This window comes from Anaerobiospirillum sp. NML120448 (assembly GCF_023050945.1).
Classification (GTDB): Bacteria; Pseudomonadota; Gammaproteobacteria; order Enterobacterales; family Succinivibrionaceae; genus Anaerobiospirillum.
This window is the reverse complement of the sequence record NZ_JALKIM010000021.1, coordinates 1-51,179: the sequence shown is the minus strand read 5'-3', so window position 1 is coordinate 51,179 and position 51,179 is coordinate 1. Positions and strand designations below refer to the sequence as shown.

Annotated in this window: 27 protein-coding genes, 1 tRNA gene and 1 pseudogene; 19 read left to right on the top strand and 10 right to left on the bottom strand. The window is 38.3% G+C overall.

Annotation, left to right across the window (positions count from 1 at the left end; all coding sequences use genetic code 11):
• Window positions 1-509: 509 nt before the first annotated feature.
• From glnL to MXE38_RS05620, 9 genes are all read left to right on the top strand, one after another.
• Complete coding sequence (glnL, locus tag MXE38_RS05660; RefSeq protein ID WP_246913041.1) at window positions 510-1,601, top strand: nitrogen regulation protein NR(II); 1,092 nt, start codon at window positions 510-512, stop codon at window positions 1,599-1,601.
• 139 nt (window positions 1,602-1,740) lie between these two features.
• Window positions 1,741-3,165 carry a sigma 54-interacting transcriptional regulator gene (locus tag MXE38_RS05655; RefSeq protein WP_246913039.1) on the top strand — a complete coding sequence of 475 codons (1,425 nt, stop codon included), beginning with the start codon at window positions 1,741-1,743 and terminating at the stop codon, window positions 3,163-3,165.
• 557 nt (window positions 3,166-3,722) lie between these two features.
• Window positions 3,723-4,340, top strand: coding sequence for a DUF3334 family protein (locus tag MXE38_RS05650; RefSeq protein WP_246913038.1), 618 nt, complete (start codon window positions 3,723-3,725; stop codon window positions 4,338-4,340).
• Window positions 4,341-4,743: 403 nt separating this feature from the next.
• Complete coding sequence (gene yihA / locus MXE38_RS05645) at window positions 4,744-5,412, top strand: ribosome biogenesis GTP-binding protein YihA/YsxC (protein WP_246913035.1); 669 nt, start codon at window positions 4,744-4,746, stop codon at window positions 5,410-5,412.
• 242 nt (window positions 5,413-5,654) lie between these two features.
• Window positions 5,655-6,365 carry a guanylate kinase gene (gmk, locus tag MXE38_RS05640; protein ID WP_348647360.1) on the top strand — a complete coding sequence of 237 codons (711 nt, stop codon included), beginning with the start codon at window positions 5,655-5,657 and terminating at the stop codon, window positions 6,363-6,365.
• Window positions 6,366-6,884: 519 nt separating this feature from the next.
• Window positions 6,885-7,175, top strand: coding sequence for a DNA-directed RNA polymerase subunit omega (rpoZ, locus tag MXE38_RS05635; protein ID WP_246913032.1), 291 nt, complete (start codon window positions 6,885-6,887; stop codon window positions 7,173-7,175).
• Between the two features lie 528 nt (window positions 7,176-7,703).
• Window positions 7,704-10,121 (top strand): bifunctional GTP diphosphokinase/guanosine-3',5'-bis pyrophosphate 3'-pyrophosphohydrolase, encoded by a 2,418-nt coding sequence (spoT, locus tag MXE38_RS05630; RefSeq protein ID WP_246913031.1) that lies wholly within the window; start codon window positions 7,704-7,706, stop codon window positions 10,119-10,121.
• 146 nt (window positions 10,122-10,267) lie between these two features.
• Entirely contained in the window at window positions 10,268-11,335 is a 1,068-nt protein-coding gene (locus MXE38_RS05625) for an alpha/beta fold hydrolase (RefSeq protein ID WP_246913030.1), read from the top strand.
• Between the two features lie 67 nt (window positions 11,336-11,402).
• Window positions 11,403-12,605 (top strand): GTP-binding protein, encoded by a 1,203-nt coding sequence (locus MXE38_RS05620; RefSeq protein ID WP_246913029.1) that lies wholly within the window; start codon window positions 11,403-11,405, stop codon window positions 12,603-12,605.
• Between the two features lie 213 nt (window positions 12,606-12,818).
• Here the strand turns inward: MXE38_RS05620 and MXE38_RS05615 are convergent, their stop codons facing one another.
• From MXE38_RS05615 to MXE38_RS05590, 6 genes are all read right to left on the bottom strand, one after another.
• Complete coding sequence (locus MXE38_RS05615) at window positions 12,819-13,997, bottom strand: PatB family C-S lyase (protein WP_246913028.1); 1,179 nt, start codon at window positions 13,995-13,997, stop codon at window positions 12,819-12,821.
• A 92-nt stretch (window positions 13,998-14,089) separates the two neighbouring features.
• Window positions 14,090-15,562 carry a Na+/H+ antiporter NhaC gene (gene nhaC / locus MXE38_RS05610; protein ID WP_246913025.1) on the bottom strand — a complete coding sequence of 491 codons (1,473 nt, stop codon included), beginning with the start codon at window positions 15,560-15,562 and terminating at the stop codon, window positions 14,090-14,092.
• A gap of 11 nt (window positions 15,563-15,573) precedes the next feature.
• Complete coding sequence (locus MXE38_RS05605) at window positions 15,574-15,954, bottom strand: RidA family protein (protein WP_246913022.1); 381 nt, start codon at window positions 15,952-15,954, stop codon at window positions 15,574-15,576.
• 182 nt (window positions 15,955-16,136) lie between these two features.
• Window positions 16,137-16,787: a PAS domain-containing protein gene (locus MXE38_RS05600; protein ID WP_246913021.1), complete on the bottom strand. Its 651-nt coding sequence runs from the start codon at window positions 16,785-16,787 to the stop codon at window positions 16,137-16,139.
• A 359-nt stretch (window positions 16,788-17,146) separates the two neighbouring features.
• A complete protein-coding gene (locus tag MXE38_RS05595) occupies window positions 17,147-18,160 on the bottom strand; it encodes an OmpA family protein (protein ID WP_246913019.1) in 1,014 nt (337 codons plus the stop codon).
• A 937-nt stretch (window positions 18,161-19,097) separates the two neighbouring features.
• A tRNA-Thr gene (locus tag MXE38_RS05590) sits at window positions 19,098-19,173 on the bottom strand.
• A 186-nt stretch (window positions 19,174-19,359) separates the two neighbouring features.
• Here MXE38_RS05590 and tusA point away from each other — a divergent pair.
• The 3 genes from tusA (at window position 19,360) to glyS (ending at window position 22,842) form a co-directional block, all read left to right on the top strand.
• Entirely contained in the window at window positions 19,360-19,599 is a 240-nt protein-coding gene (gene tusA / locus MXE38_RS05585; RefSeq protein ID WP_246913017.1) for a sulfurtransferase TusA, read from the top strand.
• A 153-nt stretch (window positions 19,600-19,752) separates the two neighbouring features.
• A complete protein-coding gene (gene glyQ / locus MXE38_RS05580; protein ID WP_246913016.1) occupies window positions 19,753-20,664 on the top strand; it encodes a glycine--tRNA ligase subunit alpha in 912 nt (303 codons plus the stop codon).
• 111 nt (window positions 20,665-20,775) lie between these two features.
• The gene (glyS, locus tag MXE38_RS05575; protein ID WP_246913015.1) at window positions 20,776-22,842 is read left to right on the top strand and encodes a glycine--tRNA ligase subunit beta; all 2,067 of its coding nucleotides are present in this window, start codon (window positions 20,776-20,778) and stop codon (window positions 22,840-22,842) included.
• Window positions 22,843-24,365: 1,523 nt separating this feature from the next.
• Here the strand turns inward: glyS and gyrB are convergent.
• The 4 genes from gyrB to MXE38_RS05555 form a co-directional block, all read right to left on the bottom strand.
• Window positions 24,366-26,798 carry a DNA topoisomerase (ATP-hydrolyzing) subunit B gene (gyrB, locus tag MXE38_RS05570; RefSeq protein WP_246913014.1) on the bottom strand — a complete coding sequence of 811 codons (2,433 nt, stop codon included), beginning with the start codon at window positions 26,796-26,798 and terminating at the stop codon, window positions 24,366-24,368.
• Between the two features lie 43 nt (window positions 26,799-26,841).
• Window positions 26,842-27,984 (bottom strand): DNA replication/repair protein RecF, encoded by a 1,143-nt coding sequence (locus MXE38_RS05565; protein WP_246913013.1) that lies wholly within the window; start codon window positions 27,982-27,984, stop codon window positions 26,842-26,844.
• Between the two features lie 113 nt (window positions 27,985-28,097).
• Entirely contained in the window at window positions 28,098-29,258 is a 1,161-nt protein-coding gene (gene dnaN, locus MXE38_RS05560) for a DNA polymerase III subunit beta (RefSeq protein WP_246913011.1), read from the bottom strand.
• Window positions 29,259-29,366: 108 nt separating this feature from the next.
• Entirely contained in the window at window positions 29,367-37,376 is an 8,010-nt protein-coding gene (locus MXE38_RS05555) for a DnaA/Hda family protein (RefSeq protein ID WP_246913009.1), read from the bottom strand.
• 1,340 nt (window positions 37,377-38,716) lie between these two features.
• On the opposite strand from MXE38_RS05555, the gene rpmH reads away from it, so the two are divergent.
• From rpmH to MXE38_RS05520, 7 genes and pseudogenes are all read left to right on the top strand, one after another.
• The gene (gene rpmH / locus MXE38_RS05550; protein WP_246913008.1) at window positions 38,717-38,851 is read left to right on the top strand and encodes a 50S ribosomal protein L34; all 135 of its coding nucleotides are present in this window, start codon (window positions 38,717-38,719) and stop codon (window positions 38,849-38,851) included.
• Between the two features lie 10 nt (window positions 38,852-38,861).
• A complete protein-coding gene (rnpA, locus tag MXE38_RS05545; RefSeq protein WP_246913007.1) occupies window positions 38,862-39,227 on the top strand; it encodes a ribonuclease P protein component in 366 nt (121 codons plus the stop codon).
• Window positions 39,185-39,415 (top strand): annotated as a pseudogene (gene yidD, locus MXE38_RS05540) (membrane protein insertion efficiency factor YidD); the annotation flags it as partial. The gene rnpA and the pseudogene yidD, both read left to right, overlap by 43 nt.
• Before the next feature lie 1,050 nt (window positions 39,416-40,465).
• On the top strand, window positions 40,466-42,112 hold the full coding sequence (gene yidC / locus MXE38_RS05535; protein WP_246913006.1) for a membrane protein insertase YidC: 1,647 nt from the start codon (window positions 40,466-40,468) through the stop codon (window positions 42,110-42,112).
• A gap of 112 nt (window positions 42,113-42,224) precedes the next feature.
• Entirely contained in the window at window positions 42,225-43,637 is a 1,413-nt protein-coding gene (mnmE, locus tag MXE38_RS05530) for a tRNA uridine-5-carboxymethylaminomethyl(34) synthesis GTPase MnmE (RefSeq protein WP_246913005.1), read from the top strand.
• A gap of 119 nt (window positions 43,638-43,756) precedes the next feature.
• On the top strand, window positions 43,757-46,972 hold the full coding sequence (locus tag MXE38_RS05525) for a hypothetical protein (RefSeq protein ID WP_246913004.1): 3,216 nt from the start codon (window positions 43,757-43,759) through the stop codon (window positions 46,970-46,972).
• Between the two features lie 28 nt (window positions 46,973-47,000).
• Window positions 47,001-48,959 (top strand): hypothetical protein, encoded by a 1,959-nt coding sequence (locus MXE38_RS05520; protein ID WP_246913002.1) that lies wholly within the window; start codon window positions 47,001-47,003, stop codon window positions 48,957-48,959.
• Window positions 48,960-51,179 lie beyond the last annotated feature (2,220 nt).

Below are 51,179 nucleotides of genomic sequence, written 5' to 3'. Positions count from 1 at the left end.
CTTTGGCGTAAGCCAAAGGCCTTTTTTTTACTCAAAAGCATTACTTAAGCCCTGCAATGAGGCGCAGCCTTGATTTTTTCCTATCTTTGTGAGTTATATTGCATCAAACAAGTGCATGATTAACTATATTATTTTTTAGCAAAAGCCATATTATTCTTTGTAATTACGGTCTTTAACCTATATTTATAGCTTTTAACAATTTTTTCTTTAGCACTTTTATAGAGCATATTAGGCAATTCGAGCACTATAATTGTGCAGATTTGATATTTATCTGAAAAATAAACAAACACGCTCTAAAATGGGTCATTAATACCTGCATTGATCACATAATTTTTGTTATTGATGCAAATTTTGCAGAAAATTTCACTGTAAAATTGCAAAGGATTTTATATAGCTAGGCGTTTTGCTAAGTTCAGGCTTAATTTCATAATTAAGCATAACTTTTTGTTTATGTGTTTATTATGAGTTTGTTATCATCTTTATCCTTGTAATTGAAAGAGTAATTAATTATGCAGTGCGACGCAAAAACAATCATTGAGAGTATTTCTACTGCAATTTTAGTAACAGATTCGCAGTTAAGAATAGCTTATGCAAATACAGCTGCTGAACAGTTGTTTTCTATGTCACGCTCAAAAATACAAGGCATTAAGATTACTGAACTTATCGATAGCCAAGAAAAGAGCCTTATTGAAAGCTTGCAGCACTCAAATAATCCTTCATTTCAAGGATTTACTGCTACTGATATTACCTTTAGCACTGAGCATAATGTGCACTTTCATGCTGATATGTATATTTCGTCTTATACCGGCCGTGCACGTGGTTTGGTTGTAGAAATTCATCGTCTTGATTATCAGCAAAAGCTTAATGATGATTTACAAAGACGTAATCAGCATATTGCTGCTCGTGATCTCATTAGGAATTTAGCTCATGAAATTAAAAATCCTTTGGGGGGTATTCGTGGTGCAGCCCAATTAGTGGAGATGACCTACAGCTCAGATAATGATCTCAAAGAATATACTCGTGTCATTATTGAGCAATCAGATCGATTAAAAGCTTTAGTTGATCGTCTTTTGGGCCCACAAAGACCAAATCCTCGCACCATGGCTAACATTCACTATGTGATTGAAAAGGTCTTATCGTTAGAAACTATGGCTACTAAAGGCTCTTGTCGTTTTGAGAAAGACTATGACCCTAGTTTGCCAGAGTTGTTATTAGATGTTGATGCAATGCAGCAGGCTTTAATTAATATTATTTCCAATGCTGTACAAGCCTTAACCGAATCAAACACCACTTATCCAACGATTAAGATTAGAACCCGTGCACAAATGGGCGTATTAATAGGTGGCACTAAGTATCCAATGTCAATTGAGATCAGTGTTATTGATAATGGACCAGGCATTCCTCCTAAGATTAAGGATATGCTCTTTTATCCAATGATCACCTCACGTCCTGATGGCCATGGCTTAGGTCTGTCTATTGCTCAAAATATTGTTGAGCATCATAAAGGCACTATTGAATGTGAAAGCGAAGTAGGTTGTACTGTTTTTAAAATCATTCTGCCTTTGATTAACTCTAACAATAATACAGCCAATAGCGATTAACTTAAGAAGCAAAGAGCAGGAACTTAAGCATAATAGAATTACATTTACTATATTAGTTTGTATTGCAAGCAGCAATTAGGAGTTTTAATAAAGCATTAATACTCCTATCAAAGAACTTCAACGCAGCTCGAGGTTATTTATGGATCCGCTAATTTGGGTTATCGATGATGATGATAGTATCCGCTTTGTGTTTGATCGTGCACTTGGAATGAGTAACATCAATCACCGTCTATTTACCAATGGCAACAAGGCTTTAGAAGCTTTATCGGAGCAAATTCCTGACGTTATTGTTTCCGATATCAACATGCCTGGTATTGATGGCCTTTCTCTCATTCAGAAGGTTCATGAAGTAGACCCAAATATTCCATTTATTATCATTACAGCTCACTCTGACTTATCTGCTGCCATTGATTCATATGAGCACGGTACTTTTGAATATTTACCAAAGCCATTTGATATTGATAATGCTGTACGAGTAATTCGTCGTGCTGCTGTTCACCGCGTCAACCAAACTAAGAAAAAGGAAGAAACAGCTGCTCCTAGCATCGAGGCTGAGGATGATGTTGAGATCATTGGTAAAAGCCCTGCTATGCAAGAGGTCTTTAAAGTTATTGGCCGTGTTTCTAAGAGTGAGTATCCAGTACTTATTTTTGGCGAAAGTGGTACAGGTAGAGAACTAGTAGCTTTAGCTCTACATAATCACTCTGAGCGTCGTGATACAGGCTGCTTCGTATCTGTAAATATCTCTTCTTTACCTCAAGATAGTATTAATCACGAGTTTTTCTCTAATAGTGATGGTGCTAGCTGCGCTATTGAAAGAGCCCAAGGCGGTACACTGTTCATTAATGAAATTTGTGACATGCCTTTAGATGCACAAACTCGCTTGTTAACAGTGTTACAAAGCAATGAATACATTCCTTTAGGCCAAAGTGTTCCTAAAAAGGCTAATGTAAGAGTTATTGCTTCCAGCTCTAAGAATTTAGAGGCCTTATCTAAAGAAGGTAAATTCATTAGCGACTTGTACTATCGCTTGCATGTAATTCACATTGATATGCCACCATTAAGAGATCGTAACAACGATATTCCAATGTTGGCTAAGCACTTCTTAACTCAAAGTGCCCTTGCAACCGATCAAGAGCCAAAGAAGCTCACCTCCGAGGTTTTAGTGTTCTTATGCCGTCAACCATGGCCAGGCAATGTAAGACAGCTTAAGAACTTATGTAAGTTCTTAACTATCATGGTTACAGGTCGTGACATTCAAATGTCTGATCTTCCAGCTGAGTTTGTTGAGGCTCGTAACCAACAGTCTAAGGTTACTACCTCTATTGCAGGTACCTCTAAAGAGCCAACCTCTTGGCAAGAGCAACTACGCAATTGGGTTGATGGCCGTTTAAGAGCTGGCGAGCATGACATTCTTTCTGAGGCTACTCCAGAGTTTGAGCGTGTTATGCTTGAGGCTGCCTTGGCCTTTACCAGCAATCACAAGCAAGAGTCAGCCAAACTATTAGGCTGGGGTCGTAACACCCTCACTAGAAAGTTAAAAGAGCTCAATATCAATAGCTAATAGCTTTCTTCTCTTTGATTGTTTAAAACGTCTGTGCATGGAAATGCCCAGACGTTTTCTATTTTCTAAGCCACATTGAGCGTATCTTTTAAGATAAGAATAAGCGTCTAAGCGCAAAAAAATATCAATATATTCCCATTCCTTATCAGAATATCACCGCATTTATATTAAATTTATGCATTGAAACTTGAAAAAGAATCTTTGTAGATGTTGTTTTAATCGCATTTGTCGCTAAAATAGCCTAAGTGGTTTGTTATCTAGTTTTCAATTTTGCCCCCAATAAGCAAGATCAAATTTACAAAGGCGTTTTTAAAAAACTACAATTTTTTTCGAATACTATAGCTCTGCATAATTAAGGAAATTAATGCTTAGTTAAGAACCCAAAAACTAACAACTAAGATAATCAGGGCTGAAGATTTTTTATAAGCTACAGATAGTTAAGCTTGAGCTTTAAAGCGTTTGATCTCAATTGGTAGACTTATATTGCAAAATCATAATAGTCAGGCAATTAATTAAATAGCAAGCAGTTCCCTTAAAGAGTTTTGAGGCTTTTTTTAATGTTAATTTCTAAGCATCAAGTTATTACTTGTGATGATATTTTGCTTTCTTTATGCGATAGCGTATGTGATGTTTTAACCACTGCTACTAGCGATAAAGTCTCTTTTACACCAATGATCCAGAAGATCAATAACACTACCTTACGTCCAGACATCGGTACCTTTGTATTATTCACTGGCACCTTCTCTGGCATGGTGGTCTTAAACTTCCCTAAAGAGACTGCAATGGAACTCTATGCCAGCTACATGAAGATGATGGGCTTGAGCGAAAGTGATTTAGCTACTAACTACACCTCTGAGGAAGTAGCCAATACTTTAGGCGAGCTCATGAATCAAATGGTGGGCAACTTTACCGCTAAGATCAGCGCTACCTTAAATGGTCGTATTCACCAGTCTCAACCAAAGATGGTATCACTACCTCACCAAGTCGAAATTAGCATTAATATGACTTTAGACCACCCTGAGGTATCTCGTATTACCTTCTTTACCTCTACTGGTAATGCCTTCTACTTAGAGCTTGCTATGGATCATACTGAATTTAAGTTAGCTCGTGACTTAGAGCCACAAGAGCAACCTCTCTCACCTGAGGAAATTATGGCTCAAGCTGGTATTGTTTAATAACAATACCAATAACACCTGCTATTGTCTTAGCAAAAAATTTTGCCCAGATAAGTTGATAAGCTTTCTGGGCTTATTTTTTTAAGCCAGCCACGAATGCCCTAGCAAGCCATAGCCAGACCTTGCGTGCCATAGCAAGGCCTGGCGCGCCATGGTATACCAAGGCATGCCCTAGCAGGCTTTAGACTGCTAGAGCAGGCCTTAAGATGCCTGTGCATGGCTGTCTTACTTGCCCTTATTGAGGCGGGGCAAAAATCTAATATCAAAATGCTAAACTAAGAGGGCAAAATGATAATAGAGCTCTTAGGCTCGCTAAAATGTCAGCTCTTAGTTCTAAAAATATTAAAAAAAAGCGTATACTTATCGCAATTTTTTTATGCTTAATGCTTTTAGGGTGTAATTGATGGAAAAGGTAAAAATTGATTTTAGAAAAACACGCTTTATCACCAGTTCGCCTGATATCAAGCGTCTGCCTACTGACTTGGGCTCTGAGATTGCTTTTGCAGGACGCTCTAACTCAGGAAAGTCCTCAGCTTTAAATGCTATTTGCGATCAAAACCATTTAGCCAAGACCTCTCGTACTCCTGGCCGTACCCGCTTAATTAACCTTTTTGAAGTTAAGCCTGGATGTTCGTTAGTTGATCTGCCAGGTTACGGCTATGCTGCTGTGTCTGATAGTATGAAGCGCCAATGGCAAAAATCCATGTCCGAATACTTACAAAAGCGCAATGCCCTTCGTGGTATTGTAGTAACCATGGATATTCGCCATCCTTTAAAAGATCATGATCGTTTAATTATTGATTGGTCTTTAGCCGCTAATCTTCCTGCATTAATCTTACTAACTAAAGCCGATAAATTAGGCGTTACCAAGCGTCGTGAAGCTGTAGGTGAGGTCAAACACTTACTCTCCGAGTTTGGCGGTAATTTTACCGTGATCGCCTTTTCTGCATGGAACAAAATTGGTATTGATGAAACTCGTAATGTTCTACAAGACTGGTTTACTCTGTTCCATGGCGCAGAAGCAACCCCTGAGGATGAACTGTTACCTGAAGATCAGGATCAGGGTGAATAGTTAGTAAGGAAGCTTACAGGCCCCATAGGCCCATACATGCCCATCAATCCAGGTTACGGCAGGCCAGAGCCTGCCATGGCCAGGCTAGGCTTGGCCAAGGCTATGGCAATGGCCCAGTGACAGGGCCAGGGACAGGGCCTGGCCAAGTCAAAAAGCTCACTCTACCATTAGGTTAGTTGGGGTGAGGCTGTCGTGTTTTCTCAAGATCTTATTTGCTGCACTCTCAATTTTGGAGTTGTTACATCATGTCCAAAGGAACTCTTTTTATTGTTTCAGCACCTAGTGGTGCGGGTAAATCCTCTTTAATTAATGCCCTATTAAAGAAGTTTAACCTTGATGATAGTTTACGCTTGTCTATTTCTCATACCACCAGAGACCCTCGTCCTGGTGAGGTTGACCATGAGAGCTATCATTTTGTGTCAGTAGAAGAGTTTGAAAGCTTAATTGAGCGCAATGCCTTTTTTGAGCATGCTAAAGTATTTGATAACTACTATGGCACCTCAAAAGAGATTGTTCTTGATTGGATTAACCAAGGTAAAGATGTACTGTTTGACATTGATTGGCAAGGCGCTCGTTTAATTAAAGAGCAAGTTCCAGAGGCTATTAAGATCTTTATTTTACCTCCAAGCTTAGATGCCTTAAGACAACGCCTTATTAAGCGTGGTCAGGATGAAATGGATGTCATTAACAAGCGCATGGCTCAAGCTATGTCTGAAATTTCTCATTATGATGAGTATGATTACGTCATTATTAATGATGATTTTGATGAGAGCTTAATTACCTTACGTAGTATTATTTTAAGTAAGAGAGCTGAGCTTAAGAGCTTGCAGAACAATAACCAAGCTCTGCTTGATGATATGCAGCGCCAAGCTAAGGAGTATGAGGCCGCCTGGTTACCTTGCGCTAGTGCCTTACAAGCAGCCTTAGCAGCTTCAAAGAAAAGTGAAGAATAATAAGGCTAACTTATTATTTTTTATTAAAATTTCATTCATAAATAAACAGTATGATTTTTTCTGTTAAAATGAATAGCTTTTAGCAAGAGATAGGCTAGTAATATTTATTGCTAGCTAACGTTCTTTTAGCGCTGAAATCACCTACATAATGTACTATTGTTGATAGTGCAATTTCTAGAATTTTGGGAGCTTACTTATGGCTCCTCAGGGCTCTGACTTATTGGCTCAGGGCTCTTATGACAATAACTGACTATTGTAGCTTTTTAAAAGTTACTAATATCCACTTAAAGATAAGTATCTTATTTAAACTTGGTTTAGTAAAATCCTTATCTTTTACACAACGCTTTATTTTCCAAATTAAAGATGTTAATCCTAAAAATTAGGATCAGTTGTGTTTTATCTAATTACCAGTCTGGCATTGTCATGATCTTTGTTTGATTTTTTGTTAGCCCCTGCATAACCTGTGTTTTTGACCTCGTTTATTTTAGGTGGCAAATAACTCACTTGAGGTACTTCATCATGGCTAGAGTTACAGTTGAAGATGCTGTGGCTAAAGTTGGCAACCGCTTTGACTTAGTTCTCATTGCAGCCCGTCGTGCTCGCCAAATTTCATTAAATGGCAGCAAGCCTTTAGTTGACGAAGAAAAGGACAAGCCAACCGTAATCGCTTTGCGTGAAATCGAAGCTGGTCTTATTTCAGAGGACTTCCTCGATAAGCAAGATCGTAAAGACTTAATGCGTGGCGACAGCGCTTCATTACCAGCTGATAATGAATTTGCTCCTATCGATGGCGTTGAGATGTTTAACTAAACCATCTTGCTAGCTATACTTGTTAGACAAGCATAAGCTTTAATACTTAACACGCCCTCACTTGCTTTTAGCAGTGAGGGCGTGCACTTTTATAGTGCATAATTTTTTCTCTATACACAAAAGCTACCTCTCATAGCTTCAAAGTTAAGCCTATTCTTTATGTAATCCTTGATGCTACCTATATTTGCGACTACCTATTAGAGATTCAAATTGTTAGCAATAATCCCATTACATGTATTAATATGGCACTTAATTTGAGCAATTTTTCTTATATATGAGAGCTACCCCAGCTATTTTTTGTCTTACACTAAAAGACAAGTCTAGGCTCAGGTATACTAAATTCAGGATTTTAAAGAAATTTAAATACCTTGTTTGTTAAGTTTTAAAAGACTTTTTAATTTATTAATTTATGTGGCGGCCTAAACTTTTATCCTAAACAGCAGGCTATATTAATTCTCTTCTGGTATCTTGCTTAACTACATAATAAGCAATACTAAGAGCAATTCTTGATTGAAGTTAGCACTAATTATGAGTTCGCAAATTATTAATTCTGGCCCTAGTAGTGTAGGTAGTGCAGCAGTGACTCCAAGTGAGTATCTAAGCTCAACCTATGCAGGTAGTACCTCTTTAGGCACTACTGATGCTGCTATGTCTGCTATGGCAACATCCGCAGCTCGAGATAGTGTGTCTCAAACACCTTTTTACGATTCAACCAATGTTAATGCACGTGATAATGGCGGATTTTCTGAAAGTTTAGAGCTCAGTGCTCAAATTGCCAGCAATCGAGCTAAAAATAAAGAAGAGAAACATGTGCCAGCCGATCCTACTCCAGAGGCTCTGGCATCACCTAATTTTCACTATTATCTCCCTTTACATAATTTAGCTTCATCATACTTATCTGCTGAGTATATGGCAGATGTTGATCGTGCTTTCGTTTTAGCAGATAAAGCCCATGCTCCTCAAAAAAGAGCCTCAGGTGAGCCTTATATTATCCATCCAATAGCAGTAGCAACCATCATTGCTCAAATGCATTTGGACAAAGAATCTATTATTGCTGCCTTACTTCACGATACGGTTGAGGACACTGGAGTAACACCTGAGGACATCAAAAACGAGTTTGGATCTGTTGTTGAAGACTTAGTAAATGGCGTTACTAAACTTGATAAATTGCGCTTCCATGACTACAAAGAAGCTCAGGTTGAAAACTTTCGCAAGATGATTTTAGCTATGACACGAGACATTCGCGTCATCTTAATTAAGCTTGCTGACAGAACTCATAATATGAGAACTTTAGGTTCTCTTAGACCTGATAAGCGCAAACGTATTGCCAAAGAAACACTTGAGATTTTCGCTCCTATTGCTAATCGTCTTGGTATTTCCGATATTAAGATTGAGCTTGAAGAACTTGGCATTGCAGCGCTCTATCCCATGCGCTATCGAGTTTTAAAATCAGCTGTCACTAAAGCTCGCAATAATCGTAAAGAAGTAGTTAATAATATTCTTGAATCGATTAATCGCCGCTTAAAAGAAGTAAATATCGAAGGTCGTGTTTTAGGTAGAGAAAAACGTATTTACTCTATTTATAAAAAGATGGTTAAAAAGGAACTACAGTTCCGTGAAATTATGGATGTTTATGCCTTTAGAATCATCTTAGATGACGTTGATACTTGCTATCGTGTTTTAGGTCAAATGCATAATCTTTATAAACCTCGTCCTTCTGGTTTTAAAGACTATATTGCCATTCCTAAGATTAATGGCTATCAATCATTGCATACTTCCTTAATTGGCCCTCACGGCGTGCCTATTGAGATTCAAATTCGTACCGAATTTATGGATCAAATGGCCGCTCGTGGTGTTGCTGCTCATTGGTCTTATAAGGAAAATGGCAGTGAGCCAACCTCTACTACTGCTCAAAAGAACGCTCAGCAGTGGATTAAGAACATTATTGACCTCCAACAAAGCGCTTCTAGCTCTATGGAGTTTATTGAAGCGGTAAAAACTGATCTCTTCCCAGACTCAATTTTTGTCTTTACCCCAGATGGCAAGATTTTCGATCTTCCAGCAGGTTCTACCCCTGTCGACTTTGCCTATGCGCTGCATACTGACATTGGTCAACATTGTATTGGTGCTCGCGTTAACCATCGCATGTTCCCATTAAGTAGACCACTACAATCAGGACAATCAGTCGAGATTATTACCTCTAATAGCGCCGAACCAAATGCTATGTGGCTCTCGTCTGTAGTAACCCCTCGTGCTCGCTCTAAGATTAGGCAATACCTCAAGGGCTTAAAGAGCCAAGAGTGTGTACTCATTGGTCGTCGCTTATTGCAAAATGTGCTTAAGGATCTACGCCTTGAGGATATCGATCCTAATCTTATGCAAAGCGTCTTAAAAGACTTTAAAGAGCCCGACCTTAATAGCCTGTTAATTGATATTGCCTTAGGCAATATCTTAGCTGTATTAGTTGCTAAGAAGTTTAAACAGGATCTTAGTGACAGCGAAAGTGGTAAGCCTATTACAGGCACTGGCGGTCTGCCTTATACCTTTGCTCAATGCTGTATGCCTATCCCAGGCGATGAAATCATGGGACATATTACCTCTAAAGGATTGGTTATTCACAATGCCAATTGCTTTAACATTAAGGATGCTTATAAAGATCCTGAAAAATATGTCAAGGTTGAATGGGATACCAGCGTTACTGCTAATTTGGACTTCCAAACAGGCTTACGTATTGAGCTTGAGAATAGGCAAGGAATTTTAAGTGAAATCTCTAATGCTGTTGATATAGCAGGCTCGCAAATTGATGCTATTAACTCAGAGATTAAAGATGACGGTACTTACCTTATTAATCTTACCGTCACCGTTCGTGATCGCTTCCATTTAGCAGGCATTATGCGACGTCTTAAAGTAGTGCCAAATGTTAAAAAAATAGCACGTCGTCGCTAAGCATTACTAAAGCTTGAGCTTACTAAAGCTCAAGCTTTATTTTTTTGCTCTAAGTGCTTGCTAAGGCACTCCAATGCTAGGTTGTGCTATGATCTAGGTAATAATTTAATTACCAAAGCGCATTTTTTTAGTAAGAGGTGACTTAAATGGTCGATCTGCAACATATTGGCACCGAAACCTCCTTAGCCGAGCTCTATCCAAAAATTGATGCTTTTTATGAAAATGACTTAAAGCATCATCGCATTCACGTCTCTGATAACCTCTTTTTAAGCGCTCTTGAGCTTGAGGCACCAGCTGGTAGTCCAGGCACCAGCTTACAAGACTCTTCTAACACTTTGGTTATCATTGCAGGTCGAGCTGAAACTGAACATAAGTACGCAGAATTACTCTATCACTTAAGAGATAGTAAGCTCCGCATTTTGGTATGTTTTGTACGTGGTCAAGGTCAGTCTTCTATGGTGCTTTATGACTCCAATAAGTGTCATATTGAAAGATTCCTGCACTATCGTGTGGATTTAGAGAACATCCTTAGCTACTTAGATGTAGGCCCTAACTACAAAATGTTAGGCTTCTCCTTAGGAGGCTTAATTGCCTTAGAGTTTTGTTTTAATACTAAATTCCAATATAAGCCAAAGGCATTAGCTTTAATCTGCCCATTCTTAGGTATTCCAAATTTATTGGCCCCTAAAGTGGTTTACCCTATATTAAAGATTTTATGCAACATTAGATCTTTTGCCTTGTCCTATACTCCACATGGCAAAGAGTACGTACGTTTGCCTTTTGAGGAGAATATCCACTCCCACAGCCCATTACGTTATGATATTTATCATGACTACTACATTGATCACCCTCAATTAGCCTTAGCTGGCCCTACTTACAAGTTTGTTAAGTGCTGTATGCAGGCTCAACAACGCTTAGATAAAATCAAATGTAATTTTGATTTTCCTATGTTGTGCTTGTCAGCTGGTGCTGATATGGTCGTATCTACTGAGGCTGCCAGAGAGTTTTGCAAGCGCCACGAAAATGATCGTGTACCGCCAAAGTTTGAGCTTATTCCTCATGCTTATCACGACATTTTAAATGAAGACGATAGCTACCGTAATCCAGCTATGCTCAAGGCTCTAAACTTCCTTTTTAATGGCACAACTGACTATCAGTCTCTGTACCATAAGGAAGATGCTGAACAAGAAGTTAAAGAAGAAGCATCAGAGTAGAATAAGATTACGGCCCCTACCGAGCCATTAGAGTCTAATTAATTATTAATTTTTGGGAAGATAACCCATGTCAGAGCAACAACAAATCGATAATAGAATTCCTGTAAATATCATTACAGGATTTTTAGGCAGTGGTAAGACCACCTTACTTAACCAATGGGTTAACACCGAAGAGTTTAAAGACACTTTGGTTTTAATTAATGAATTTGGTGATGTAGGTTTAGATCACGAGCTGGTTCAATCAGTTGACGACACTGTTGTGCTCCTAGGATCTGGATGTATTTGCTGTACCTTACAAGGTGAGCTTGTCCAATCTCTAGCTACCAACTTTATTAAAGCCTCAGAAGGCGCTATTCCTAAGTTTAAGCGTGTGCTCATTGAAACCACAGGTTTAGCTGATCCTGCTGGTGTAATTAGCACTCTTAATAACGATGACTTTTGCTTAGAGCAATATCGTTATGATGGTACTGTAACTGTATTAGACGGTCAGTTTGTTCGCGAGCAATTACAAAAGCAATATGAGGCTGTTAAGCAAATTGCTTTAGCTGACATTATCCTTATTTCTAAGACTGACCTGATTGATGCAGATGAGATTGATGCTATTGCCCAGGTCGCCCGCTCTATTAACTCCTCTGCCAAGATTCATCCTATGATTAAGGGTCATATTACCCCTAAAATTATGGAAGAAATTGGCCCTTATAAGGAGTTTAGCAAGCAGAATAATGCTCAGGTTAAAGAGTGGCTTGATATTAAACTACCTAATGCTCAAGGCGGCAATCTTTCCTTAGCCTCTCCACTACGTCCTGCTGATGCTTCCTTTGAAGCTGCCGTAGCTAAGCCAAAGATTATTGCCCATACTAATATTGAAAGCTTTGCTATTACTCGTACTACCCCTATTAGCTCTCTAACTTTATTAGCAGCTATTAACTTAGTACAACAGCAATATGGCGATTCAATTTTACGTCTTAAAGGTATTATTGATATTGAAGGCCGTGATAAGCCTGTCATTATCCATGGTGTCCAAGGACAGCTTTATCCTGTGGCTGAACTTGATGAGTGGCCAGAGGGTGATCATGTATCTAAATTGGTATTTATTGTAAGAGCTACCGTACTAGAGCAAATTAAACACATCTTTACTCAGGCTCTTGATAATCCAGATGAGTCTACTATTGATTATTATCGCCAAGTAATTGCCGCTGCTGAGCAAGCTGGTGATTATGAGGATGAAGGCGTTGAAGAAATCGTCCTAACCGATAATTACAAGGGCTAATTACTAAAGTTAGCCCCAACCCCAACAAAGAAAAACGCCTAGCGACTCTACGTCTCTAGGCGTTTTTATCTTAAATTAGCATTAAGATCTTGCCTGCCTGCTTGCTTGCTTGCTTTGCAAGCAAGCTGCAAGCAAGCTGTAAGCAGCTAGCCGCTAGCGGCTGCTGCGCTCCCAGCGCAGCAAGCGCATGCGGTGCTGGCGAAGCCAGCTGCGCTAGCTTGACTGTTTGACCTTATTAAGTCTACTCATGACCTCTTCTAACACTTTGCGTGGAGCGGCCATGTTAAAGCGAATGAATAAGGAGCAGTCTTTAGAGAATTGAGAGCCGAAATAAATACCAACTCTAGCTTTAGTAACAAAGAACTCTCTAATTTGTTCCTCACTAGTAAAGCATTGGGAAAGATCAATCCACAATAAATAGCTACCATCACGTTTGATAATATGGCTCTTAGGAAATAAAGTAGCAAACTCTTTTCTTAAATAGGCCTCGTTATCATCTAAATAGCAACGCAAACTCGCAATGTAGTCATCACACTTAGTGTAAGCTGCAATTAGAGCAGCATTAAAAAATACATTAGGATTATGTTCACCAATACGTGAGATTTCATCGGCTACCCTAGCTCTTAACTTATCATTACTAATAATCATAAATGAGCCTACTAAGCCTGGAATATTAAAGGTCTTAGCAGGAGATGAAGCCAAAATAATATTCTTTTGGTATTTTTCATCTAACTCAAGAACTGAGGTAAAAGTAACATCTTTAGCTAATAAATCACTATGAATTTCATCAGCAAATAAGATTAAGTCATGGTCTAAACAAAATTGAGCGATTTGCTCGAGCTCGGTTTTAGTAAAGACACGAGTAGTTGGGTTATGAGGATTTACCAAGATTAACATCTTGGTTCTTTTAGTTACTGCTTGCTCTAAGTCTGCAATATTAAGGGAGTACTCTACTCCATCGTAGCGCAGAGGAACTTCCACTAATTTGCGGCCATTTTCTTCAATGGCCTGACGTAATGGGCCATAAGATGGGCTATGAATTAAGACCTCTTCATAAGGACGAGTAAAAGCCTCAGCAACTAAACCACAACCTATGTTAATACGAGGGCAAAAAACCATATGCTCATGCTTGATAGCGACATTATGATGGTGGCGATAAAAGCGTTCGATAGCGCTATAAAAATCATCAAAAATATCGCTATAGCCAAAAACACCGTGATCAGCTAGGCGGTGAAACTCCTTTAAGATAGGCTCAGGAGCTTTAAAATCCATATCTGCACAGCCTACATGGATTAAATCTTTTTCTCCTCCGAGCAGTACATCAAAGGTGTCCCATTTTGCACAATTTGTACCTCTACGCTCTACAATCTCGTCAAATTGTGAATTATTCATAACTACCTCATCCTGGATTTATAAACAAAGAGGTTGCAACCTTTAGTAATTATAAGATTGCAACCTCTTTAAATAATTTGATTAATCAGCTACTAAATTACATTGGTTTCTTTTTTAGCAGCAACCTCAAACTCATTCTTTGGTTGCATCTTTAATTTAGCAATACCGATACCAGTAGCTGCCCATAATAAGGCGAAAATCATACCAGTGTAATTTAAGAAGGCCCATGGTAAGTACTCTAAGGTAGGAACGCCTAACATGGTTGCCATGTAAACACCAGCGGCAGTCCAAGGTAAGATTGGCTCTACTACGGTGCCAGCGTCCTCAGCGGTACGGGATAAGTTCTTAGGATCTAAACCAAACTTACGATAGGTATCCTTGAACATTTCACCTGGGAGTAATACAGATAACTGACCATTTGAAGTAATACCACAAATTAATAAGGTAGATACTAAGGTAGTAGCAATTAAACCAAAAACAGTCTTTACGCCAGAGAGGAACTTACCAATAACAATTTGTAGTGAGTTAGCAACAGACATGGAACCTGCAAAAGCGAAGGCGCAGAAACAGATTACCAAGGTACCCATCATGGCATTCATACCACCACGCTCTAAAAGGCGAGCTACATCAGGTGGGAAGCTAGCAACTAAGTCTTGGTTAGCAATCATAGAAAGCTTGAAGCCACCAATTACAGCCTCACAAGTATCACTTAAGCCAAAGCCCTGGAAAACATTAGCATTAAATAAAGCTAAAGCAGAGGCTAAGAACATTACAGGAATAGTTGGGAGATGTAAGAATGAGCCAGCTAATACCAAAACAGGAGGCAAAATAACTAAGAAGTTAAAATTAAAGGAGCCATCTAAAGCATTAGTGATTTGGATAATACGCTCTGGAGCCTCGATGTGGCCGATATGTTGTGACATACCAATATAGGTGTAAATCGCACAGCATACGATAAAGCCAGGGCCAGTGGTCCATAACATGTGGCCAACGTGCTGGTATAAGCTAGTGCCAGCAGCAATAGCAGCTAAGTTAGTGGAGTCAGAAAGAGGGGATAACTTATCACCAAAATAGGCACCAGATAACACAGCACCTGCTGCTACTGGTAAAGAAAGATTTAAGCCTAAGGCAACACCCATTAAAGCCACACCAATAGTACCTGCAGAACCCCAAGAAGTACCAGTACAGGTTGATACTAAGGCGGTTAATAAGAAGGCAGATACGTAGAAGTATGATGGATCAATATAGGTTAGACCGTAGAACACCATCATAGGGATGGTACCACCGATCATCCAAGCACCAATTAAGAAGCCTACTGAGATTAAAATTAAGATAGCAGGCATGGCTTTAGCTAACTTCTCAACAATGGCATCTAAAATGTCATTCCAAGAATAGCCATGGAAATAAGCAATAATTGAGGCTACAGCTGCTGATAATAAAATCATAGGCTCAGCACGTAAACCTAAAGTAATATAGCCTACACCTAAGAACAAGATCATGCTTGCAATAGGGAGCACAGCCATAAAGAAAGAGAGCTCTTTCTTATCTTTTACACTAGTAGTCATAATAGCCTCCCTTAGCGTACAGCGATGCACTCAATTTCTACTTTTGCGCCTTTAGGTAATTTGCTTACCTCAACGCAGCTACGTGCAGGATATGGAGCACTAAAAATAGCGCCATAAACTTCATTTACCTGAGCAAAGTCGTCCATATTAGTTAAAAAGACAGTGGTCTTAACTACATTCCTTAAGGACATACCTGAGCTTCTTAATAAATGCTCAATATTGCAAATGCTTTGTGCAGCTTGCTCTTTAGCAGACTCTGGCATGAAACCATCAGTTCTAATAGGTAACTGGCCAGAAACATAAACAGTATTATGAGCCTCAATAGCACAGCTATATGGGCCAATAGCTGCTGGAGCCTTATCTGATGAAATAGACTTGAGATCAATAGACATAGTATCCTACCTTGTAACAAGCACTATCTAACACTTAATCTAAGGTCTCAAGTGCTTAACTTATGGGCTAAAAGCCCAACTATCCTAAACCTAAAACAACTACAATCCACTAGCAGGAAAAACCGCTAGTTACTCCTTAAATTTGTTTAATCATTTAGCATGTGAGACTAAACTTTACTGCCCTACTTTTTAATGGATCTTAAATGCAGATAAATGGCATCTTTAGAAAGATTTAAGATCTCAGAAATAATAGGCACAGAATTTCGTAAATTAAATAAACCTTGTTTTTGTAACTCCATAATGATGGCCTTATTCTTCTGTCTTAAAGGAATGGCATCATTATCTTGAATATCATGCTTAATCTGATTTACTGAAGTGCTTAGTAAATCATGAATATCTGTGGCAAAGTATTCGTTATCGCTATTGGAGCCATCAGATGATTGGGCAAAGTCCTCAAACATAAACTTGAACATACTTGATAGCGGAGTATCTAAGTCGAAGTTCATACATAGCATGCCAATAGCACGGCCTTGAGGATTAACAATGACAGTAGTTACGGACTTCATAACATGGCCGTCATGAGATACAGTCTTATAAGGGCCAAATAATCTCTTATTGGTATCTTCAAACTCAGCAAGAATCTTAAGTGCTTTATCAGTTACAGGAGAACCAATGGTGCGACAGGTTTTTTGTCCATTGTGAATATAAACAACAGAATTTTCTAAATTGTCTAAAGAATGAAGTACGACCTCTACACTGTCCTTAAAGAACAGGCCGATCATATCTACGATCATTTTGTATTGATTGAGAATAAATTCGTCTTCACGGACCATTGCTATTACCTAAAGCATATAAATTAATAATTTTTTTTCTTAAGCCTAATATACCTAAGTTAAATCAAAAATTTTTTAGTAAATCATAAATTTGTGAGTTAGATATCAAAATTTATTGATTTAATCAATTTTAATTGAGCTGCCTATCATTATTTATGAGCCCAAATAATGCGATAAATATCGGCTTTTATCAATTTAACTCAACTTTTGCTCTTAATTTTAATGAGTCAATTTTTGAGTAAAGACTATGTTGAGTGAAAAACAAAAACCCCTGTAAATATGGGCCTTCACAGCCCATAATTGACAGGGGTCTTTTAAGTGTGCTCTAAATTAAAAGTTGAGTACTTTTAATTTAAATCTTACTTATTAACGGTCTCAGTCTTGGTAGTAGTACCAGTTACCTTAACCTCAACACGACGATCAGCAGCGGTGCACTTGATCATGTCCTTGCGGCCTAAGTTGTCGCACTCAGTGCCAGTTACAGGCTCGGAAGAACCAACACCAACAGCAGAAATGTCAGCAGCAGCTACACCCTTAGCAACTAACTCGTCAGCAACAGACTGAGCACGACGCTCAGATAACTTCTGGTTGTAAGCTGGGTTACCAATACGATCGGTGTGACCAGTTACTTGGTACTGAACAAACTCTAAACCAGAGTTTTGAGCCTCTAAGATAACCTGGTTAACAGCAGTCTTACCTTGCTCGCTTAACTCAGCACTGTCGAAGCCGAAAGTGGTGTTAGCATCTAAAGTATAGGTATTGGTAATAGTTTGAGTTACAGGCTCAGCAACTGGAGCTGGAGCAGACTTACCAAATACGTAGTTTAAGCCAACGTAAGCTAAATCTACGTCAAAGTCGATACCATTGTACTCTGGCTCAGCATCAAAGGTCTCAAAGTAACGGTCGTAGCCAATACGGAAAGCTAAGTTGTCGTTTAACATTAAGTTAAGACCAACACCTACTACTGGAGCGAACTCACCATCGCTGCCAGAACCCATAGCGTACATTACACCGCCACGTAAGAAAATGTCAGAACCAGCATCATTTACTGGTAAAGAGAAACGAGCAGAAAGCTCTGGACCGTGGATGCTTACGTCCTTGGTGTCAACGCCATTTTGAGCCTCAAAACCACCGATGTAGTTATAAGCACCTTCTAAGCTAAAGTACTCGCTTAAGCTGTAACCGCCATAAACGCCGCCACCTAAGCCGCTCTTCTCTTTGCTCTCCCAAGCGTCAGCAGAGCTATTCCAATCAGCATTGGCATAACCTAAACGAGCACCAAAGTAGCCAGTATCAGAAACAGCAGCAGAAGCAACGCTAGCAGTAGCTAATAAAGCAGTTGCTACGGATAAAGCTAATAAATTCTTCTTCATAATAAAAAGATCCCCGTAAAATACTAAATCTCTATTTAATAAGAGATTCCCACATGACTTATTACTCGGTTACATTGATACTATGCAAATTACAGGAGTAATGAAGTTGTTATTTATCTTGCGCCCCTTTCAAGAAATTAAGACATGGGGAGAGAAAATTCCTCTCACGGGTCTAGTTTAACATTAGGACAATAAGTAGTTACTTATGTCTACAGGGGGCAATAAGCCTTAGTTAACGGCAATCAACAAATTAACCTTTAAATAAAGCTACTTTTTACTAAGCAGCATCCCTACTGCTTAGTAAAAATTATAATGCAGACTACCAATAGTTAAAAGTGGCCCCACATTAATAAAAAAACCATAATTACCTGTGTTTGAGTTGTTAGTAATGAGCTATTAAGATCCAAGATTAATTAGCAAAGTTACCAAACTCAAAGTTTGCTTAAATACATTAGATACAGATAAAGCAAGTGAAATGTATGAACTTTTATTTAGTATATACCCGCAAAAATTAGGCTTTACTTAGCTAATCATTTTCATTTATCGCTATTAAAGCACCAAAATGGTGCTTTATACAAGCTCATGAGAATATTCTTTTCTATTAATAGTTCAGACATAGGGGAGACAGTTGGTTATTTATCAAAATTTGCTTAGATTTTGCGTTGGGGAGGTAATAAGTTCGTATAAATGACCCTCAACATACAGCAAAACTGTTACTTTAACGTAAATATTTGAATGTCTCCCCTATGTCAGATAGTTAGATAAAAATGACTTATTGCGAGAGCTTGGTTCCAATGAGCTTTTTAATGCTAAGAAGCCTATCTTAACTACAGTAATTTCGATATGTTTTAGAGCGCATGCCTAAATAGGCAATATTATAATTGACTAGATACAACTTTCAGATATAAAAAATGCCCTCACGGGCACTCTTTATTAATGGTGCTGGTTGTAGGCTTCGAACCCACGACCCCCTGTTTACAAAACAGGTGCTCTACCAACTGAGCTAAACCAGCATCAAAGCGAGGCCTATTATAGCAAGCAAAATTTAAAGATCAATACTTATTTTTAAAATTTTTTCTATAATTGGCATCACTGGTAGAAAGCCTATCTAACAAAGCTTTACCAGTGCCTTATTGGTATTTTCTTATTTAGCATTATTAATGCTGATAAGTTAGATTACATTGAGGATAGCTAACAATATGGATCCTAGCGCAAGCCCAATTAAAACTGTTAATGGTTTAGGCTTATCTTGCCCTGAACCTTTAATGCTATTAAGAAAATGTGTACGTGAAAGTACCAGCGGTCAGTTAATTGAACTACTGTCAGACGATCCTGTATCTTTACGTGATGTTCCTGCTTTTTGTTCTTTTATGAATCATGAATTAATTAGTATGCCCGATGAGTTACATCCTCACCGCTTTTTAATTAAAAAAGGCTAATTAAACAAAGCAATTTGCCTTTTGTAGGCCATTAGGCCGCATTTCTGATAAAATACTTGCATTTTAGTGACCAAAATGCCGCCTTTAGGAAAATGCACTTAGGGCATTAGGCAGTGGACTTGCAGTTTAACTTTAGTGGTCGGACTTTTTAAGATGTCTAATAAATACGATCTACAAACCTTCCAAGGTTTAATCTTTACCTTACAAGATTATTGGATGAGACACGGATGCATGGTAGCACAGCCATTTGATATGGAAGTTGGTGCTGGTACCTCTCACCCAATGACTTTCTTGCGTTCCTTAGGACCAGAGCCAATTTCTTGCTGCTATGTTCAGCCTTCTCGTCGCCCTACTGATGGACGTTATGGCGAGAACCCAAACCGCCTACAACACTATTACCAATTTCAGGTTATTTTAAAGCCATCTCCAGATAATATTCAGGATCTATATTTAGGTTCTTTAAAGGAGTTAGGCTTTGACCCAACAGTTAATGATATTCGCTTCGTAGAAGATAACTGGGAAAACCCAACTTTAGGTGCTTGGGGTTTAGGCTGGGAAGTTTGGCTTAACGGCATGGAAGTTTCTCAGTTTACCTACTTCCAACAAGTTGGTGGCTTATCATGCTTCCCTGTAACTGGTGAGCTTACCTATGGTTTAGAGCGTCTTGCTATGTATATTCAAGGCAAGAACTCTATTTATGATCTCATTTGGGCACATACTGCCAATGGTGATGTTACTTATGGTGATGTTTTCCATCAAAATGAGGTTGAGCAATCAGCTTATAACTTTGAACATGCTGACACCGAATTCTTATTCAAGATGTTCGAGCAGATGGAGCAGGAGAGCAGCAATTTATTAGCTCTTGAAAAGCCTCTTCCTCTTCCAGCTTATGAGCGTATTTTAAAAGCAGCTCATTGCTTTAACTTGTTAGATGCACGTCATGCCATCTCAGTAACTGAAAGACAGCGTTACATCTTACGTATTAGAACCTTATCTAAGGCTGTAGCAGAGGCCTACTACAAATCTCGTGAAGATTTAGGCTTCCCTATGTGCAAGCACAGCTAATTACAGCTGAAAAAAGCTTAGTAGTAACTCTGATCTCTTAGCTAAATTGTAATGCATCAGAGTTTTAATCCAATTTTTGCAACTTACTTAAGTTGCCCAGGTTCTCTCAATATGAATAAGTTAAACTTACTCTTAGAATTAGGTACTGAAGAGCTACCACCAAAAGCCCTCCGCAAGCTTGCTGAGTCTTTACACGAAAATTTTGTTAAGCATTTAAATAACGAAGGCTTAAACTTTTCTCAATCTAAGTGGTACGCCACCCCTCGTCGTTTAGCCTTAATCATCAATGATCTTGATGTTAAGCAGGCCGATCGTGAAATCGAGGTCAAAGGCCCTGCTGTTAAGGCAGCCTTTGATGCTGATGGCAATCCTACTAAGGCCGCTCAAGGCTGGGCTAATGCCAATGGTATCAAGGTAGAAGATGCTCAACGCTTAAAGACTGATAAGGGCGAGTGGCTCTACATTAAGTCAACCAAGCAAGGTACTCAAACCAAGAGCTTAATTACTGACATGTTTGCTAAGTCATTAGCAGCCTTACCTATTCCAAAGCTTATGCACTGGGGTGACAAGCACGATGAGTTCGTACGTCCAGTTCACACCTTATGCATGATCTTTGGTGACGAGCTTATTGATGGCGAAATCTTAGGTATTAAGTCCTCTAAGACTATCAATGGCCACCGCTTCATGGGTAGCGCTCAATTTGAGGTAAACAATGCTGATACTTATGTAGAACAATTACGTAATCAAGGCGCTGTGATCGCAGACTTTGAAGAGCGTAAGGAATCTATCAAGCAGCAAGTTGCCAAGTTAGCAGACTCTGTAAATGGTAAAGCTGACTTAGATGACGATTTATTAGAGGAAGTTACCTCTTTAGTTGAGAATCCTCATGTATTCTTAGCTTCATTTGAAGAGCGCTTCTTACAAGTGCCTTCTGAGGCTTTAGTTTATACCATGAAGGGCGATCAAAAGTACTTCCCTATTTATGATGCCCAAGGCAAACTTTTACCAAAATTTGCTTTTGTATCCAACATTAACCCAAGCGATACCACTGCCTTAATTTCTGGCAATGAGCGTGTAGTTCGTCCTCGCTTATCTGATGCTGAGTTCTTCTTTAAGACTGATAGAAAGCAATCTTTAGAGTCTTTCTTCCCACGTCTTGAGACCATTATCTACCAGCAGGATATTGGTACTATTGCCTATAGATCTGAAATCGTAGGTAAGATTGCCTCCTATATTGCTCCACAGGTAGGTGCTGATAGCAAGTTATGTGAGCGTGCTGCTCACTTAGCTAAGTGCGATTTAGCTTCAACCTTAGTAACTGAGTTTACTGATACTCAGGGTATTATGGGTATGCACTATGCTGAGCTTGATGGCGAGAATCCTGATGTAGCAGCTGCTATTTTTGAGCAATATTGCCCTCGCTTTGCAGGTGACCAAATCCCAACCCGCCCAGTACAAATTTCTGTAAGCTTAGCAGAAAAACTTGCTACCTTAATTGGCATCATGGGTATCAACCTTATGCCTAAGGGCGACAAGGATCCATTTGGTCTTCGTCGTGCCGCTATCGGTGTTATCCGTATTATTGTTGAAAACAAGCTCGATCTTAACCTCATCGATATTATCAACAAGGGTTGTGAGTTCTTTAAGGATAAATTAAAGTCTCAAGATACTGCTAAGAACGTAGCTGACTATATCTTTGCTCGCTTAAAGGCCTACTATCAAGATCAAGGTATTGGTGCTGAGATTTTCCAATCTGTACTCTCCACCTCTCCAGTATCTTTATTAGACTTTGATAAGCGTGCTAAAGCTGTTGTTAAGTTCAAGGAGCTTAAAGAGGCTGAGGACTTGGCTGCTGCTTATAAGCGTGTTAATAACATTCAAGCTAAGAGCGGTCGCAATAGCGCTGATATCAATGAGTCTTTATTACAAGAAGACGCTGAAAAGAAATTAGTTGAGCACTTAAAAGCTTTAATGCCTACTATCAATGACCTTTACCAAAATGGTGAATATGATAAGGCCATGTTAACCTTAGCTGAGCTCCGTGATGACGTAGACTACTTCTTTGAGAAGGTTATGGTTAACGCTGATGATGAGGCTATTAAGAACAACCGTTTAGCTATCTTAAATCAGTTAAGCGCAGTGTTCTCCAAGACCGCTGATATTTCAGTTCTTTACTAATCCTCTCTAGATTGCTATTAAGAGCATTACTATAGAGAATCAAAAAAAGGGATGATTAAACCAATCATCCCTTTTTTTATCCCTCCACGCCACCCAATCACCTTTACCCTCTACTGCCCATACCTCCTACCGCTTGCAGCACCACACCGCAGCGCTATGCAGCGCTATGCAGCGCTGCGCTGCGTAGCCACGTGGAACATATGTAAACCACTAGCAATGCTCTATAGGCCCTTTAGTGAGCTGTTAAACATGACTATGAGGCTTTTGCTTTGCGATAGAGCTAAAGCTAGAGCTACTTATAGGGTGAAAAACAAGAACATCTCCTTGGCTGTTGAGGGTTTGAGCTCTGGAGAGCAAACTTATATTTGGGCCTTATTCCCTTAAGGCCTTAAGACCTTAAGCCATCAATGCCTCAATGGCTTAAGAGCTGAGGTTGTTGAGTGGTTGAGGGCTAGGAGCAGGGAAGGGAAGGGCAGCAGCTGGAGCTGCGGATGGTGCCACGGCCATAGACGTGGCAGAGCAAAGAGCTTATTTTATTGCTTATATGGCTTGTGGGATTCCCATATAAATGAGCTTTATTGCATTTTTACCATAAGAAAAACTGGATAATTTGGCTAAGGATTTTACTAGTTCTTTTGTCATTTTCCTTAGTTGTTGTGAGCAAGATCATTATCTGCTTGTTTTCCCAAGGGCAGATTACATAAATTAAGGACTAAAGCTTAAGTAGCGTAAATATAGGTTGTGGGATCACGATATTTATGCCGTGGAACAATATTTAAAATGTTCCACGTGGAACATTTTAATAATTGATGACTTGTGGGATTATTAAAAAATGTGAGTTTATTAAAATTTTATTTAATGAAATACCGCATTAAAGCTAAAACTTTACGGCATATGAGCTAAAGTGCTTGTGGGAATTTAGCTTATCAAGATCTAAAAATGTTCCACGTGGAACATTTTTTTAAAGCTACCAACTTTAGTTTCTAATTTTTCTGCTTATTAAAAGCTTTATTTAGAATTTAGGCTGTGGGAAAACACAAAATGTTCCACGTGGAACATTTTTGACTAAATTTAGGTTGTGGGATTATTACTTATAAGCCAGAATCTTACCCATAATGAAGAGCAATTTACTTTTAAGAGCGATAACTTAAGAAAGTTTATCTGTGGGAATCTCATAGAAATTGTTCCACGTGGAACAATTTAGTAATTTGTAGGTTGTGGGATCATTAAAAAATGTGAGTTTATTCAAGATCTCTTTTGCTCATTTCTAAATAAACGCAAATTTACCTGTGGGTAATTTACGCTATGTGATCTAAAAATGTTCCACGTGGAACATTTTTAAAGAAAATGTGATCTCAAAAAGGCAAAATCCAACAACCAACAACTACCATTGTTCCACGTGGAACATTTGGTTAGCTATAGCTAATAGATACAGCGGTTTTTTATTTAAAAGCTGATATTTAAGCATAAAAAAAGGCACTCCTTAATGAAAAGAAGTGCCTTTTTTAAGCTAAGCTACAATCTTAGATATCTAATACTGCACGCTCGGCGTTTTCTGCAATGAAGTTACGACGCTCTTCTACTTCCTCACCCATAAGCTTAGTAAGCAAGCTATCAGCCTCGATAGCATCACTAATGCTTACTTGCAATAAAGTACGAGAAGCAGGATTCATAGTAGTATCAGAAAGCTGCTCGGCTGACATTTCACCCAGACCCTTATAGCGTTGAATCTTAACACCGCTAAAGCCTTCTTTCATTAAGGTTTCATAAGCTTCATGGAAGTTAGCAACCTCAAATTTCTTGCTACCAGAGCGTACAAAAGCACCAGGCTCAATAAGATCACAAACCTTCTTATTCATGCTCTTGAGCAAGCCATAATCGGCAGAGTCAAAGAAGTCAGAATCAAGGATATAGCTATAATCCATACCATGAATATGGTGCACAATCACTGGATAGTAACGAGAGGTAAGCTCATCAAATTGTAAACTACCCTTAAAGTGTAAGCCCTCAGATGGAATAGAAGGTAATTTCTCAATAAAACCATCTACCCACTTTTGCATGGTTTCTTGGCTAAGAAGGCTCTCTTTAGTTACTAAAGGATAGTACATAAGATTCAATAAGATGTCTTTTTGAATCTTAGAGCTCATCTTAGGTAAAGCTGTCATTACCTTGTTATAGTCAGTAAATAAGCTTTCTAAAGCAACACCAGCAATTGGGGCAGCTTGCTCATTTACATGAAGACTGGAGTTGTCCAAAGCTAAAGAAGTGCGATACTGCAATGCTTCCTTATCACTTTGCACATAAACAGTTTGCTTGCCTTTTTGATAGCGATATAAAGGTGGTTGGGCAATATAAACATAACCACGCTCGATAAGCTCAGGCATTTGACGATAGAAGAAGGTGAGTAATAAGATACGAATATGAGCACCGTCCACGTCAGCATCAGTCATAATGATTACATTATGATATCTAAACTTGTCTGGATCATACTCGTCCTTACCTACACCACAGCCTAAAGCAGTAATTAAAGTACCAATTTGCTGTGATTGGATCATACGATCAAAGCGAGCTTTTTCTACGTTCAAGATCTTGCCACGTAAAGGCAAAATAGCCTGGAACTTAGAGTCACGACCGCCCTTAGCTGAACCACCTGCAGAGTCACCCTCTACCAAGAAAAGCTCACATAAAGCTGGATTCTTTTCACGACAAGCTGCTAACTTATCTGGTAAGGAGTTGATATCTAAGCCACCCTTCTTACGGTTTAAGTCACGTGCTTTACGCATAGCTTCACGTACACGTGCAGACTCAATAATCTTCATACAGATTACATCTGCATCAGAAGGGTTTTCCTCTAAGAAATCATTAAAGCTATCGCCCATAGCTGCGTCTACAGCATTGGCAGCCTCAGAGCTTACTAACTTATCTTTAGTCTGAGAGGAGAACTTAGGATCTGGCATTTTTACTGAAATAACAGCAGTTAAACCCTCACGAGAGTCATCTCCTGAGGTGCTAACCTTATGCTTTTTAAGTAAACCAGACTGCTCTAAGAAGTTATTTAAGGTACGAGTAAGGGTACGCTTAAAGCCCATTAAATGGGTACCACCATCCTTTTGAGGAACATTGTTGGTAAAGCAGAAAATACTCTCGTTATAAGCGTCAGTCCACTGCATAGCGATCTCAATTTGGATGTGATCTTTATTAGTGCTCTTGCAATGGAAAATCTTCTTATTAAGGACATTCTTGCCCTTATTAAGATAGTCAACAAACTCTAAAATACCACCTTCATGGAAGAAAGTATGAGTCTTACCCTCAACACGCTCATCATTTAAGATAATTTTGATGCCGCTATTTAAGAAAGCTAATTCTCTTAAACGCTTCTCTAAAACCTTATACTCAAAATTGGTGATAGAGAAAATCTCTGGACTTGGCCAAAATCTTACACAAGTTCCAGTATCGTCTGCATCGCCAATAGCAGCTAAAGGAGCCTCTGGCACACCACCATTTAAGTAAATTTGTTGCCAAATCTTACCTTGGCGACGAATGGTAAGCTCAAGTCGATCTGAAAGAGCATTTACTACAGAAATGCCCACACCATGTAAACCACCAGATACCTTGTAAGAATTAGAGTCAAACTTGCCGCCAGCGTGTAATACAGTCATTACTACCTGAGCTGCACTTACACCCTCTTCTGGGTGAATATCTACAGGGATGCCACGGCCATTATCCTTTACAGATACAGAGCCATCTTTATGAATGGTTACAACGATCTCATTACAATAGCCTGCTAATGCCTCATCAATAGAGTTATCAACAGCCTCAAAGACCATATGATGTAAACCTGAGCCATCATCGGTATCACCAATGTACATGCCTGGGCGTTTTCTTACAGCCTCTAGACCATGTAATACTTTGATACTACTACCGCCGTAATTATCTTGGACGTCTTGTTCAGACATGTTGACCTCATTTGTTGCGCACAAATAGCTTAGGATAATTGGTTTAAACAACCATACCCTGATTTAAGCTAAAGATTTTGTATTCGGATCTGTCTTTAGGAAAGAATAGTTCTTGTTGAATATTGCTAATAAAGACTTGATGATTACACTGCAGAAGCGTATTTAGCAATATCTTTTGTGAATTGTCATCTAACTCTGAGTTGAGATCATCGATGAGATAAATGCAAGCCTTTTTACTTTGCTCTTTTAAGAGCATTCCTTGCGCTAAACGCAAAGCATAGACTAACATTTTAAGTTGCCCTCGAGACAGGGTAGCCCCAGCTGAAATTGTATTGTTTTTAATACGCAAATCAGCCCTATGACAACCATATAAAGTATATCCTAAAGCCTTGTCTTTTTCAAGGTTTTGAGCCAATAGCGACCTAAGATCTTGGCTTTTTTCCCAGCCAAAATTGAGCTCAAATTTGATAGTAAAATTTGGTAAAAATTGACCAATAATATCCTGTAAAATTACCTGCAAGTCATTCAAATAATTCAATCTTTTTTGGGTAATTTGCTCGGATAAAACGGCAATACTCTCATTCCAAATACTAATTTCATCATTAAAGCTTAAAAAAGAGCCATTGCTAACTTCACTATCCTCTACCTTAGTAGATAGACCTTTTGCTTTTAGGTATTCACGACGCAATAAAGAATTTCTTTGCTTTAAGACCTTACGGTACTTTAGCCATAAACTCTTAAACTCAGCATCAGTGTAATAAACGCCCCAATCAATAAAGCCCCTACGCCCCTCAGCTTCTTTAGTAATTAAATCAACGCCTTGAGGGTGAATAATTTGCACACAAATATGATCAATTAAATCTACCATGCGGCTAATAGGGTCTGAATTAATCTTAATGACAGGCTTTTCTCCACGAGAGCGAGATAGTCCTAAAGTACAATCTATACTCTCATTATCCTCATGTACTAATGCAAATATATTAAAGGCAGGAGCACCTTGTCTTATAAGGTATTGATAGACATTAGTACGAAAAGAACGAGCTAAAGAAAGATAATGAATAGCTTCAATAATTGAGGTTTTGCCACTGCCATTAGGACCACAAATAAAGTTAAACCCTTCACAAGGCTCTAACTCCACATACTCAAGATTACGAAAGTCATTGATAACTAAACGCTTGATATGCATCTGGTGGCGCTCTCTAAAAAAACTGTAGGCTAATACAAACAAAGCTCCTGAATAGTAGTTGATGGCCAACTAGCTTTTCGAGGAGCTTCGTAAATATTCTCTTAACTTAAGAGTTAAACAACAATGTGGCTTACTACATAGCGTACTCTAATACCTAAATCATTTACTTCATCTTTAGGACGAATCAGAGTGTTGCTATAAGGAGGTGCAAAGCAGAATACCACCTCAGAAGAATCAATTGCGTTTAAGAAGTCCTTGAGATAATCAACATTCAGGTTAACTTCTCTGTGATCATCAATAGGAGCGATGGATACACGAGCAGAAGCAATTTCATGATCACTGTTTTGGCAGTGTAAACCTAAACTATCCTGAGAGAATACTAGGTTAATCATGTTGACACGCTTGTTAGAGAACAGAGCTACACGCTTTACGTAAGTCTTAAACTCTTCTACGTTAATAGCAATCTCTGGATTGCAATTTTTTGGAATAACTCCACGAACTGCTGGATATGGGCACTTTAACAGACGATTAGTAATAGTATAGAAACCAATCTTAGCAGTAGCGAAATTAGCGCTCACACCTAACTCGATCTTTTCAGTAATGGAGGCAGATAAAAGCTTTTGTAACTCAGTTACACCACGATAAGTCATAATAAAGCTAAAGTCTTCTTTAGCCTCTTGATCGAGCTTAACATCAACTGCGGCCATTCTATGACCATCTAAAGCAAAGATGCTTAACTCATCAATTCTAATTTCAAAGCGTAAACCTTTGAAGAACTCTTGATAGCTTTCACGGGCAGCACAGAATAATGACTTTTCAATCATGTAGCGCAATTTGTTTTCTTCAATAGAAACAATATTGGCAATCTCTTTTTGTGCATCTTCATCAAATGAAGGCAAGAACTGCTCTTCACTAGTCATACGAATGCGCACAGAGAAACGAGCTTGAGAGGAAACAATATTTAAAACCTCTTCCTCACTAGAGTGCAACTCAAAAGAGACATCGTCACTGCTACCTAAGGTTTTAAAGAAATCTTTAGCCTTGCTGGCCTCCATTAAGAAAGTGCCCTCAGACTCACAAGCACCTTCAGGCAAAGGAATTTCTGCCTTTAATTGCACGGCATTATCGGTACCAACTAAAGTAAGCAAATCCTTTTTAACTATAAACAATAAATATTGAGTTAAATCATCAGGGCTACTGGTATTAGTAGTACAGATACTAGCCACTTGAGCAATTGGGCTAATAATTGTCTGAACAGGAACTGTAAATTTCATACTTGCCTCATGGCTAGATTAAGAATACAAAACTCTATTTACAGAGCCAATGAAACTTGTAAATAGAGTTCTAGTGAAAACACTAAGTACACCCAAACTGTTTTAAAACTAGTCTGATGACTCAATAAGTTTGTTAACAGAAGCAACAATACGCTGCACTCTGGCCTTGAGCTCATAATCAGAAACCAAACGCTCTCTAGTACGTAAAATGGCCTCATGAATTGATGAGTGGTCTTTCTTAAAGACTTTAGCTAAATCATTTAAAGAAAGTTCTGGCAAGAAATCACGAGCTAAGCAACAAGCAACAGAACGAGCTTGAGAAATAAGCTTCTTCTTGCTTGGAGAGAACATTTCCTCATTAGATACCTTAAACTCAGCTGATACTAAAGCTAGCACACTATCTAAAGGTACAACAGTATTTCTCGCAACAATAAAGTTATTGATATTACGTACTACTTCATCAAAAGTCAAAGAGCTGTTTTGATCTTTCATCATTGCGTGAATGGTTCTTAAGGCACCTTCAATATCACGTACATTAGCACTGATATTCAAAGCCATAAACTCTAAGATCTCGGCACACATAGTCATGCCCAGTTCATCGCATTTGGCTTTGATAATATCACGACGAGCACAATGGCCTGGAGTCTTAAGCTCAATTGTAATACCAGAATTAATACGTGATGTTAAGTCATCGCTAAAGCCCATAGCTGTTAAAGCAGATACAGGAACATCGGCTGCTAATACTAATTGTGCTGATGGTTTAGTTAAGAAATCATCAACAATATCAAAAAATACCTTACGTGACTTTTCACCCTTTACTAAGCTTTGAATATCATCAAAGATTAATAAATCATGATCAGTAAACGCCTGCTGGAAGTAAACCTGTCTATCAGAGAAACGGGTCTTTTGCATGTCGGCAATGGACGCAACATACTGTCTAATAAAGTCCTCGCTTCTTACATAAGCTACCTTCAAATGAGGGTGTTCTGCTTTAACTTTATTTACCATAGCACTTAACAAGTGAGTTTTACCTACACCTGATGGGCCATGAATAAACATTGGACACTTGTAACCTGGAGTAGTAATAGTGTTACAAAGATCGTACACAGCATGAACAAGCTTACTGCAAGTTGGCTCAATAATATATGATGCAAAAGTCTTGCTTGGATTTACTTCTTTACTTGGACATAAAGAAGAATAATCCTCATATGCTCTTCTTTGAGCAGGAGACATATTAGCAATCATTTCAGGTGGTAGAGGAACCTCCTCCAACATAGGAGTTGGATCATACTCGCCAAATTGATTGATATTATTTGGCATGCATTGGGACATTGGTTTGCCCTGAGCCAATTGCATTAATACACTTGGTCCTTTAGCAAATTGACCATTGTTATTAAAGGCCTGCTTACTACTATTAAGTCCTACTACCTTGTCGTGTTCACCAACATGAGAGGTATTACTTACCTTGTTTAAGAATGAACTTGGTAAAGGCAAAGATGATAAACCAGACTTAAGGTTTTGATTAGCATAAGCCTGCTCAATTACATTCTGTACCGCTTGAGCATTACGCTTATCGATTTCCTTATTGTCAAAAGCATCACCCATGTGGAGCTGAGCTAAACGCTCCTGCTCTAAAGCCTCTAAAGCTTGAGCGGCCTTTAACTCATCCATGCCTCGTGGAGAGGTCTTTACAGAAGCCTCTCTTAGAACATTATTTGGATCAAATACTGGAGTATTAGCACTGCCAAAAGCTTGATTAATATAACCTTGAGCAACAACGCCTTGTTGAGGCATATTAGCGCCATGATCCATAGAATTAAGGTTCATATTAAGGTTATGAACATCCTTAATAGGCTCAATCATGCGCTCAGATGATGCAGCTATTTGTCCTGCTGATACTGTATTGGTAGCCATAAATGGCTCAGGCATTGCCGCAGACCATGGAGTAGAGTCAAAATAATCCTCACCCCTAGCACTATCCATATATAGACCATTTTCCTGCTCTTCATCCCAAGCCATTGGATAGCTCATATCATCCACCTCTGGCATTGGAGCATAAACAGGAGCTCTAGCAGGCACGTTACCAGGCACAGCAGGAGCTGGCACAGCAACAGATGCAGGTGCAGCAGGAACTGGCGCAGCTTGGGCAGGAACTGCAGGTGCTGGCGCAGCAAAAGTTGCTGGTGTAGCAACTGGCACTCTATTAGGTGTCTGAGCAGGTGCTAAAGTACTAGTAGGCACAGGAGCACAGGTATTAACAGGTGCTGCTGGCACTTCTGGTGCGCTCACTGGTGCAGGTGCTACTCCCTGAGCCGACATAGACTGAGGCATTGGGTTTAAAGCCTGATAACCATAATCCATGCCTTGAGGCACACGCATATCCATTGGATAGGCTACGTTATTAAACTCTGGTACTGGAGCATAAACTGGTGCTCTTACTGGCACTTGAGCTGAGACAGTAACAGGCGCTGGAGCTGGTGCTTGAGCTGAAGCTACAGCACTAGTAGGCACAGGCACACAATTATTAACAGGTGCTAGTGCGCTAACTTGCTCAGGTACTGGTACTGGAGCTGGTGCTCTCATAGCCTGAGGCATTGGATTAAAGGACTGATAACCATTATCCATAGCTTGAGGCATACCCATATCCATTGGAGCTTGATAACCATTTTGCTGATTAATAAGAGCAAGTTGCTCTAATACTGACTCATTTTCCCAAGCTTCTAACTGGTCAAACTCATCATATAAGGCAAAATCGATCATATCCTGCTCACGGTACATCTCATCTGCACTCATAGAGTAGTTAGAGTCTACATCATAGCCATGAGCAGTATCATGGTTAAAAGTAGAAGGCTCAAGCTCAAAGATATACTCCTGTAACTCCTCAGGATCGCAATCATTGGCCAGGCAGAACTCATCACGTAGAGCCATACTCTCAAATGCAGCAAACCAAGGCTTGCCACCTTCAATATTAGAGTAAGCATCATTACAAGCGTCTACGTAATAGAGTTGTGTAGAGGTATTAATAACTCTTGTTTCTACCTCAAAATACTCCCAACCACGACCGCAAAGAGCAGAAGGATAATCAATTAAATCGTCAAGAACCTCATCCTCTAGGAGATTATCTGTACGATCAATATATATGTAGTCAGCAAATTCAACAGCTGCAGGTACGCTAGAAATAGCAAGAACATCTAAATAACTGTCTACTTCATCATACCAAATGCAATCTTCTACATAGTACTCAGATAAAGCCATATCCTGTTGAGGATATACATTATTAGATGGCTCGCAAACAGCTACTGGCTCTTGTATTGGGGTGTAAGTTTGCTCTACAGATTGCTCATAAGGCTGACCTGCACAGTAATCTTGTAAAGCTATATCACTAACGCTATAGCTCTCAGTCTCTACCTCAATAGCTGTACCTTGCTCTTGAGCGTAAGGCTGCACTTCAACAAAGCTTGCCTCTTGAGCCTTAACTTGCTCTTGAGCTGGGGCTTGAGGTTGTACCTCAACAAAGCTTGGCTCTTGGGCCTGAGCTTGACCTTGAGCTGGGGCCTGAGACTGCATCTCAACAAAGCTTGCCTCTTGAGCCTTAACTTGCTCTTGAGCTGGGGCCTGAGGTTGTACCTCAACAAAGCTTGGCTCTTGGGCCTGAGCTTGCTCTTTGGCTGGAGCTTGGGCCTGATCCATGGCCTGGGCTTGGATCTGAGCTGGTGCTGGAGCTTGAGCTGGATTGGTAAACTCGTTATTGGCGCAAACAACACTATTAATTTCCTTGTCCAAATTCTCTAATTCAGACTGAACAAGGTTAAACCAACGGCTATTTTCAATAGCTCTCTTGGAGAACTCTTGACGCTCTTGCTCGGTTAAAACATGGCAAGGCTTTTTGTAGTAGCCATTATTAGTGCTATAAATCTCAGGATATACCTTATGAGCTTTATTATTGGTACTCCAGTCGCCAAACAATTCCTCATCTAAGCGCTCGTCTAAAGAGCGGGTATCAATGCTATTAAAGTCATCAATATAAATTCTCTTAGGAGATGAGGACGAGAACTTAGGAATATGAGGAGTAGCATCCCATAAAGGATTAAGCTCATCATTATCACCTAAGCCATCATGGAAGCTAATTACAGATACTTTTAGCTCTTGAGCCTTAAGCGCATCGTAATCAACTACTCTATTTTGAACAGCTTGCTGTTCATTTTTGGTAGCTACTTGATCCTTTTGGGAATCCTGTTGTGCCTTTAGAGCAGCTTGCTGTTTCTGTTGAGCAGCTTGCTGTTCTTTTTGAGCCTCTAGCTTGTTTTGAGCACGAATAAACTCTAACTTGCTAGCAATAGTTTCTGGGCGATCATAAATATCATATGGAGAAATGCCTTTATCAAAAGCTTCCTCTATAAGTTGTTGCTGTTCTTTTTGATGCTTTGCCTGATAAGCTAAATAGTCACATGCATCCTTACCAAATAAGGTAAGTACCCCATGATCTCCTGAACCTACATTAAGTGCAGGGGAGGTATAGGTCTTAGCAGCATAAGCTAGTTCTGGATCATACTCGTTATAGTAGATCTCATTGGCAGCAGGAATATTGTTATGGACAGATCTTACTTGCTCACCATTATTTAAGACATGACTGAGCGCACCAGGCTTGTTTTCAAAAGCCTGACGACGAACACCCAACTCTTGAGACTGTTGTTTCTCTTTAGGTAAAGGAACTACAGAACCGTCTGCATTAGTTAAAGATAAAGGAGCCTTCCATGGATCATGGCTATGGCTACGAGCAGCAATAGTTTCTTTAGCGTAGTCACTGTCCAAGTGTCCTTCATAAATAGCCTTGTCATTAATATCCAAGATCATGCCGTCTACAATAATAGGCATGAGCTCATGATATGGTAATCGTGGCTTACTACGAGGCTTACTTGCTACAGTAGTGTTATGACTATTGGCAGCTTTACTCTTAATCTTATCTGCGTTATTAGGAATAAAATCTGTAAACTCGACACCATTTTCCTGAGGCTTATTGTTATCAACCACCTCAGTAGCTGGAGGTAAGTTTTTACCATAGTTATATGGATAGCCAGTCTTATCGCCGTTTTGAGCATCCTCTTGAGCTTTTTGAGCATAGATCATGGCTAAAGCCTTAGCGCTACCTTGCTCTACAGGGATCTCAAGATGATGTTTATTATTAACGCTAAATAAAGAGTCATTAGGTCTATAAACCCTAATCTTACGAGACGAGTCATTTCCTGCCGACTTGCTGTTGCAAGTAGCATTATCATTGTTTTGACTAGAGGCAAGATTGCGATTATTAAAGCGCTCTAAAAGTGCTTTAGATGTAGCTCCAGCCTGTTCCCAAGGATTAGCCATAGCCACTTGGCCTGGTTTAAGCCAAGGATCATTGACCACACCATTAACAGCACAGGCAAAATCAGGCATATGGATGCGATCAAGAGCCTTACTCTCATCTTTTTCAAGATAATTATTGCTCTTGGAGCTTGGCTGTGACTCAGGTAATGGATCTTTAGCGGTCTTTGGTGCAACCTCAGGTTCAACTACCTTAAACTCATTGCTATGAGTGCAAGTTTCTGCCTTAGCACTAATATTAGAGCTAATATCTTGCTCAACAACAGTAAACTCAGTTTGCTTTACTGGTTTTACTGTTGCGTCATTACTAATAGCACTAGTATCAAGCTTAAGATCATCTTGAGCCTTTAACTTGAGCTTATTCTGCTTAGCTTTGGCTTTAGCAGCTTTTTCCTGCTTGAACTCTTTATTTTTCTCAAGATTACGATCTAAGCGCTCCATGAATTTAGCAGACGCATTGTCCTTTAGAAAATCTAAAGCAGACTGCATAGATTGCTTATAAGTAGTCAAAGAGACACCAGCAGGAGGCAGAATCTGAACGCACTCTATAGGATGAGAGTAATCAACTTTTCCATTTTTTAACTTAGGATAAAGAGTTAATCTCTTTAACTCATAATTGCTTTTATCTTTTAAAAAGCTAAAAGAATAACGTTCCAAAGTTTCTAATGGAATAATCTCGTAATAACGAGGTATGTGATATACAACGCTCTTTTCAGGCTTAGAATTTTTAACCTTGATTAAAGCTTGACGATAGATCTCTGCTAATTTAGCTTCATTTTGAGCAGCCAAAGCGGAAAGCTTGTTCATATCTACATTAATAACTTCTGTATTATCAACAAGCTCTGAGTTCTCACTAAAGAACTCACTGTCCAATAAATGATGTGGCTTAAGCTTAAGCAATAGACTCTTCTCATCTGGTCTTTGAGGCAGATTAAGGCCAAGACTATCTTGATGATCAAGCTTGTAATTGATTTTGCTATAGTCAAGCTTTTCTAAAACATAAGGCAAAATAGCAGGATCTTTCTTGGCACGAGCCAGCATTAAATCGCTGATGCCATATTTAAAGCCTGTATTAAACCTACTCTCAGGCACAAAAGGATGGATCTTGTCATCGGTAAAGCGGAACTGATTGATGTAACGCAATACATCATCTCTTTTACCAGAAACAAACAAACGGTTTAAAGGAATGCCTGATAAATAAGACAAATCAGTAGCTAACAAACAGAGCTCATAAATTGACATGTTGTCAGTAATAACTCTATGTCTGCCATTAGTAAAATCAGTGATAGGTAATTCACTAATTTTATTGTAACGGAGCTCACTATTATTAATGACCTCAGCCATGCACATATTACGAGCGGCTAACTCATACAATGAGATAGGACGGCCAAAAGGATCAAGAGGCATGCGAGACTTATTGACCCACTCACCATATTTTGCCTTGCCTTTAGAGTTATCACTAAGATTCTCAGGTGGATAAACTGGTTTAAGTTTATCCATAACTACGCCATATGTTTTGCTTTTCTTTAGGCAGTCCTTACAAGACTTAATATAAAAATCAAAGTAACTGGCAGCTAACTTAGCTTGCTCTTTACTAAGTTTGCTAACTTTAGTACGTGACTTAGTTTTTTTATCCTGCTTGTCATCCTCAACACTTGGAGTGTTTAAAGCACCTTTTTTAAAGCCACCATTGGCATTAAAAGTATTGAAATAGCTAGCACCTTCTTGAGCAGATGTGGCGCTTGATGCTTGAGTATTGTTGCTACCATAGCTAGAAACGCCAAAAGCCTTATTATCTAAGGCTCTACTTGTCTTTAAAGAGGTTTGATTACCAGCTTTAGTGCTTTGTTTAAACTGAGATTGCTCGCATACTCTATCCTCAAGAACCTCTGCTTTTTGTTCCTGATAAGATCGCTCTTGTAATAACTTAGCTTGGGCTTCAAACTTGGCCTTGCTAGTAAAGATTGTAGAGTTGTGATATTTCTTAAAAAGCTCTGCAGCCTCTCCAGTTTTTGTATCTTTAGCGCTTGGATCAAATAATATTGATCCTTCTGGAGTGGAGAATAAGGCTCTTGATTTTGGCTTGATATTAAAGAGACGAGTAAAGTCTGGAGTATTTAACTCTTTAGCACCAACGTCTTGAGTGGAGACATTATTAGACTCTAAAGATGCACTATTCTTAACACAGGTAGTGTCTTTCTTTTTGGTCTTTGTAGTCTTGGTGGTCTTTTGAGACTTTGGAGTGCTAGTAGGCTTAACTACGCTTGAGGCCTTGGTCTTTGGCTTATTTTTTGGGCGAGCGTCATCGTGGGCCACTGATGACTCAGTTCCCATGGTTAAGCTTTCATTATTTGAGCTATTTTCGAGTGCAATACAAGCCGTAGTAGGGAATACTGAATCCCCTACAACCTCATCAGGTGCTTGTTCTAAGCTAATAGAACTCAAGGTCTCTTGACTTGGAATAGTGCCATTTTCTTGCAATAGCAAAAACTCTCTGGAGGAAACTACCTCCAAAGAAAAACCAAGATCATTTGTGCCCAAAAGGTTCTTTAGCTCATAGTAAAAACGCATGCTATAAGGACTAAAAGACTTATAGACGTATTCACTAGGGCAAACAAAGCGTACCTTATTAAGGTCTTTATCAAATACCATTCCTACTTGAGTAAAGAATAGTTTGATAATTTGCGCTTCTAAAGACTCTTCAGTAGCAGCGGCTACACGCAAAATGGCGTGTCGCCAGACTTGCCATGATAGCATCCAAATCCTTTACCTGATGGCAACAGAATATCACCCCCGCCACCTACTTGAAAAAAAGCACAATGAGCACCAAAGTGCTGTTTTTGAAGTAGAAGCGTTAGCTCGGGAATCTTTATTCGTAAACCATGAGGAAAAAATAAAGTAAGACTTAATAATCTACTTTAGGATTCCACTCAAAACACCACTAAATTAATTAGTGATGCTACCTAGCGCTTTTGCACTAAACAAAAGCTCCTTAAAATCTTTAAATCAAGGCCACTTTAATCAATTTGTATCTAAAAATACTAAATTGTTCACCAGCCTTTATTTTATCTTAAATTCGAACCTCTTTTTTGCTAAAAAACACAGCCTAAATCACTTTTTTTAGGGCGCAAAAGATCAAAAGCTACAAGTAACTCCTGATTGAACTATCTTTTGATGCCTTATTTTCTCCAAAGAGCCATTTTGTCTGTTAGACAACTCTCTGGTAGGTTGTGTTGTATTAGACACTGATATTTTTTAATAACGCGTTATCTTAATTTCAACGAGCTACAGAAAAGAGCTAGCTTTCCTTTAACATCAGCAAAGAAGAGGATCTATTTAAAGATCAAAAGTTATGAAACTAAAAGTCATTCATTAACCAAAATAATGAAAGTTTTAGCTTTACGATTAAAGTGCCCCATTTTAGCATTTTTTTAACAATAAGAGATCAAAAATTTTACTCTCAGATGCTGATTTTTACTGATTCTTGTTATTTATCTTGTTTTCTGGCGTAAACTTGGCACAAAATTTCTATTGATGGCAAATTTAACTCAGATACTGATCGAGTTTATAGGGAAAATAGGACTTTTTAGCTTTGATAGATTGAAGGCAAAGAGAGTGTTTTAACTATCTTTTATTAAATAACTTATTAAAGTAAGTTAATAATTACTGATCAGCCATATGTGTGCACCTAATAATCAAAAGCTAACAAATATAATTAAATAATAAGTTAAAAACCTTGATTTTGTGACTTGCAACACTGTAAAATGTGCATTTCAGTAAGTTTGGCCCCTACTGTTAGTAGGTGTTGCCTCAAACCTACTCCAGATTTTTCTCAAGGATCAGTAGATTAACTAACTAAGGTATATTTACTGATCCTTGACTGTGTCTAGTAATAGAAACTCTATCACTAGACACACTATGAACTTAGCTGAATGCTGTTAAGCATCCAGTGCCAAGCCTCTTCACCGACGCTTTTAGTGGTAATCAGTTAACTGATGTGCTTAAGCTTATATTTAGGTGTTCTGCGCTTGGGTTGCACACCTTATATAAGGCATGTCTTTACACGAGACTATGCCATCCTTTGGAGAAATAGTTAAATGAAGCGTACTTTTCAGCCAAACGTTTTAAAGCGTAAGCGCACCCATGGTTTCCGTAAGCGTATGCGCACTGCTGATGGCCGTAAGGTTCTTTCACGTCGTCGTGCTAAGGGCCGCAAGCGTTTAAGCGTTTAATTTGAAATAAATGCCTAATTTATCATTTCCTCGCAAGTTAAGACTTCTTACTAGCGAGGAATATAACCAGGTATTTAAAAAGCCCGTGCGTGTTGGTGCTAAAGGTATACTTATTCTTGCTTGCAAGAATGAGTCCGACACCCCACGTCTCGGGCTAATTGTGCCTAAAAAGGTCTTAAAACGTGCTGTTTGGCGTAATCGCGTCAAGCGCTTAGTTAGAGAATCTTTTAGGCTCTCCCAAGATTCCCTTCCTAATGTAGATCTGGTCTTTTTAGCTCGACCAGGTATTGGTGACATTAGTAATCACGATATTAGTTCAACTTTAGATAGGCTATGGGCTCAAATCTCTCGCCAGTTGGGCAATCGGCGATCTTAATGATCCGCACCTACCAAAAACTTCTAAGTCCATTATTAGGTCAGCATTGTCGTTTTTATCCAAGCTGCTCGCAATATACCTTAGAGGCCATTCAAGAATGGGGTCTTGTTAAGGGCATGTGGCTCGGCACAAAACGTATTAGTCGATGCCATCCCTTAAACGAAGGTGGTATTGATCCAGTACCTAAAAAGTCTGACTTTGATAGCCACCTTAACAAAGTTTCCCAAGACAATAGCGAAAACAACCAATCCTTAAAGGATGTAACGTCTGATCAAAACTTACCAAAGTAAGTCTTTACTTTGTAGTAAGTGTATGCCTGTTCTTTTTCCTCTACTAACCAAAGATATGTGATCTTTATCGTTAAAAGTAGAGTGCAAAATGAAAAAACGCAGACAATGCTCAGGTATAATAGACGGCACTTTTTCTGGCACGCAAAACCTACTAGCAACTACTTATCCTTATAGGTGCTATCAGGCTTTGTAAACAGTAAAATAGCTTAGTTTGGGGCAATGGTATTAGTCACTAATACAAAAAGTTGCATTAACATCTTGCCAAGGCAAGGTAGGCACCTTTTTTTATTTGCTGTCTAAACAAGGTTAACCTTAAGTTCTATATTTAGAGCAATAAATAAGTCTCTTAAGCGTAAGTTAAAAGAGTTTTAGTACTTATGCGGCATTTATTTTAGGAACTGTACCTAAATGGAATTTAGCGTACTTAAGCTAATTTAAATTGCTGGAACTGAACTTAAACCTATCTTATATAACTTATGGTACTGAGCTTATTAAGTTTTATCTTAGGCTACTTAAGACCTGACTTTGATTTAGCATGTGCAAATATAATGAGCTGTTTCCTTTCCTAATGGATGGCAGCCATCTTTGATAAATTTTGGTGATTTGTTTACGGCTACTGAAAAGATCTTTATTACTAAGATCACCTAAGTTAGCCTTAGTTTGAACTTTTTGAAGTTAAAAACGACGTTCGCCACCTATTATTGCCTTGAGAGTTACTAAAGCTATTGGTTTAGTAATGCTCAAGAAAAACTGTCTTTTTTACAACTAATTCTGTCATCAAAACAATTTTTTGTTTTAGTTGATGGTGTTCTAGTGGTAACTAAAGACGGTGTGACATATTAAGAAGCTCAAACTTCTTACCAAGCAAAACTTATCTAACCGAATTTAGAAAGGAGGAGGCTGCGAATCCCATTCGATTTACTTCGACTGTCCTCTCGCGGCGTGATTATGGAACAACAAAGAAACATACTTTTTATTCTCTTTTTAACTTTAACCCTCTTCATTTACTGGGGTTGGGAAAGAGATAAGATCACCATGGAGCAGCAAGCTCAAATGCATGCTCAGCGAATTGAGCAAGTTGCCGCTGCTGAAAGCACTAAGGGTTCTGTAGGTAAACTCATTACTTTAAGTAATGACACCTTAAAGCTCTCTATTTCCTCTATTGGTGGTGACGTAGTTGACGCTAAGCTCTTAAAGGTTATGCAAGAGCTAAACAAGGATGATCCATTCCATCTTTTAATGAATGATCCTCTCTTTGTTTATATGTCTCAATCAGGCCTTATTGGTGCCAACGGCCCAGACTCTAAAGCCCGTCCTACCTATACCTCTAGCGCTAACAGCTATGAGATGAAGGAAGGCGAGGATAGCGTAAGTGCTGTTTTACAATTTAGCCAAAACGGTGTGGACTATACCAAGACCTATACCTTAAAGCGTGGTTCTTATGTAGTTGATGTTAAGTACGATGTAGTTAACAATACTGATAAGCCACTCTCTATGGCATTCTATGGTCAGTTAAAGCAAACTGTTGATGCTAGCTTACAAGAGCAACCAGGCGGCGCTATGATGGTGGCTGGTGCTTATCGTGGCACTGCATACTCCACTGCTGAGACTCGCTATGAAAAGAACACTCTTCAGGATTTAGTTGACCTTTCTTTAGAAAAGGCACCTATTAGTGTAAAAACTACTGGTGGTTGGGTTGCAATGATTCAACACTACTTCGTTTCTGCATGGATCGGTGATAACACTGAGGGTGTACAAAACGTAGTATTCTCTAATGCCTCTAAGGATGGCAGCGAAGCTATTATCGGTATTCGTACCGAGCCTACTACTATTGATGCTCACTCTAGCCATGAGTTTAAGTCTTCAATGTGGGTAGGCCCTAAGAGCCAAGATGAAATGGAAAAGGTAGCTCCAAACCTCGACCTTACCGTTGACTATGGTTGGTTATGGTTCATCTCCATTCCATTATTTAAGATTCTTGAGTTCATCCATAGCTTTGTTGGTAACTGGGGCTTCTCCATTATTATCTTAACCTTGATTGTACGTGGTGTATTATTCCCACTTACCAAGAGCCAATATACTTCTATGGCAAAGATGCGCTTATTAGCTCCAAAAATGCAAGAGCTTCGTGAGCGCTTTGGCGATGACCGCCAAAAGCTTGGTCAAGAGACCATGCGTCTTTATAAGAATGAGAAGGTTAACCCATTAGGCGGTTGTTTCCCATTATTAATCCAGATGCCAATCTTTATTGCATTGTACTGGACCTTAATGGAGTCTACTGAATTACGTCATGCACCATTTATTTTATGGATTGACGATTTATCAGTACATGATCCTTATTTTGTGACCCCTATTCTGTATGGTATTTCTATGTACTTCATCCAGAAGATGTCACCAACCCCTACAACAGATCCATTACAGAAGAAGATCTTTATGGCAATGCCATTAGTCTTTACCTTCATGTTCTGTACCTTCCCAGCAGGCTTAACCGTCTACTGGTTAATTTCTAACATCTTTACTATCTTCCAACAAGTGATTATTTACAGATCATTAGAGAAGAAGGGTCTTCACGTAAAGAACGTCCCTACTAAGTAAAGTTTAGCTAGAAACAAACAAGAAGCCTCAAGCATTGATAGACACCATAATAGGTAATCTCAATCTTGAGGCTTTTTTATTAATTTGTTTAGAAAAATTAAAAGGTGGCTTTATGGCAGACTCTACTGACTCAATTGCAGCTATTGCTACGGCCCCTGGACGTGGTGGCATTGCTATCATTCGTATTTCAGGACCATTAGCCTTATACGTTGCAAGCAAGCTTACTAAAAAAGAAAATACTACTGACGCTCAAGACGGCTCTGAGGTTTTCCCTTTTAAGCCTCGTTATGCTTACTTTAGTAAGTTTTACGATGGTGATGAGGTTATTGATGAGGGTGTTTTACTTTATTTTAAAGGCCCACACTCTTATACAGGCGAAGATGTTATCGAAATTCAAGGCCATGGTGGAAATATCGTTCCTCAAAGAGTGCTAAGCGCCGTTCTTAAATTTAAAGGCGTAAGACAAGCTGAGCCTGGAGAATTTACTAGACGAGCTTTTCTCAATGGTCGTATGGATTTAACAGCAGCAGAAGCAGTTGAAGACTTAATCTCAGCAGGCTCTGAGAGTGCTGCCAAAGCCGCTTTAGCCTCTTTAAGCGGAGCCTTTGCTAATCGTTTAGATGAACTTACCCAGAAACTTACCAACTTTAGAGTAAGAATTGAGGCTTGCTTGGACTTTCCTGAGGAGCATGAGGACTTCTTTGACTCTGGTAAGGCCAATGATGAACTCAAAGAACTATTAAGCTTAGCTCAACAAGCCCAAACTATTGCTAATCAAGGCGTAAAGCTTAATGAAGGCGCACGTATTGTTCTAGCAGGACAGCCAAATGCAGGTAAATCATCTTTACTAAATGCTCTTGCTGGAGCTGATAGAGCTATTGTTACTAATATTCCAGGAACCACTAGAGATGTTTTAACCGTCAACATCGAAATTGGAGGCATTCCTGTAACTATTACTGATACCGCTGGTATTCGAGATACCCCATCAGATGAAATTGAGGCTATTGGCATTCAAAAAGCTCTTGATGAGCTTAAGCAGGCTGATTTAATTTTACTTATGATTGATAGCTCTAAAGAAGCTTATGACGCTTTAGAAGCCCTCAATCATATTAAAAAGGTCTTTGATAATCCAAAGAACATACTAGTAGTTAAATCAAAGCAAGATCTACCTCCTAACGAGCAGACCCAACAGCTGTTAAATAGCGAGCCATTAAACCAATACCCACAAATTAGTACTTCTACTAAGCAAGATGGTGGTTTAGATGTATTACGCACTAAGCTTCAAGAAATACTCGGTATTATTCCATCCGAGGGCGTATTCTCAGCTCGTCGCCGTCATTTATCAGAGCTACAAGAAAGCTATCTTGCTATACAAAGAGCTATTCAGATGCTAGAGCTAGGCGATCTTGTTCTTACCGCAAGAGAAATTACCTTAGCTCAAAATCATTTAGGAACCATTACTGGAAAGGTAACCTCAGATGATATCTTAGGCATTATTTTTTCCACATTTTGTATTGGAAAATAGTGATTTATCTTTTAAGACTAAGCGCACGAAAGTGCGCTTTTTTTTAATAAACTATTGGCTATCTCATAGTTAGATACTATGATTTTAATGTTATTTGCTTATTAATTGATGGGACTATTATGAAAGATCAACAGCAGTTGCCTCTTACAGGTATTGGTTTTTTAAAGAATATTTTTGAACCATCAGCCACTGAATTAGCATCAACCTTATTTGCCATTGATCTCTTTCCTTATTATTTTCAGAATGCTCCTGAGGATGATTACGAAGGTAATGGCCTATTCTTTAGCAAAGCTAACTTGCCAGCCTTTTTAGCTAACTCTAATAATATGGAAAACAATAATGACCATTATTGTTTACGTATTTTCTTTCCTCAAATCACCAGTAATGAGCAATGGCAAAGTAAACTCAATAGCTTAGGACAAGTAGTAAAGTTTACCTTGTTTAGTCCCCTTTCAATTGCAAGTAATAATACTGATAATCAGGATGTTATTCTTAATTGCTTTTGTTATGAAGATAGGTTTAGCAATCCTTTTTGTAATATTAACCTTAGCCCACTTAACGTTAATGAGTTTTATCAGGTATTTCATACTGCCCAAAATTACAACGAAATCATAAGCTGCAAGAAGTTAAGCTTAAGCTCTTTAGACCAGCCTTTGCTTACCGATAAAATCCTGCTTGCAGTCGATGATAAACTCATTGGTCCTTTGCACTACAAAATTAATAACAATGACCTCGAGCTCTTTGCCAACGAAGCTTGCGATTACTTTATTTATGTTTATCAATATAGCGAACTTAAAAAGCACATATTAGCCATTAAAGACTTTAAGCTCATGTATGTTAAAGCTTTTAATGAAAATGTATCGGATAAAGATAAAACTGATTTTATTAATTTTGAGCAACTCTCAAAACTCATCTCCCAAGATCTATTTACCTATTTTGAGCTAACAGAAAAGGATCAATCTAACATCCTAGAACTTTGTAAAAAGCTCTATGCTAATCCTTCTTACTTGCATGATGAGCGTATTTATAAGTTTGCCGATTATTTAAAAAAATTCTTTGTAAATAAAGACAATTTACTCAAAGCTATTGATGATTTTCTAAATAATCCCCATATCAAAGCCAAGCTATTAAATAGTATTTTGGATATTGAGCATGATGAACTTGTTAACCAGCTCACCCCAGCCAACCTCATTGCCTTTGAGCAAAAGCTTTACAATCAACTGCTCGCAAAGTGCACCTCTAATGCCGATGTCCAAAATAAGTGGCTGGAATCACGCATTGATTTAAAAAACATAAACTATAAATTACAACAGCCCTTTTATAATTTTTTAGAAGATCCAGCCACTTTTAACCATATTCAGAACCTTATAAAACAAGGCTCTTTGCTTAACGAGCAAATAGAAAAAGACTACAGTGCTTTTACCGAACTTAACTCAAATAGCCAAGCTGACTCACTCCAACACGAGCTTCAAGACGAGCCTCAAGACGCGCACCAAGAGCGAGTAAACGCCCTTGTATGTTCTCTTGCCTCAAAAATTAATATAGCTGCCTTATACTTAGGCTTTATTAATGACATTTTGGGGCTATTACGCTCCATTGAACAATATATTGATCATAGTGAGAATCTTAAGTTAGGCATTTTAAGACTCACTAAGATCAGCATGCTTTTAAATAATTGCTATGCAACTATTATTGCTGACACTAATTTCACTTCAAAATTAAAGCAACAAGCTCAACATATGGGTAGTCATCAAGGCTGCAACGCATACAATAGTCATGTTTTTAGCGCTTTTAACTCTATTAGTGCCTTAACATACTTACACCCAACTCAACTTATTCTCTTCAAGAACTATCTGACGATGCAACAAGCTAATGTTCAGGAAGCTAAACTTAAGGAGGATAATTACAAGGCCTGTCAGCAACAAGAGTTTAATCAGCTTTTATTAGGCCATATTGCCCAAAGAGATCAGCTACAAGTTAGCATTGAACAATCTAAAATAGAGCTTTTAAATTTAAAGGCGCAATTAAGCCATGCTCGTAATGAGTATCAGCAGCAATTAGCACAAATTACCGAACTGTCCAAAGCTAGTAAGAGTACTAATAATCAAGTAGCCATCAGTAACGATACCAATGCACAAAATAGCGTAAATAAGCCAATCTACTTAGCTAACGATATGCTAAAGCATAATCATATTTATATTGATGGTCAGCAAATTATTGAACGAGTCCACTCTTTCATTAAAAGCAGTGGCTATAAGAACTTTGGTCTAAATGATACTGCCAATATTTTATTGTGTATCACCCAAGGCTTTATTACCACTCTATCAGGCAGACCAGGCTGTGGTAAAACCTCATTATGTCGCCTATTGGCTCAATCCTTAGGTTTAGCTCATAACTTAAATAGTTATGATGTCAACAACTCTCCTTATGAGCGCTTTACTGAGGTTTCTGTAGAAAAAGACTGGAGATCAGTTAAAGATTTTGTTGGCTACTACAACCCTATTAGCAAAAAACTAGAGCCAAGTAATGTACTAGCATTCAATGCTTTTAAACAGCTTAATGATGAAGCCTTATATCTTATGCACAGCTCAAAAGGCGTAGATCATACCTACCCTTATCTCATGTTGTTGGATGAAGCTAACTTAAGCCCCTTAGAGTATTACTGGTCTCCTCTATTTAGCGCCTGCGATCTGGATGCTAATCATAGAGCCTATTTAAACTTGGGTGGTGATCATAAGTTTATATTGCCACAACAATTACGCTTTATTACCACCATCAACAATGACCATACTACTGAGCCATTATCAGAGCGCTTTATTGATCGTAGCTTTATTATTACTTTAGGCCTTAATAAAACTGCCGACGAACAAGAGCGCAGAGCCAATCAATATAGTGATGACCAGAGTACCATTACCTATGAACAGCTGATAAGTGCCTTTAATAGCACTACTAATAGTAACAATAGCTCACTTAATCTATGTGAGAGCAATGACCTGGCTACAGCAAAATGGCAAGCCATTTGTGAGTTATTTAGCCAAGAAAAACTGCTCATGCCTTTATCTGAACGCTCTTGCAACATGCTAAAGCGCTATTGTGCTAATGCTATTTATTACATGAATAGCACCAGCTCTGATAAATCTTTAATGGTGCTTGACTATGCTCTTGCCCAAAAGATCTTACCTACCATAAAGGGCTCTACTCAGCAGTATCAAGCTTTGATAGAAGAGCTATTAAGATTGTGCCCATATGAAAGTATGCCTTTGAGTCATAGCCATCTACAACGTATGTATCAGCAAGGCATGGAAAGCATGTTTTATCAGTTCTTTTCGTTTTAATTAACTTTTGGTGCTTAAAGGAAATTACATGTATAGTGCTGAATTAACTCTAATCAACAAGAGCAAGTACCATAGTACTACCAGTACTATTCCTTTAAGCACTGAGCTTTCAGCTTTAAAAGCCATCAATAATGATGGCATCAACTATGGTGTTTATGAAAACGACGATTACGAGATAGCATTAAAGCTTAGCGATAACCTTCTTGAGGAAAACATTAATAGCATCAATTTAACTATCAATGGTTTTGATATTGGGCAGTTTATCTTATCTGCACGCCACCACAGCCAAGGTTATTACTGGAGCGGAAATACTAAATACCCACGACTAAAAGACAAGCCATTTTTCTTGTTTTACGACCAGATAACAATAGGCATACAGATCGTTGTCAATGATTGGAAGACTCTATCCTTATTAAGCCCTAATATTCTGTGTCAAAGCTCGATAACACAGCATCAACATCATATCCAAGCTATGATTGAGAGCCTGACAGATAAGGCTTGTAGTGACATTATTGCTTTAATGTTCCCCCAAGAGCTCAATAAAGATCATACCTCATCTTTAACTATCAAAAGCTTTAATAAACTTATTAGCAAGGTAGTCACTTGTTATAAGAGTAATTTCATACCTTTTACAAGTCAGGCTAAATATAGCTACGAGCCTATCTTAGAACCAACATCCCCTAATCATCTAAGAACGATAAGCCCTATTAGCTTTCAATACTTAGCTCAAGATCCTTGCTATACCCCAAGTAATCAAACCGTATCTAAGAGAATTCCTGCTGTTTGCAAAATAAAGAATTTTAAAATTAAGGAGAATATACAAATATGTATATTCTTAGCTCAGGTATTACAAGATGCCATCAATATCCATAATGAGTTAGCCTGTCTTATAAAAGACAAAATGAGAGCAAACTCATTTAGATCTCATCAATTACAATTTCCGCTAGAGAAGCTTAACTATGAGAACTTAAGCAGTGATCTTGACTTATTGTACGAGCAAATTATTAAGCTCAAACAAGTTAAAAACCAATATGGAAAACTGTTTGGCTTTAACTCCCATGATAAAGCCTTAAAGGAGGGTCGTTTTGCTTCTCTTCCTCCAAGCAGCAATGTATATCAACAAATAGCCCCATACCATCATGTTTATTCATGTATGAAAGACTACTTTGAACATGAAAGTTGTAATCTTAATAAGGAACGCCTCATATTAGAGGCCAAAACCTTAGACAGCTTATTTGAGTACTACTGCCTATATTGTCTGATTAACATGCTAATTAGCCATGGTTTTAGCCCAGATAAAAACCAGATACCAATTAACTACCAATACCGTGTAAATCTAGCTAGAAATACCGAAGTGAAAAAGGTTGCTAATACTTATTTTTTCAGCAAACCACCTTATTCTATAACTTTGTATTATCAGCCAATTGTGTCTGGATCCTATATCGAAAACCACAATATGTTGTTTAGAATGGATCAGAATAACTCATACAGCAGCATTGATACCCAAGATGCTGACTTTAACTTCTATAACCCTGATTTTGTCTTAAAAATAGCCTCGTCAGAGATCTGTGAATACCTTATTTTTGATGCTAAATACTCTACAGGCGATACCATTATCAAAACTCATATTAATAATCTTATAGAGAAGTATTGCTTAAACATAGCAAGCATCTCCTTAAAACAGTTAAGCCCAGAGCAACAACAAAGCCTAGACCAAAAAGAGCTGTCTTTATACGATTTATGTGGTCTAGCAATAGGTACTAAGCCTCCTAAAATGATGTACGCCTTACAAGGTAAAAGTAAGATTAACGAAAGCAATCATGATCTTAACAACCATGTTTGGCACTACCATCAATCACCTATAGCTCAGTTAATAGCGCCTCCAACTAAAATAGGAGTAATCGAACTTAACAGCTCAAATAATAATGAAGCGCTCTTATGGGAAGAGATTTGCTCAGCACTGCCAGCACTCAAAGAAATTCCTTAGCCCTACAAGACTTATATAATTAGCTGTTTTGTATCTATATAATAAATTTTTCCCACAAGAAACATGATATTTAAAAGATTTGTTTACAGTGCTAGATATAACAAACTTTAAAAGTTTGCCCTTTTTGTATGATTCAGGAGAGCTAAAAGCCTGGTTTTAGCCCTTATTTGTGGTTAAACGAGTGTTTTAAGCTACTAAAACGCCTCAAAATATCAGTAAAAGCTGCTAATATCGGCCTATTAACCTAAAGAACCTGCTACTTAAGCCTAAGCTCTAAGGACTCTAACGTTTGGTTAAAAATCAGCAAAAAAGCCATTTTGTATCTATATAATAAATTTTTCCCACAAGAAACACGATATTTAAAAGATTTATTTACAGCACTAGATATAACAAACTTTAAAAAGTTGCACTTTTGTACGATTGAGGCGAGATAAAAGCCTGGGATTAGCCCCTACTTTGTGGTTAAACAGATGCTTTAAGCCACCAGAGCTCCTCAAAATAGTAGTAAAAGCTGCTAATATCGGCCTATTAACCTAAAGAACCTGCTACTTAAGCCTAAGCTCTAAGGACTCTAAGGACTCTAACGTTTGGTTAAAAATCACCAAAAAAGATGATTTGTATCTATATAATAAATTTTTTCCACAAGAAAGATGATATTTAAAAGATTTATTCGCAGTGCTAGATATAGCAAAGTTTAAAAGTTTGCCCTTTTGTATGATTCAGGAGAACTAAAAGCCTGGGATTAGCCCCTAATTTGTGGTTAAACAGGTGCTTTAAGCCACCAGAGCTTCTCAAAATAGCAGTAAAAGCTGCTAATATCGGCCTATTAACCTAAAGAACCTGCTACTTAAGCCTAAGCTCTAAGGACTCTAACGTTTGGTTAAAAATCACCAAAAAAGATGATTTGTATCTATATAATAAATTTTTCCCACAGGAAACACGATATTTAAAAGATTTATTTACAGTGCTAGATATAGCGAACTTTAAAAGTTTGCCCTTTTTGTATGATTCAGGTGAGCTAAAAGCCTGGATTTAACCCTTATTTGTGGTTAAACAGATGCTTTAATCCACCTAAACTCCTCAAAATAGCAGTAAATATGCAGCTAAGAAGTGCTTTTTCAACCAAAAGTCATAAAACTAGCCTAAGCTAGAGCTTAAGTCTTAGCTTTAGTTAAAAACTATCAAAAAAGCTGATTTGTATCTATATAACAGATTTTTCCCACAAGAAAGCCGATATTTAAAAGATTTATTCGTAGTGCTAGATATAGCAAAGTTTAAAAGTTTGCCAATTTTGTATGATTGAGGGGAGCTAAAAGACTGGGTTTAGTCCCTAATTTGTGGTTAAACAGGTGCTTTAAGCCACCAGAACTCCTCAAAATAGCAGTAAAAGCTGCGAATAAAGGCCTATTACCCTAAAAAACTGCTGCTTAAGTCTAAACTCCTAGGTTTGGTTAAAAACTACCAAAAAAGCTGTTTTATATCTATATAAGAAACTTTTCCCACAAGAAAGATGATATTTAAAGGATTTATTCACTGCACTAGATATAGCAAAGTTTAAAAGTTTTCCCGTTTTGTATGATTGAGGTAAGCTAAAGGCCTTGGTTTTAGTGTTATTTGATTCAAATAGAGAGCAAATAGCCAAAAGAACAGCAAATATGGGGAGAATATGAACCTTATGAGCGTTAGGACAATTGCGATGGCTTCTTTCTTAAGCTATTGAGCTTATACAGGCTAGGAGGGATTAGTTTGTGCTTGTGCAAGTGCTTGTTCTAGTGCCTGAGTTAAAAACTACTTAAACACCTGTTTTATATCTATGTAGCTTATGTTTTCCTTTATAAAGCTCTTATTTAAGCTCTTTATAAGCCATGATAGATACGCTTTGAAATCATAATTCTGTAATTATTGGTACTGGCTGGATCTGGATATGGTGTTTGGGGTGTTTACACGGTGTTTTTAATAAAAAGATTAATTTAGTGTACTTTTTAAGTTTGGTTAAATTTGATGGTGATAAATATGAGATTATTAGTGATTTTTGCGTATAAATGACAGATTTTTTATAAAAATAATAGAAATTTATAAAAAATTTCCAATATTTTGGTAAAAATCTTTAATATGAGAGCAATTAGTTTGATTTAAAGATTTTTTTAATGAAAGGCATATTTATCAGCAATTTAATAACACATATTTAAATAGTGTTAATTATATGGATTCTATATTTTC

Coding starts and splice junctions, on each gene's coding strand:
- glnL (WP_246913041.1), top strand. CDS start 510: ATGCAGTGCGACGCAAAAACAATCATTGAGAGTATTTCTACTGCAATT.
- MXE38_RS05655 (WP_246913039.1), top strand. CDS start 1,741: ATGGATCCGCTAATTTGGGTTATCGATGATGATGATAGTATCCGCTTT.
- MXE38_RS05650 (WP_246913038.1), top strand. CDS start 3,723: ATGTTAATTTCTAAGCATCAAGTTATTACTTGTGATGATATTTTGCTT.
- yihA (WP_246913035.1), top strand. CDS start 4,744: ATGGAAAAGGTAAAAATTGATTTTAGAAAAACACGCTTTATCACCAGT.
- rpoZ (WP_246913032.1), top strand. CDS start 6,885: ATGGCTAGAGTTACAGTTGAAGATGCTGTGGCTAAAGTTGGCAACCGC.
- spoT (WP_246913031.1), top strand. CDS start 7,704: ATGAGTTCGCAAATTATTAATTCTGGCCCTAGTAGTGTAGGTAGTGCA.
- MXE38_RS05625 (WP_246913030.1), top strand. CDS start 10,268: ATGGTCGATCTGCAACATATTGGCACCGAAACCTCCTTAGCCGAGCTC.
- MXE38_RS05620 (WP_246913029.1), top strand. CDS start 11,403: ATGTCAGAGCAACAACAAATCGATAATAGAATTCCTGTAAATATCATT.
- MXE38_RS05615 (WP_246913028.1), bottom strand. CDS start 13,997: ATGAATAATTCACAATTTGACGAGATTGTAGAGCGTAGAGGTACAAAT.
- nhaC (WP_246913025.1), bottom strand. CDS start 15,562: ATGACTACTAGTGTAAAAGATAAGAAAGAGCTCTCTTTCTTTATGGCT.
- MXE38_RS05605 (WP_246913022.1), bottom strand. CDS start 15,954: ATGTCTATTGATCTCAAGTCTATTTCATCAGATAAGGCTCCAGCAGCT.
- MXE38_RS05600 (WP_246913021.1), bottom strand. CDS start 16,787: ATGGTCCGTGAAGACGAATTTATTCTCAATCAATACAAAATGATCGTA.
- MXE38_RS05595 (WP_246913019.1), bottom strand. CDS start 18,160: ATGAAGAAGAATTTATTAGCTTTATCCGTAGCAACTGCTTTATTAGCT.
- tusA (WP_246913017.1), top strand. CDS start 19,360: ATGGATCCTAGCGCAAGCCCAATTAAAACTGTTAATGGTTTAGGCTTA.
- glyQ (WP_246913016.1), top strand. CDS start 19,753: ATGTCTAATAAATACGATCTACAAACCTTCCAAGGTTTAATCTTTACC.
- glyS (WP_246913015.1), top strand. CDS start 20,776: ATGAATAAGTTAAACTTACTCTTAGAATTAGGTACTGAAGAGCTACCA.
- gyrB (WP_246913014.1), bottom strand. CDS start 26,798: ATGTCTGAACAAGACGTCCAAGATAATTACGGCGGTAGTAGTATCAAA.
- MXE38_RS05565 (WP_246913013.1), bottom strand. CDS start 27,984: ATGCATATCAAGCGTTTAGTTATCAATGACTTTCGTAATCTTGAGTAT.
- dnaN (WP_246913011.1), bottom strand. CDS start 29,258: ATGAAATTTACAGTTCCTGTTCAGACAATTATTAGCCCAATTGCTCAA.
- MXE38_RS05555 (WP_246913009.1), bottom strand. CDS start 37,376: ATGCTATCATGGCAAGTCTGGCGACACGCCATTTTGCGTGTAGCCGCT.
- rpmH (WP_246913008.1), top strand. CDS start 38,717: ATGAAGCGTACTTTTCAGCCAAACGTTTTAAAGCGTAAGCGCACCCAT.
- rnpA (WP_246913007.1), top strand. CDS start 38,862: ATGCCTAATTTATCATTTCCTCGCAAGTTAAGACTTCTTACTAGCGAG.
- yidC (WP_246913006.1), top strand. CDS start 40,466: ATGGAACAACAAAGAAACATACTTTTTATTCTCTTTTTAACTTTAACC.
- mnmE (WP_246913005.1), top strand. CDS start 42,225: ATGGCAGACTCTACTGACTCAATTGCAGCTATTGCTACGGCCCCTGGA.
- MXE38_RS05525 (WP_246913004.1), top strand. CDS start 43,757: ATGAAAGATCAACAGCAGTTGCCTCTTACAGGTATTGGTTTTTTAAAG.
- MXE38_RS05520 (WP_246913002.1), top strand. CDS start 47,001: ATGTATAGTGCTGAATTAACTCTAATCAACAAGAGCAAGTACCATAGT.